Origin of the sequence: Kribbella sp. NPDC051770 (assembly GCF_040681455.1) — a bacterium.
Taxonomy (GTDB): domain Bacteria; phylum Actinomycetota; class Actinomycetes; order Propionibacteriales; family Kribbellaceae; genus Kribbella.
In genome coordinates this window covers 448661-495874 of record NZ_JBFAYT010000006.1, presented here as the reverse complement: position 1 = coordinate 495874, position 47214 = coordinate 448661, and the positions used below count along the sequence as shown (strand labels likewise).

Here is a 47214-nt window from a genome sequence, read left to right as displayed (position 1 = left end):
GCGCGTCCGCGCGGGCCCGGCGGCCACACACCCTCCCCCCCCCCCGGCCCGCGGCGGGCGGGGAGCGGGGCGGGCGATCGATGCTTCCGGGCTGGTCCTCTCCCCCGGTTTCATCGACATGCACGCGCACTCCGACCTCCAGATCCTCGCCAACCCCGACCACACCGCGAAGGTCAGCCAGGGCGTCACCCTCGAGGTCCTCGGTCAGGACGGCCTCTCCTTCGCCCCGATCGACGCACCGACGCGCACCGCCGTCCGCCGCCAGATCGCCGGCTGGAACGGCGAGCCCGACGACTTCGACTTCTCCTGGGACTCCGTCGAGGGCTACCTCGCCCGCCTCGACCAGGGCATCGCCTGCAACGCGGCGTACCTGATCCCCCAGGGCACGCTCCGGATGATGGTCGTCGGCACCGAGAACCGCTCGGCAACGCCCGCCGAGCTGACCGAGATGAAGCGCCTCCTCGCCGAAGGCCTGCAGCAGGGCGCCGTCGGCATGAGCAGCGGCCTCACCTACACCCCCGGCATGTTCGCCACCACCGAGGAACTGGTCGAGCTGTGCAAGGTCGTCGCCGAGTACGGCGGCTACTACAGCCCGCACCAGCGCTCGTACGGCAAGGGCGCCCTCGACGCGTACGCCGAGATGATCGACGTCGCGAAGCGCTCCGGCTGCGCGCTCCACCTGACCCACGCGACGATGAACTTCGAGCCCAACCGCGGCCGCGGCGTCGACCTGCTGGCGATGATCGACGACGGCCTCGCCCAGGGCGTCGACATCACCACCGACACCTACCCGTACTTGCCCGGGGCAACCACCCTGGCCGCGATCCTGCCGAGCTGGACCGCCGAGGGCGGCCCGGACACGCTGCTCGCCAGACTCCAGAACGACGACGACCGAGCCCGGATCACCCACGAACTGGAGCAGGTCGGCACCGACGGCTGCCACGGCTGCGTCACCGACTGGCAGACCATCGAGATCGGCGGCGTGAAGAACCCGGCGCTCTCCGGTGCCGTCGGCAACACCGTCGCCGAGATCGCGGCCGGGATCGACAAGCCACCGGCCGAGGTCTTCTTCGACCTGCTGATCCGCGACAACCTGGCCACCACGATCCTCCAGCACGTCGGCCACGAGGAGAACGTGCAGGCGATCATGCAGCACCCGACGCACACCGGCGGCTCGGACGCGATCCTGGTCGGCGGCAAACCGCACCCGCGGGCCTGGGGCACCTTCCCGCGCTACCTGGCCCACTACGTCCGCGAGCTCGGCGTCCTCGACCTCGCCGACTGCGTCCACCACCTCACCGGGCGCCCGGCGCGCCGGCTCGGTCTGACCGATCGCGGCCTGATCCGCGAGGGGTACCGCGCCGATCTGGTCCTGTTCGACCCCGAGACGGTCAAGGACACCGCGACGTTCGCCAACCCCCGCCAACAAGCCGAAGGCATTCCCTGGGTCTTCGTCGCCGGGGTCCCCGTCATCGAGAACGGCGTACGAACGGACGCCCTCCCCGGCCGAGCAATCCGCCGCACTCCCTAGTACCAGCCCCCGCCTCCACCTGTCTCCCCGACGGATCTCCGCCCCACGAAAGGATCTGTATGACCACCCTCGACCTCCTCCGCACCGACCGGGTGCTGAGCGTCGTCCGCGCCCCCGAGATCACCGACGCCCGCGACCTCTGCTCGGCGCTCGTGGCTGGCGGCATCCACGTCATCGAGCTCACCTTCACCACCCCTGACCTGCCGAAGCACCTCGAGCGAGCCGCCTCCGGTGACACCGGTGCAGTGGTCGGCGCCGGCACCGTGCAGACCGAGGCCCAGGCCCGGACGGCGGTCGACGCCGGCGCCAAGTTCCTGGTCACCCCCGGCCAGGGCCCCGAGGCCGCCGCGATCGTCGCCGCCGCGCACGACGCCGGCGTACCGGTCGTGCTCGGTTCGCTCACCCCGTCGGAGGTGATGACCGCGATCGCGCTCGGCGCGGACGCGGTGAAGATCTTCCCGGCCCACCAGTTCGGCCCGAAGTACCTGAAGGACCTGAACGGCCCGTTCCCCGGCGTACCGCTGGTCCCGTCCGGTGGCGTCAACTCGGCGAACGCGCGCGCGTTCCTCGACGCGGGCGCGCTCGCGGTGAGCGCCGGTACCGACGTCGTCTCCCCCGCCGACGTCGCGGCCGCCAACTGGTCCGACATCACCGCGAAGGCGAAGGCCTTCTGTGCAGCCTTGAGCTGATTGCAGTGCCCGTACCGCGGTAGTCCCGACCGCGGTCCCTCCCCACCCCTCGGAGTCCCCCCATGTCCGGAGCCATCGACTGGTTGCACACCAGCACCCCCGGGTTGCTGCTGCTGTGCGTGGTAGCGATCGCGCTGCTGCTGTTCCTGATCATCAAGGTCAAGCTCGAACCGTTCATCTCGCTGCTCGCCACCAGCCTGTTCCTGGCCCTGGCGGCCGGGCTGAACGTCCGCACGATCGTCGGTACGGCGCTGAAGTCCAGCGACTCGCTGCTGGAGAAGGGCTTCGGCGGCATCCTCGGCCACATCGCGGTGATCATCGGCCTGGGCACGGTGCTCGGTGCGCTGCTGGAGCGATCCGGCGGTGCCGACGTACTGAGTCGTCGCCTGCTGAAGCTGTTCGGCCCGAAGGGGACGCCGGTCGCGATGGGCCTGGTCGGCCTGGTCTTCGGCATCCCGGTCTTCTTTGACATCGGCATCTTCGTGCTCGCCCCGCTCGTGTACGTCGCGGCGAAGCGCGGCGGCAAGTCACTGGTCCTGTACGCGCTCCCGGTCCTCGCGGGCCTGTCGATGACGCACGCGTTCCTGCCGCCGCACCCCGGCCCGACCGCGGTCGCCGGGCTGCTGCACGTCGACATGGGCTGGCTGATCATCATCGGTCTGGCCTGCGGCCTGCCCGCGTTCGCCGTCGCGGGCATCCTGTGGCCGCTCTACATCGCGCCGCGCGTCCCGGTCAGCGTTCCGGCCGACTACGTCGCACCGGAGGAGGAATCGCGGCCGGAGCCTTCGCTGGCGCTGGTGATGAGCGTGATCGTGCTGCCGCTGATCCTGATCCTCGGCGCCACCTTCGGCACGCTGATCCTGGACCCGGACCGCGACCTGCTCAGCGTCCTCACCTTCCTGGGCAACCCGGCCGTCGCGCTGCTGATCGCCGTCCTGCTCGCGTACTACCTGCTCGGCGTACGACGTGGCATGAGCAACGCCGAGTTCAGCGAGCTGAGCAGCAACTCGCTGAAGCCGGTCGGCATGATCCTGCTCGTGGTCGGCGCCGGTGCGTTCTTCGGCGCCGTCATCTCGGCCACGGGTGTGGGAGCCGCGCTCGCCAAGAGCCTTTCCAGCGCAGGTCTTCCGGTGCTCCTGCTGGCGTACGTGATCTCCTGCGGTCTGCGCATCGCGCAGGGCTCGGCGACCGTCGCGATCGTCACCACCGGCGGCATCGTCGGCCCGCTGCTCACCGCCGACGGCTACTCGCAAGCCCACCTGGCACTGATCGCCGCCGCCATCTGCGCGGGCTCGATCATCCTCAGCCACGTGAACGACGGCGGCTTCTGGATCGTCGCGAAGTACTTCAACATGACGGTCAAGGAGACCCTGCTGACCTGGTCGGTTCTGGAAACCGTCTTGTCTCTGGTCGGGTTCGGGATGGCGGCGTTGCTCTGGGCCATCATCTGACCCAGAGCGACGCCACGGCGGCTAGCCGATCAGCTCCACGACCGGGCCTTCGTGCAGTTCCTTGTAGACCTGGTCGCGGAGCTGGTTGGCTTCCGCGTCGGTCAGCGTGTGGTCGACCGGCCGCAGGACCAGCCTGACCAGCACGTTTCGCTGCCCAGGCGCGAGCTGCAGGCGCTGCCGGGCGGCGTCCGGCAGTTCGTCGTACGACGTCTCGCTCAGCACCTCGACCGACTCGGCCGCGTCCTCTCCGAGCACGGCGCGGACCCGATCCCCGAGCAGCTCCGGAGACAGATCGGTGTCCGGACCGACGACGACCGAGAGGTCGCGGCGTACGGCGGGCATCGCCGAGACCTCCTTGTACGGCTGCAGATCCAGCATCTGCGCGGCCACGCGCGGATCGGTTGACCGCAGCAACCGGATGTCGCGGATCCCCTTGCGCAGCATCATCAGCCGGTCCAGCCCCGGGCCCATCGCGAGCCCGGTCCAGCGCTCGTCGAGCCCGGCCCGTCTGAGGACGGCGGGCGCCGCGACGCCGCACTCGCCGATCTCGATCCACTGGTTGTCGAGCAGGACGTCGATCTGCCGCCCGTGCGTCGTGTACGGGTGCACGGCCGGGACGGTCCGGTACATCCGGCCGGGCAGGATCGTGCTGACCAGGCGTTCGATCAGCTGCTCCAGCTCGGGTTCGCCCAGCTCGACGTCGCGGCTGATCCGCCAGACGTCGAGCTGGTGCGGGGTTCCGGTGTGCTGCCAGTCGACCGAGTCGCGGCGGTAGCAGATCCCGGCGCAGATCATCAGCACGTCGGTCGACGGTGACTGCGCCAGCTCTCGCAGCGCAGGCGGGATCATCGCCGAGGTGTGGCTGCGCAGCACCTCACCGTCGGAGGCGTAGCGGGTGTAGCGGGCGTCCCGGGTCACCGCGTCGGCGGCGTACCCGAGGTTGTCGTAGTTGTCGGCGAGCGGGACGACCGGGTGGTCGCGCCGGATCCAGGTCTCGGTGTACGGCCAGGCCCGGTTGAGCGCGACGCGGAGCGCGTCGACGATCAGCTGGATCGCGTGCGGGCCCTGAGCCGGGTCGGCGAGGTCGCGCAGGGCGAGGGCGGCGTGCAGTTCGGAGGTGGTGAGGACAGCCATGGTGAATCTCCTGAGATGAGCAGGTCCGGGGGAAACCACACACCCCGACCGGCCGCGGTCACCTCAGGGAGAGAGCGCAGCAGCGGCCTACCCCGACGGCACCGCTGTGCCGGCCGGGGCGCGGAAATCGCTGCCCGTGCTGCTGCATGCTCGCAGTTTACCCGCTGCCCGGTACCGACCGACAGGAAGTATCCCCGGCCGGCTCCCGCCCTCACGCTCGCGCCCTCCGCCCGCGGGCGCTGCCGGCCGGGATACTTCCTGTCGCTGCGTACGCATCCCCAGGGTGCGAGGATCGGCGTATGCGATGGATCGACGGGTTGGAAGCGGCCGCGGCGGAGAAGCTGCCCGAGGCAGTGCATCGGTACTTCCGGCAGGGCTCGGCCGGCGGCGTCAGCGTCGGCGAGGCGGTCGCGGCCTGGTCGTCGTACCGGTTCCGGCCGCGGGTGCTGACCGACGTGTCCTCGATCAGCACGGCGACGACAGTGCTCGGCACGCCCGTCGCCGGCCCTGTCCTGGTCGCGCCGACCACCCTGCAGCGGCAGGCCGATCCCGACGGCGAGGCGGCGATGTCCGCCGGAGTCGCGGCCGCCGGATCGGTGCTCGGTGTCTCCAGCAACGCCGGTACGACGTACGCCGAGATCGCCGCGGCCGGAGCGCCGTGGTGGCTGCAGATCTACGTGACCCGGAACCGCGACTACACCCGGCAGATGCTCGACGCGGCGGTCGCCGCGGGAGCGCGGGCCGTCGTACTGACTGCTGACACGCCGGTCGTCGGGCGCAAGGAGGACGACGGGCCGACGGTGTGGGAAGTCGTCCAGCCCGGTCATCTGCGGGCGAACGTCGACGAGTCGGCGTACTCCGACGACGACCTGGCCAAGGCCGACGACCTGACGCCGGACGTGATCGGGTGGCTGCACGAGCAGACCGATCTGCCCGTGGTGGTGAAGGGCATTCTGCGTGGTGACGACGCTCGCCGCTGCGTCGACGCGGGCGCGGCCGGCCTGATCGTTTCCAATCACGGCGGCCGCCAGCTCGACGGCGCGGTCGCCACGGCGTACGCACTGCCCGAGGTCGTCCAAGCTGTCCCGGGCACCGAGGTCTTCGTCGACGGCGGTATCCGCCGCGGCGAGCACGTCCTGGCCGCGCTCGCGCTCGGCGCCCGCGCGGTCTTCGTCGGCCGCCCGGCGCTCTGGGCCCTGACCGTCGGCAGCTCCCCCGGCGTCACCCGCCTGCTCACCGACCTGTACGACGAGCTCGCGCACGCGCTCGCCCTGGCCGGCGTGCCCACTCCGGCCGCGGTCACACCCGACCTGGTCGCGGCGGCGAGTTCTTGCCGCGTTCCGGGCGCCGATCACTGACGGTGCAACGATGTGAGCATGCTCCGAATCGTCACCCTGAACACCTTCCAGGCCGGGTACCGCGTCGTCTCCGAATGGGCCGCCCGCAACGGCCACGAGATCGTCCTGCTCGTCACGCTGCCGGTCGGCGGCGAGCGCTACGACCCGACCGCGCCGCCGCTGATCGCCAGCATGCCCGCGGAGCTGAACGTGCTGGTGACGAACAAGCTGCGCGCGGTCGCCGCGCCGGTGATCGAGGCGATGGAGCCCGACCTGGTGATCTCCGCCGCGTTTCCGCGGCTGATCCCCGACGAGGTGCTGAAGGTCCCGCGGTACGGCGCGCTGAACTGCCACCCGTCGCCGCTCCCGATCGGCCGCGGCCCGAACCCGCAACGGCTGATCTACGAGGGCTCCGACGAGGTCGCCGCGAGCGTGCACCGGACCGAGCCCGGTTTCGACACCGGCGCGGTGCTCGCGCAGCGCTCGATGCCGCTGCCGGCTGACCTGAACGGCGGCCCGCTGATGGAGTGCTGGCGGACGCTGCTCACGTCCTGCCTCGACGAGGCTGTCCCGCGCGCCGTCGCCGGTGACCGCGGCGAGCCGCAGGACCCGGCGAAGGTGACGGAGGCGCCGCGGTTCACGCCGGAGGAGTACGTGCTCGACCTGACCGAGCCGTCGGCCGTCGTACGCCGGAAGGCCGCGGCGCTCAACATCACCGCGGTGATGGCCCGCGTCCGCCTCGACGGCACCGAGTACCTGGTCGCCCGGACCGAGCCCACCGAGGCCAGGGCCGGTGCGCCGGGCAGCATCGTCGCGACCCATCACGACGGTTTCACCGTCCGGACCGCCGACGCCGCGCTCCGCTTGACGGCGGCGCAGGTCTGAGAACAGCGAAAGGCCCCGGTCTCTCGACCGGGGCCTTTCGGGTGCTGCAGGTGAGCCGAGGCTCAGGCGTTGTCGTCCTCGCCCAGCATGTTGCGGGTGACGTTGGGGTCCACCTGGACGCCCGGACCCATCGTGGTCGAGAAGACGGTCTTCTTGATGTAGCGCCCCTTGGAGCTGGAGGGCTTCAGCCGGAGAATCTCCTCCAGCGCGGCGCTGTAGTTCTCCACCAGCTGGGCCTCGTCGAACGACGCCTTGCCGATGATGAAGTGCAGGTTCGCGTGCCGGTCGACCCGGAACTCGATCTTGCCGCCCTTGATGTCCGTGACAGCCTTCGTCACGTCCGGGGTGACCGTGCCGGTCTTCGGGTTCGGCATCAGACCACGCGGTCCGAGCACGCGGCCCAGCCGGCCGACCTTGCCCATCAGGTCGGGGGTGGCGACGACGGCGTCGAAGTCCAGCCAGCCGTCGGTCACCTTCTTGATCATGTCGTCGTCGCCGACGAAGTCGGCGCCGGCCGCCTTGGCCTGCTCGGCCTTCTCACCGGTGGCGAAGACGAGGACCCGTGCCGTCTTGCCGGTACCGTGCGGAAGGTTGACGGTGCCGCGCACCATCTGGTCGGCCTTGCGGGGGTCGACCCCGAGCCGCATCGCGACGTCGACCGTCGAGTTGAACTTCTTGCTGCCGGCCGCTTCCTTGGCGAGCTTGATCGCCTCGAGCGGGCTGTACAGGTGATCGAAGTCGATCTTCTCCGCGATCGTGCGGTACGCCTTGCTGCGCTGTGCCATTACTTGTCTCCTGTGTGACGGACGATGCTCATCGTCCGTTGTGGTGCGGGCAACTTCGGACTGCCCTGCCACAACATCTCTTAAGTTCTTCGTACTACGAGAGCCGGACGGCTCACTTGTCGACGGTGACACCCATCGAACGGGCGGTGCCCTCGATGATCTTCATCGCGGCGTCGATGTCGCGGGCGTTCAGGTCAGGCATCTTGGTGGTGGCGATCTCGCGGACCTGGTCCTTGGTGATCTTGCCGACCTTGTCCTTGTGCGGGACCGGCGAGCCCTTCTGCAGACCGGCGGCCTTCTTGATCATCTCCGGCGCCGGCGGCGTCTTGGTGACGAAGGTGAAGGTGCGGTCTTCGTAGATGGTGATCTCGACCGGTACGACGTTGCCACGCATGGACTCTGTCTGGGCGTTGTACGCCTTGCAGAACTCCATGATGTTGACGCCGTGCGGACCGAGAGCGGTACCGACCGGCGGTGCCGGCGTCGCGGCACCGGCCTGCAGCTGCACCTTGACCAGGGCAGCGATCTTCTTCTTGGGAGGCATTTCGGGTCCTTAGACTTTCTGGATCTGGCTGAAGCTGAGTTCCACCGGGGTCTCCCGGCCGAAGATCTCCACCAGCGCCTTGATCCGCTGGGCGTCGGCATTGATCTCCGTGATCGTGGCGTGCAGGGTCGCGAACGGCCCGTCGACGACCATGACCGAGTCGCCCACACCGAAGTCGGCGACCTCGACCTTCTTCTTGGCCGCGGTCTTCGTCGGTGCGGCGCCGGTCTCGGCCGCCGCCGCCTCGGCCGCCGCCACGACGGCCGGAGCGAGCATCTTCTCGACCTCTTCGAGGCTGAGCGGTACGGGCTTCTGGCTGTTCCCGACGAAACCGGTCACCGACGGCGTGTGCCGCACGGTCGACCAGGACTCGTCGGTCAGGTCCATCCGGACCAGCACGTAGCCGGGGAGCACGGTGCGCTTCACCATCCGGCGCTGCCCGTTCTTGATCTCGGCGACCTCTTCGGTCGGCACGACGATCTCGAAGATGTAGTCCTCCATGTTCAGGGAGGTGATCCGGTTCTCCAGGTTCGACTTGACCCGGTTCTCCATCCCCGAGTACGTGTGCACCACGTACCAGTCGCCGATCTGCGAGCGCAGCGTGGCCCGCAGCTCCTCGAGCGGGTCGCCCGGCTCCTCCGGCTCGGCCTCTTCCTCGGCCTCGCCGGTGGTGTCGTCGTCCTCGTCCTCGTCGGCGTCGTCCTCGTCGGCGGCACCGGCGGAGAAGACGACCGCGTCGTCCTCGGCCTCTTCCTCGGTGTCGTCCGGCGCGACCTCGGCGGTCTCGGCGGCCAGCTCCTCCGCGGCGTCGTCGACGTCGGCGGCGGTGACCACCTCGGCGTCCTCGGCGTCGTCGTCGGCGGCCACGATCACGACCGGCTCGTCGTCGGAGTCGTCCTCGTCGGCGTCGCCGTCCTCGGCGTCGTCGTCGGCGGCGTACTCCGCCTCGGCCTTGTCGTTGTCGACGTCGGCGAACGGGTCGTCGTCATCGTCGTCGGACAGCTCGACGTCGTCATCGTCGTCGTCGAGGTCCAGGTCGAGATCCAGGTCGACGTCGTCATCGTCGTCGGCGTCAGCGGACAAGTCGAAGTCGTCCTCGAAATCGTCGAGGACCTCGTCGTCACGCTCGGACACGTTGTACTCCGTCATCTCTGCATCGGGTGTTGTCTGCGCCGGTCACCTGGGGACCGCGCGCCGGTGGATCGCTGCGGCGAGGGCGGTCAGCCGAAGATCTTGAACATCGCCCAGCCGAAGGCGAGGTCGAGCACCGACACGATCGCGATGACGAACACCACGAAGGTCAGCACGACCACGAAGTAGGTGGAGAGCTGCTTGCGCGTCGGCCAGACGACCTTGCGGAGCTCGGCGACCACCTGGCGGTAGAAACGCAGCAGCCGGTTTCCCGACTTGCCTTCCGCAGGCTTGCCGGCGCCGGACGGTGCCGGGGTGCGCGTCTCCGTCACGACCTACCTCTTTCGCTAGCGGCGGCCTGACCGGCCCTGCGCCGGTCAGGAGTTGCAGGGCACGAGGGACTTGAACCCCCAACCTTCGGTTTTGGAGACCGATGCTCTGCCAGTTGAGCTAGTGCCCTCTGCAATCTCTCCCGGACGCCGCTGACCTGATCTCGGGCATGCCGGATCAGGGCCATCTACGCCCGGACTAGAAGAGTGTACGGGGTCGAAGCCACCTGGTCGAACTGAGGCCTACCCCGCCACGACCCCACCGGGCGCCGTACCGCGAGCAGAACCTTACAGCCTTCCAGGGGTTTGAACGCCACCCGGGTCGGGATGGTTCCCGTCGCGGCGGCTACCACCCGGGACCGGCCGGTGTCAGCAAGCGATACCGAGATGTCACCCGCGCACCGGTGGTGCCAGGATGGGGGCATGGCTTCCCGCATCTCTGCACGGATTGGTGCAATCTCCGAGTCGGCCACGCTGGCGGTCGACGCCAAGGCGAAGGCGCTCAAGGCGGCCGGTCGCCCGGTGATCGGCTTCGGCGCCGGCGAACCGGACTTCCCGACGCCCGACTACATCGTCGAGGCCGCCGTCACGGCCGCCCGCGATCCGAAGAACCACCGCTACAGCCCGGCCGGCGGTCTGCCCGAGCTCAAGCAGGCGATCGTCGCGAAGACCAAGCGGGACTCCGGCTACGAGATCGAGGCGGCCCAGGTCCTGGTGACCAACGGCGGCAAGCACGCGGTCTACAACACCTTCGCGACGCTGCTCGACCCGGGCGACGAGGTACTGCTGCCCGCGCCGTACTGGACGACGTACCCGGAGACCATCCAGCTGGCCGGGGGCGTCCCGGTCGAGGTCCTGGCCGACGAGAGCCAGAACTACCTGGTCACCGTCGAGCAGCTGGAGGCGGCCCGCACGGAGAAGACCAAGGCGCTGCTGTTCTGCTCCCCGTCGAACCCGACCGGCGCCGTCGACACCCCCGAGGCGATCGAGGCGATCGGCCGCTGGGCCCTCGAGCACGGCATCTGGGTGATCACCGACGAGATCTACGAGCACCTGACCTACGGCGACACCAAGTTCACCTCGCTGCCGGTCGCGGTCCCCGAGATCGCCAACCAGACCGTCGTCCTGAACGGCGTCGCCAAGACCTACGCGATGACGGGTTGGCGGGTGGGCTGGATGATCGGCCCGAAGGACGTCATCAAGGCCGCGACGAACCTGCAGTCGCACCAGACCTCGAACGTCAACAACGTCGCCCAGCGCGCCGCCATCGCCGCCCTCGAGGGCGACCTGAGCGCCGTCGACGAGATGAAGGTCGCCTTCGACCGCCGCCGCAAGCTGATGGTCTCGATGCTGAACGACATCCCCGGCGTCGAGTGCCCCGAACCGACCGGCGCCTTCTACGCCTACCCGTCGGTGAAGGGCCTCCTGGGCAAGGAGATCAACGGCAAGGTCGCCACCACGTCGGCCGAACTGGCCACCATCATCCTGGACGAGGCCGAGGTCGCCGTAGTCCCCGGCGAGGCCTTCGGAGCCCCCGGCTACCTGCGCCTGTCCTACGCCCTCGGCGACGACGACCTCACCGAAGGCGTCTCCAGAATCGCCAAGCTCCTCAGCTGATCCCTTCCGTACGACGGCCCGCCGGCCCTACTCCGGCGGGCCGTTTCGCTTTCCCACGGACCCTCAACCACTCCCCCAGCCGGCCATCACTCCCGAGCTCCACGCCCCTCCCGCAGCCCGACCCACCTCCCCTGCGGGCCCTGACCCCACTCCGCTTTCCTCCGGCCGCCGCGACCTCACCCCCGCCAACCTCCCCCGGCCGCATCGCCGCCGACCCCAGCCCCCGCCGAACTCCCCCACCTGGCCACTCCGACCACCCCACCCCCCACAACGCCTTTCTCCGGCCGCCGCGACCTCACCCCCGCCAACCTCCCCGGCCGCATCACCACCGACCCCAGCCCATCGAGCCCGGCCCGCATCCCCCACGTCGCCGCGCCCACCACCGCCCGCCCGGCCCCCCTCGCCACGCCGCGTCGGCCCCGCCCCACCACGCTTTCCTCCGGCCGCCGCCACCTCAACCCCCACCAATCTCCCCGGCCGCATCACCGCCGACCCCAGCCCCCGCCGTACTCCCACCCCCCTCCCCCACCGCCCGGTTTCCTGACCCGAGCGATCTGTCGGTAACCTTCTGTGATGGCGCCACGCGACCTTCGGCTGCTGCCGAAAACCCATCTGCATCTGCACTTCTCCGGGTCGATGCGTCACCTCACCCTGGTCGAGCTCGCCGATAAGCACGGCGTCCGCCTCCCCGACGCCCTCCGCACCGACTGGCCGCCGGACCTCTCCGCCGCCGACGAGCGCGGCTGGTTCCGCTTCCAGCGCCTCTACGACATCGCCCGCTCCGTCCTGCGCACCGAGGACGACGTCCGCCGCCTGGTCCGCGAGGCCGCCGAGGACGACGCCGCCGACGGCTCCCGCTGGCTGGAGATCCAGGTCGACCCCTCCGGCTACGCGAACCGCTTCCACGGCATCACCGAGTTCACCGACCTGGTTCTCGACGCCGCCCGCGACGCGGCAACGACGACGGGCATCGACGTACAGGTCGTCATCGCCGCCAACCGCACCCGCCACCCCCTCGACGCCCGCACCCTCGCTCGCCTCGCCTCGCAGTATGTGGGCCGAGGAGTAGTCGGCTTCGGCCTCTCCAACGACGAACGCCGAGGCACCACCTCCGAGTTCGCCCCCGCCTTCCGCATCGCCCGCAACGCCGGCCTCCTGGCGGTCCCCCACGGCGGCGAACTCTGCGGCCCCTCCACCGTCCGCACCTGCCTCGACGAACTGGGCGCCGGCCGAATCGGCCACGGCGTCCGCTCAGTAGAAGACCCCGAAGTCCTCAAACGAGTGGTCGACGCCCAGGTAGCCCTCGAAGTCTGCCCAGCCTCCAACGTCTCCCTAGGCGTCTACCAACGCCCCGAAGACGTCCCCCTCCGCCACCTCTACGAGGCCGGCGCCCGCATCGCCCTCGGCGCCGACGACCCCCTCCTCTTCGGCTCCCGCCTAGCCGAGCAGTACGAAACCGCCCGCACCATCCACAACTTCACCGACGAGGAACTGGCCGACCTGGCCCGAGGCTCAGTCCTGGCCTCGACCGCCCCCGCCGACGTCCAGAAGTCCCTCCTGACCGACATCGACACCTGGCTCGACACCGCCGGTACGACGTACTGACGCGCCCCCCCACCCCGCACCCGCCGTACAACGCAACCCCGTCGACCCCTCGGCGCACCACTCCACCTCCCCGACCACACCACCAAAGGTCCTGAAAAGGGCCCCATAAGGTCCGGTTCAGTTCGTTGCCGACCACCCCGCCCCGCGCCAGACTTGCTCCATGACGACGCCGACGAAGATCCTGTTGCCCGAGGACGAGCTGCCGACCCGGTGGTACAACGTGCTGCACGACATGCCGACGCCGCCGCCCGCGGTCCTCCATCCCGGCACCGGCCAGCCCGTGGGCCCCGAGGACCTGGCTCCGCTCTTCCCGATGGACCTGATCCTCCAAGAGGTCACCCAGGACCAGTACGTCGACATCCCCGGCGAGGTCCTCGACGTCTACCGGCTCTGGCGCCCGAGCCCGCTCTACCGCGCGCACCGTCTGGAGAAGGCCCTCGACACCCCCGCGCGGATCTACTACAAGTACGAAGGCGTCTCCCCCGCCGGCTCGCACAAGCCGAACACAGCGGTCCCCCAGGCGTACTACAACGCCAAAGCCGGCATCCGGAAGCTCACCACCGAGACCGGCGCCGGCCAGTGGGGTACCGCGCTGGCGTTCGCCTGCGCCCAGTACGGCCTGGAGTGCGAGGTCTGGCAGGTCCGGGCGTCGTACGACCAGAAGCCCTACCGCCGCGCGATGATGGGCGTCTTCGGCGCCACCGTCCACCCCAGCCCCTCGGACCTCACCGAGGCCGGCCGCAAGATCCTCGCCGAAGACCCCAACTCGACCGGCTCCTTGGGCATCGCCATCAGCGAAGCAGTCGAGATGGCGGTCCAGGACGAGTCAGTCCACTACGCCCTCGGATCGGTGCTCAACCACGTCCTCCTGCACCAGACGATCATCGGCGAGGAAGCCCTCATGCAGCTCGCCATGGTCGGCGAAACCCCCGACGTCATCGTCGGCTGCACCGGTGGCGGCTCCAACTTCGGCGGCCTCGCCTTCCCCTTCCTCCGCGAGAAGTGGGCCGGCCGCCAGTCGCCCGTGGTCCGCGCCGTTGAACCAACAGCCTGCCCCACCCTCACCCAAGGCACCTACGCCTACGACTTCGGCGACACCCTCGGCATGACCCCGCTGATGAAGATGCACACCCTCGGCCACGACTTCGTCCCCGACCCGATCCACGCCGGCGGCCTCCGCTACCACGGCATGAGCCCCCTGATCAGCCACCTCTACGAAACCGGCGAGATCGAAGCCGTCGCCAAACCCCAGTCCGAGTGCTTCGCGGCCGGCGTCCTCTTCGCCCGCACCGAAGGCATCGTCCCCGCCCCCGAACCCACCCACGCCCTGGCCGCCGCCATCGAAGAAGCCCAAGCCTGCAAGGAATCCAGCGAGGAGAAGGTCATCCTCACCGCCCTCTGCGGCCACGGCCACCTGGACCTGGCCGCCTACGACTCCTACCTGGCCGGCACCATCACCGACCGCTCCTGGAACGACGCCGACCTCCAGGCCTCAGTAGCCGCAGCCCTGGAAAAACTCCCAGCCGTCAACTAACTCCACCCGCCCGGCCGTCCCCCAACGGCCGGGCCTGGCCGCCCAACCACTATCCCCACCCCAACCGTCCCCACCGCCCAACCAGCAAGCCAGGCCCCTCACCCCTACCTCCTCCACCAACCACGCCGCCCCCAACCAGCCCACGGAACCCCGCACCCACCCGTACGCCGGACTAGCGCCCGGCCGTTTCAGCACGCACAAGTGCTGTCACCGCCACCCCAGCACAGCCAGACCCCCGCACGCCGACACCACTCGTACGCCCGACCGGCGCACCCACCGGCACGCAGACTCCCACGCACTCACTTCGCCGTGCTCACCCAGCGTCCGGTGCAACAGCAGGCCCGCGTCGTCCGGTGGCGGTGTCTGCCCCGCGCCGTGACCCACCTGTACACCGAGACCCTGCACGCACCACGCATCCACGCATCCACCCCTCGCACACGAACGTCGCTCCCCGCCCGCACACCGACCAGCTACAGCTCGTACGCCGACGAAGCTGAACCCCCGTCGGGCGCTGCGACAGCCAGCACATGCACCGAGAACCCACTCACGCAACGCCAACCGCAGCCACTCGTACGGAGTAGTAACGCCGTCAACTCCAGCGCCCAACAACTGCTGTCGCCGCTACCGCCAGACGACCGCGTCCGCCAGCACTTCAGCGGCCGCGTTTCCACCACGGCTTGGGTTGCTTGGGGACTGCGGTGAGCCAGTCAGACGGGATCTGCCAGCGTTTGGCTTCGAGGGTGGCGAAGTACTGGTCCTTGAGGCTGGTGGGGAGCCAGTACGTGGCGCGGTGGTGGTCGACGACCTCGAAGTACGTCGTGTTGCGGCCTCGGCTCCAGACGGTGGCGGCCGACGAGCAGTAGGCGAGGCGGGTGTAGTCCCATCGGGCCTGGTCGTCGTCGAGGTCGAACCGCCGCTCGTGAACTGTGAAGGGACCCCACTTCTCGACCGGCCAGGTGCTCGACTGCTCGATGAGGCCTTGGACCAGCGCCCGGTCGTCGGTCATCTCGTCGGGAAGCAGCAACCGGCGGCCGTCGAGGACCGCCTCGACTCCCCAGGGACCTGCGACCTGGAGGAATGTTTCCAGGAGTGCGAACCCCACCTCCGCCCGCCCGAATCCGCCCAGCTCGGCCCGTAGCGTGGTGATCGCTTCCTCCGGCACGCGTTCCACCCTAGCGGGCGGGTACAGGGCACTCATGAGCGACGACGCGCAGGACTCCCCGCGACCACGGGTCGACGGCCTCAACGACGAAACGGTGCTGGCTGTCGGGCGGCTCACGCACGCGCTCGAGACCGTCAACCGGGCGCGCGGATATCTGTACGGCTTCCACGAACTGACCGGGCGAGCAGACAACGAACTGGACGAGGTCGTCGACCTGTTCCGCAAAGCCGGCCACCAGGAATTTGCCGACCGCATCGAACGAGAGCTTATCGGCCGCAACGTCATCCAGGACCGCTGGACGTTCCAGATCGTCGACGACTACGAAACCGGCTACTTCGCAACCTTCACCGACTTCGAAGCTCAAGCCCGCAACGAGTTCTGCGGCGGCGTACGGCATGTCCGCGAGGCTGAGATGAAGCGCGATCGTCGGACGCCTGGGGATCCGGCGCACAGTTTGATGCCACCGGAGGAGCCGGCGGGCTGATCGGGGTGCCCTGGTTCGCCCGCGGGAGATCCGGCTCCAGCGCCGCTCCAGAGCCGGCGAGATCGGGGCAGGCCGAGACAGATCAGCAGGCATGACGGCTCGGGCTGACCGCAGAAGCGTCCGCACGCACGTACCGCAAGAGCCGCGCGCAAGGGTTCTCCGCAGGGCGCCCGCCAGAGTTCTCAGCAGGCGCGGGACAGTAGGTGCCCCCGGGGAGGTGACTGCGGGAGGCGCCCGCAGGGGCATCGCAACCGGGGTCGATGTGGGGCAGGTCGGGGCAAGTCAGGGCAGGTCGGGGCAGATCAGCTGAGCGCAGCGTGCTCTCGCAGGGGTTGCACACAGTCGAGGTCCGGGGTTGCGTGCGTGCAGGTTGTTAGGTTGGGTAGCTCGCATGCGCCCGCGTGGGTTGTCCCGCGGGATCGCCCGCGGGGGCCACTCAGTGGGGCGCCGCTGCCGGGGGCGTGGGGCAGATCGCTCCGGCTGGTGTTTCCCGGTGACCTGTCGGCAGCGGTGGGGCGGGCGGCGTACGGGGCAGAGTAGGGCAGACCAGCTCCGTACGGCTGGCTGTGTCTGGGGTGGCTAGCAGTAGCAGCACGCGGCCGCCGGCGGTAGCTACGGGGGCAGATCTGTTGTTGCCCTGCGGCACTCGAGTGGTGCGCTACTTGCCCTGCGCCTCCCGGGGCAGGCTGCTAGCGAGCCTGGGGAGCGGGGGGTGGCAAACCCGGTCAGTGCCTCAGCGGGGAAAACCAGGGCAGATCGTCGGGGCATCTCGGGGCATCGTGGGGCAGTTCGTCCACAGGGGGCTGAACGGCGGTCACCGAGCGTGGTCGCGCTCCTACAGTTGCGGCATGTCGGAGGTGAACGGATTGTTGCGGGACGCTCGGGAGCGGATTCCTTCGCGGGTGGCGCCGGGTGAGTGCATGTCTCGGGGTGAGTTGGCGAACGCGGTCTGCGGGTGGTTGTGGGAGACCACGGGGATCGACTACGAGCTGGACGGGCACTACATCGCGAAGCTGGAACGCGGGGTGGTGCGCTGGCCGGGGGCGGCGTACCGGGCGGGGCTGCGGAAGGTGCTGAACGTTGCTACGGACAACGAGCTCGGGTTCTCGCCGGGGACGCGGCCGGGGCAGGGTGAGCTGGAGGCGAGCATCTCGTCGATGGTGGGGCTGGAGGCCGAGATGGTGCGGACGGCCGACGAGTCGGTGTCGATCCTGCCGATGGCGGAGACCTCGAACGTCGGGGAGCTGACCGTCGAGCAGCTGCACTCCGACATCGAGCGGGTCTCGCGGCAGTACCTGCGGGTTCCGACCAAGGAGCTGTTCCTGCGGTCGCGGGCGATTCGCGACCGCGCGTTCGAGCTGCTCGGCGGGCGGCAGTCGCCGGCCCAGACCCGTGATCTGTACTCGGCGGCCGGTTGGGCGCTCACGATCCTCGGCTGGATGTCAGTCGATCTCGGGCGCCCGGATCTTGCCGAGATCCATACCCGGACGGCGTGGGCGTGCGCCGACGCTGCCGACCACAATGACCTACGGGCCTGGGTTCGGGCGACGCAGCACACGACCGCGTTCTGGCAGGACGACTTCTCCGGCGCGGCCGAGTACGCCGAGTCGGGCCTGCGGTACGCCGTCGGTTCGTCGCGGCTGTTCCTGGCCAGCGCGCTGGCGGTCGACCTCGCGCGCGCGGGCCGGACCGAGCAAGCCCGTACGGCGCTCGCCGACGCGCAGCGGATGTCCGTACCGGGGCATCGGCCGGAACTCTCCGGTTTCCTCCTCTGTACGCCGGCCCGTGCGCAGGGCCTGTGGTCGGACGCGCACCTGGCGCTCGGGCAAGCCCGGGAGACGCTTCGCTGGGCCGACCACAGCGCGACGCTGTTCGAGCGGGCGACCGATGCCAAACGCAACGCTGGGGCCGAGCGCATGGTCCGGCTGCAGCAGGTGAAGGCCCACCTGGAGCTGGGCGAGCTCGATGGTGCTCTGGAGGCGCTGAACGCGGTCCTCGACATCCCGATCGAGTTCCGCGTCCGCCCGCTGATCCACCGCGTCGGCGAGATCGCCGCCATGTCCCGCACCGACCGCTACACCGGCGTCGCAGCCGCCGCCCAACTCCACGTGGCCGCCCGAACGTTCCTCCGCCGCCCCAAACCCGCACCGGACAAACCCAAGGCCAAAGCCAGCGCCTGAGCGTCAACCGCTGCGTGGCAACAGCGAAGTTCAGACAGTCAGTACGCGCGGATTGAGACCACATGTGCTCTCGGGCAGCCGTTCGTGGCTCGGGCTGTCAGGCGGAGGCCAGCGGTCTCCACCCGCTCAGGTAGCACATGGCGCTGCAGGCGTTGGCGATTGGCGATGACTGTGGCCAGCTCGGTCCACGTGCCCTGAGAGGTGAGGGCTTCGAGGGTGTAGTCGCGGAGGAGGGTCGGGAGGACCTCGTGGGGCGAGCGGTGGTGGTGGAGGTTGATGAGGTCTTCCTCTACGTCGTCGTCGAGGATCACGACGACCTCCGACAACGAGACAGGGGCCGGCCAGGTGAGCGTGAGGGTCGGGGTGGGGTCCCAGGCGAGGTCTTCGGAGGACCAGAGGTTGGGGCCACCGTACGGGCGGGAGTAGCCGCCGATGGTTTTTGAAGGGGCGTAGGCGGTGGTCGGGGTGAGGACGCGGTAGCAGAGGCCGACTCGGGGAAGGACGTGTTTCCAGGAGCGGAACTGATCGGTGTACTGCTCGTCGGGGGACGGCGTTCGGTGGGTGAAGCAGAGAGTGCCGGGGAGGGCGGTGGCGGCGGTGTGGACTGAGAGGGCGGGGTTGGATTCCAGGACGAGGACGACGTTCGAGGGAGTCGAAGGGTGGTGGGACAACGGCAGCGGGATCCAGAGCTTCTCGCCGGCGGGGATGGTGACGGTGCAGGTGGAGAGAGGCGCTAGGGGGAGATAGTTCTGGGGCTTCAGAGGGTCGTGGAGTTCTGCGGTGAGGGTGGTGGGCTCGGTGGCGTCGACGAGGAGTTCCAGGCCGTCGAGAGAAGGGTCGACGGGGAGGATCATGGCGAGGTCCGCGTCCAATGACCAGGTGCCGTTGGAGACGTCGACCGAGAGGTCGCGCAGGGTCGAGGACGCCGTGGCCGTGGCCGAGAGGGCCAGGTTCGCGGGGTCGGTGTCGGGGACGCCCAGGACCGAGGCGTCGGCGCGGTGCAGGGCGTGGCGGACCAGGGGGAAGTGGTCGGTGGCCAGCTCGCGAGGGGTGAGCCCGTTGCTGAGGGCAACGGCTGCGGCGACGCCTGCGGCCTCGCCCAGGACGGCGCAGGTGGCCATCACCCGGGTGGTGCCGAAGGCTACGTGGCTGGCGGAGATGTTGCGGCCGGCCATCCACAGGTTGCGGACATTGCGCGAGTACAGCGAACGCAACGGGATGTGGTAGTTCCCGTCGGGGTGCCAGTGTTTCGAGCCGCGTTCGGTGGCGTACATGCCGCCGGGTGGGTGCAGGTCGATCGACCAGCCGCCGAAAGCCACCCGGTCCTCGAAGAGAACCTGCCCCAGTACGTCGTGCTGCGTCAGCACATGATCGCCGACGAAGCGGCGGTACTCGCGTTTACCGGGCACCGCGCCGATCCACTCCAGCGTCAGGTTGTCGGCGTCGTACAGCCCCGAGTTCTTGATGTGGTCCCAGATGCCGTACACCGCGGCCTGCAGCTCGTCGCGGATCGCCTCGTTGTCGTCGACGACGTCGAGCGCGCCGCCCCACTCGATCCACCAGTACGCGCAGCCGTACGCGTCCGTCCGGATCACCCGCTGGGAGGGAATCGACGTCCGGGTGATGTCGCGGGCGAACGACGGCGGCACGAAACGGACCGGTTCCCCGGCGTCCTTGCTGTAGAAGAGGATCGTGCTGCCGAGCGTGTTGTCGTCCGGCACCTCCGGCGCCCACGATTCCCCGTACTCCGACCGCGGCTCGCGCCCGGTCCGGAACTCCGCGCCGGCCAGGAAACCGATCAGTCCGTCGCCCGAGCAGTCGGCGTACACCGGGCTGTGGAAGGTGATCTCCTTCTCCGACCCCATCTGCCACCCGGTCACCGACTCGATCTCGCCGTCCCCGGCCGCAACAGAACGAACGTCGGTGTTCAGGTACAGCTCGATGTTCGGCTCAGCCCGCACAGCCTCCAGCACCACCAGATCCCAGTAGTACGGATTCCCCTGCGGGTTCCGGTACTGGTTCTCCACGAACAACTCCCCCATGATCCCGGTCTCCCGGGCGAAGTGCTGTACGCCGTGCGCGGTCGCGCCGCAGACCCAGACGCGGACCTCGCTGGAGGAGTTGCCGCCGAGCACCGGGCGGTTCTGCACCAGCGCGACGCTCAGGCCCTGCCGCGCGGCGCCGATCGCGGCACAGACGCCGGCGAGACCTCCGCCGACAACGGTCAGATCGGTACGGACGTCGAGCTGCTGCATGCAGGAAGACCCTTCTACGTGTCGGGATGTACGACGGGCTGCCCCGGCCCGTTCGGGTGGTTCGCGGTCAGGTGGTCGGGGACGCGCTGCGCGACCAGGACGAACAGCAGCCCGGCGGTCAACGTGTCGCTGGCGCGCCCGGCGAAGAACTCGGTCCAGGTGCCGCCGACCGGCGTACCAGTGTCGAAGGTGACGTCGGTCAGCTCGCCGACCGGTGACGCGGCGACGCCGGTGATCGCGACGGTCAACGCGTCCTGGGCGGCCGCGCGGCGTACGAAGTCAAGGGTCGTCGGATCGGTCCCGGAGCGGGTGACGACGAGCGCGACGTCCGAAGGACCGAGCAGTCCCCCGGCGATCTGCGCCGACTGCGGGCCGTCGAAGAACCAGACCGGGATGCCGATCCGCAGCAACCGGATGTACAGCTCGCGGGCCGGGATCGCGTCGCCCCACTCGCCGTAGATGTGCGTACGCCGGGCGCCCGCGATCGCGTCCGCGACCCGGGTCGCCGCGTTCAGGTCGATCGAGGCGAGCGCGTTGCGCAGGGCGTTGGCCTGCGTCGACGCCAGTACGTTCAGCACCTGCTCCGGCGGGTCGGCCGGCCCGATCGCGAGGCCGATGTCGCTGGCCCAGCCGGCCTCGAGACCGCGCCCGACCTCCATCGCCAGCGCGGCCCGCAGCGCAGGGTAGCCCGCGAACCCGAGGTGGGTGGACAGCCGCGTCACCGTCGCGGCCGAGGTCTGCGCGGCCTCGGCCAGCTTGGTGATCGACCCGCGCGCGACGTCGTCGGGGTGGGCCAGGATCTGCTCGGCGACCCGCAGCATGGCGCCGTTCAGGTCGGGCAGCGCCCGTTTCGCGAGCTGCAGCGGGCTGGGGGTGTCGGCTCTGTCCACGTCGTTTCCCATTCCGCGATCATCACGTATAGACGAACTGGGCGCTGGCGATCCCGTCCGTGTCCGGCACCAGACGTACCCAGTGCGCGCTGAAACCCGGCGGGAAAACGTGTGTGTGCAGCGATCCGGGCTCGACGGTGAAGGCGGTCGAGGCGCCGAACCGCCCGTGCCCGTGGAAGTCGATCTCCAGTGTCACGGTCATGGCCGAAGAACCCAGGTTCTCCACGTGCAGGCACTTGTTGTCGAAACCCGTCATCAGATAGGGATCCGAGGGCTCCCCGGCGACCACCGGCGTCTCCCACCAAGGCCCACCCCAACCGGACGGTTTCCCGAAGCCCCACAGGTCGTCGGTCTTGCCGAACCACAGCCCCGACTGCGGCTCGGCGGTCGTCGGGTTCAGTCCGTGGCTCGGCGACGCGTTGTCCGCGCCGGCGACGAACATCCCGCGCCAGGAGCAGAAGTCGCCGAGCACCCACAGATGGGTCGAGATCGGGCGGACACCCCAGATCCTGCCGCCGTACGCCCACGGTGACAGCTCGTAGAACATGCCGTGGTGGTCGAGCAGCAGCCGCTCGTGCTCGACCTCGCGGATCCGCGGCCACTCGGTCTGCCACTTGTGGTCGAAGGTGTGCGACGCCTTCGGCAGCCGGTAGCGGGTCCACTTGCCGTCCGCCTCGGTGAAGACCTCGAGGATCGCCGAGGCCTGGTCCCATCCCGACGCGAAGATCGTGCCGCCGAACTCGTGCCGCCCGCCGATCGCGGTGAACGGCTTGCGGGCCAGGATCCGCCACTCGTGGCCGTCGTACTCGGCCAGACGCCCACGGGCCTGGCGCCCGTCCCAGTCGGCCTCCTCGTACTCGTTCGAGCAGACCACGAACCGGCCGAAGCTGGTGTAGCAGTCCTTGTAGTGCACCTTCATCTCACCGTCGGTGCCGAGCTCGTCGTTGAGGTCGAAGAGCTGCACACACGCGTACGTCGTGAGGTCGAGCTCGAACACCTCGCCCTCCATCGCCAGCACGTACACGTGCGTGTCGGGTTTGGTCAGGTGCCGCGAGGTCCCGCAGACCCGGTACGGCGTGAGCTCGGGAATCGTCCGGATCTTGTGCTCGCGGTCGATCACGTGCGGCCCGAGCACCAGCTGCGACGTCGGGAAGTGCACGAAGCGGTTCGTGTAGGTGCCGTCGACGCCGAGCGTCTCCGGGACGATCTCCATCGAGAAGTCCGGGTCGATCCGGCGCAGGCTGACCCCGCCCCCGCTGGCCGCCTTGTGCGAGTTGTAGTTCTGGACGTAGAGCTTCCCGTTCCACGGCATCAGCGAACCGACGCCGAGCTCGCTGCGCGGCGGGCCGAAGTCCCCCACCTGTGCGAGCTCCGGAAAGACACCTGAGACGTTCACAGCAGACTCCCTGTCATTTGATGCCCGTGTGGGTCATCGCGGCGATGAAGCGGCGTTGCAGCAGCACGAAGACGAGCAGCACCGGGACGATCGAGACCACCGAGGCGGCCATCGTCAGCCCAGGTGCGATCGAGCCCTGCTCGTCGACGAAGTTGGTCAGGCCGAGCGGCAGCGTGTAGTGCTCCGGCGAACTGATCAGCACCAGCGGCGTCTCGTAGTCGTTCCAGGACCAGACGAACGCGAGGATGCCGAGCGCGCTCAGCACCGGCGTGGCCAGCGGCAGGTAGATCCGGCGGAAGATCTGCCACTCGTTCGCGCCGTCCATCCGGGCCGCCTCGGCGAACTCGGCCGGCTGCGCGACGAAGAACTGACGCATCAGGAAGGTCCCGAGCACGGTGAACATGCCCGGCAGGATCAGCGCCCACAGCGTGTCGTACAGGCCGAGCTTCTGGAAGTAGATGAAGCGCGGGACCAGCAGCAGCTGCGCGGGGATGATCGCGGTCGCGAGGTAGAGCAGGAACAGCTTGTCGCGGCCCCGGAACGTCATCCGGGCGAAGGCGTAGCCGGCCATCGTCGCGGTCAGCAGCTCACCCGCGACCCGCAGTACGGCGACGAAGACGGAGCGGCCGAACGCGGGCAGGACCGAGGTTTCGCCGACCAGGACGGTCTTGAAGTTGTCCCACTGGAACGGGTCGGGGATCCACTGCATCGGGATCTTGTAGGCGTCGATGTCTTGTTTGAGCGCCGTCGAGAGCATCCAGGCGAACGGCGCCAGGAAGGCCAGCGCCAGGATCCAGAGCGGGATCCCCCACAACCACTTCTTTGGAAGATAGAGCTTACTCATGGAGAGCCTTTCCACGCTGGGCGCGCCAGGTCAGCAGCGTCAGGACCAGTACGCCGGCGAACGTCACCAGGCCGATCGCCGAGGCGTAGCCGAACCGGTAGAACTGGAACCCCGTCTGGTACATGTAGTACGAGATCGTCGTGGTCGCGTCGCCCGGCCCGCCGGCGGTGATCAGCGCGATCAGCCCGAAGCCCTGGGACGCCCCGATGATCAGCGTGACCAGCAGGAAGATCGTTGTCGGCAGCAACGACGGCCAGGTGATCGTGCGGAACTTGGCCCAGATCCCGGCGCCGTCGATGTCGGCTGCCTCGTACAGCTGCTTCGGTGCGTCCTGCAGCGCGGACAGGTAGATCAGCGAGCAGTACCCGACACCGCCCCAGACCGCCATCACGATCAGCGCCGGCAGCGCCCAGTGCGACGAGGCGAACCAGCCCGGTTCGAGGCCGAAGATCCCGAGCACCTGGTTGACCAGGCCGGCCTTCGGGTTCATCAGCATCAGCCAGGTCATCCCGATCGCGACCGTGTTCACGATGTAGGGCAGGAAGAAGATCGCGCGCAGGACCGCACGGCCGGGCAGCGGCCGGTTCAGGGCGATCCCGAGTGCTAGACCCAGGACGACGGTGAGCGGGACGCTGACGCCGACGTACACGAAGGTGAGACCGACCGCGTTCCAGAAGCCCGGGTCCTTGGCGATCGCGACGAAGTTGTCCAGGCCGGCGAAGCTGATCCCGCCGAAGCCGGAGACCAGGTTCCAGTCGGTGAACGCGAGCAGGATCACGCTGACCAGCGGGATCAGCGTGAACACCACCACGCCGAGCAGGTTGGGGGCGATGAACAGGAAACCGATCCAGCCGCGCGGGCTGATCCCCGGCTGCTTCTCGGTCCGGACGGCCGGGGCCGCGGTGACGGTGGCGGAGACCATCACGAGCTCCTCTCGGTACGGGCGATCGCGGCGTCGGCCAGGCGGCGGACGTCGCGGATGGCCGGGCCGGGGTCCTTCTCGCCCAGCCAGCACAGGTCGCGCTGCTGGCCGTGCGCGAGGCTGATCTCGGGGAACCCGGCCAGCCGGGTGTCGGTGGCCAGCTTCGGCTCGGCGCCGAGCACGACCCGGCGGAACGAGTCGACGTCGAAGTACTTGTCCGGCTCCTTGCCCAGTACGCCGGTGACGACCTGGTCGTCGGTGACGTTGCCGAGCGTCGGCAGCTTGCCGCCCGCGAGCATCGGACCGGAGCCCTCGGTGAGCCAGAACTTCACGAACTCCCAGGCCGCGTCGGCCTTCGGGGACTTCGGGTTGACCATCACGAAGTTGTTGTACGAACCGCCGTTCCAGTCGCCGCCGTCCACGGTCGGTGGCGGCGCGAAGGCGACCTTGAAGTCGTGCGGGTACTTCTTCGCGTCGTACAGGTAGCGCAGGTTGAACGGCGCCGTCGACCAGAGGTGGAACTCCTGCTGGAGGAACGAGTTCTGCTGGTAGGCGTCGAGGTGGCGGGCGAGCACCTCGCGCCAGGGGAAGGCCGAGCCGTCGGCGATCATCTCGCGGCCGAGCGCGAACGCCTGCTCGAAGTGCGGGTCGCCGAAGTTCGAGCGGTCGCCGTCGTACCAGTAGTTGGGGCCGAGCTTGATCCGCGGGACGTCGGGGATCGTGTAGCAGCCGTAGGTCCGGTCGGTGGTCAGCTTCCTGGCGGTCGCGCGGTAGTCCTCGATGGTCCAGTCGTGCGGAAGCTCGACACCGGCCTGCTCGCGGAGCTTCTCGTTGAACAGCACGAAGTAAGGCTCGCGGGCGGTGGCGAGGGCCTTGATCCGCCCGTTGTCGAGGAAGGCGCGGGGCTGGTCGGTGTCGAGGAACACCTTCAAGTCCGGGTCGGCCGCGACCCGATCGGTCAGATCAGCCGCCAGCCCCGACCCCGCTCTGAGCGCGAGATTGGCCTGCGCGTACGTGAAGTACACGTCGATGTCCAGCCCACCCTGCAACGCGGTGTCGAGCTTCAGATTCCCGCGGTCGTCGTTGACGAACCGGGTGTAGTTCACCTGGTACTGCGGAAACTTCGCCGTGAACGCGTCCACGACTTTCTGCGGCCCGGAAGCCGCCGGCACCCCACCCCACACCTGCAGCACACTCGACTTGCTCGTGCTCCCCGACGAACACCCCGCCGCCGCGGCGGCCACCGCTCCCACCCCGGCCAGAAACCCACGCCGGGACATCTCGTTCCGCATCCGCACACCAACCCCTCACCGTGGATTGCTGCAAGACATTAACGAGATGAACCCGAGTTGCCAACCCTTCGTGCAAATCTTTTTCACGGCCTGGTACGACGAACCGCCCGGTCGTCGGACCGGGCGGCGTCAGAGCGAGCAGTTCACCAGGACGGGCTCGTTGACCAGGGTGATGCCGAAGGCGTGCTGGACCTGGGCGCGGACGTGGGCGGCGAGGGCGAGGAGTTCCTTGGCCGTCGCGTTGCCCTGGTTGGTGAGGGCGAGGGTGTGTTTCGAGGAGACGGCCGCGTTGCCGATGGCGAAGCCCTTGGAGATGCCGGCGTGTTCGATGAGCCAGGCGGCGCTGGTTTTGACGCGGCCGTCGGGCTGGGGCCACTGGGGGGCGCCGGCGGGGACGTCGGCGGCGGTGGCGAGGAGGGGGTTGGTGAAGAACGAGCCGGCGCTCCACGTGTCGTGGTCGGCGGGGTCGAGGACCATGCCCTTGCCTCGGCGCAGTTCGAGGACGGCTTCGCGGACCTCGGTCATCGGGGCGCGGGAGCCGGGCTCCACGTCGAGGACGCGGGCGAGCTCGGCGTACTCGATCGGGGCGGAGAGGTGGCCGAGGCGGAGCTGGAAGGCGACCTCGAGGACGACGTACCGGCTCGGGTCCTCCTTGAAGCGGGAGGTGCGGTAGGCGAAGCCGCAGTTGGCGGCGAAGATGGTGCGGAGCTGGTTGTCGACGCGGTCCCAGACGCGGACCGACGCGATCGACTCGGCCACCTCGTGGCCGTAGGCGCCGACGTTCTGGACTGGGGTCGAACCGGTCAGGCCGGGGATGCCGGACATCGACTCCAGGCCGACCCACTCCTCGGCGATCGCGCGCTGGACGACGGCGTCCCAGTCCTCGCCGGCCTGGAGGTGGATCATCGCGCCCGAGCAGGCGTCGGCGTCGACCTTGATGCCGGTGGTCGCGATCTTCACGACCGTGCCACGGAAGCCTTCGTCGCCGATCACCACGTTGCTGCCGCCGCTGAGCAACAGCACCGGCTCCTTCGCCGCGTCCGCCGTCCGGACGGCGTCGACCAGCTCGGCCTCCGTCGTCACCTCGACCAGCTTGTCGGCCGGGCCGCCGATCCGCAGGGTGGTCAGCTCGGCGAGGCGCAGGTCGTGCGCCGAGCCGTCGTCCGCGGTGGTCGCGACGTCGCCGAGCGCCGGCTGTCTGCTCGTCGTGTTCATCGGACCCGCACGACCGCTCGCGCCCGGCCGAGGACCTTCTCCTCGCCGGCCAGCGCGGTGATGTCGATCTCCGCGCGCCCGTCGGCGACCTTGTCGACCTTGGCCGAGAACGTCACCGTCGCACCCTTGTCGTCGTCCGGTACGACGACCGGCTTGGTGAAGCGCACGCCGTACTCGATCAGGTCCGCCGGGTCGTCCAGCCAGTCGGTCACCACCCGCGCCGCGGAGGCCATCGTCAGCATCCCGTGCGCGATCACACCGGGCAGGCCGAGCGCGGCCGCCATCCGGTCGCTCCAGTGGATCGGGTTGAAGTCGCCGCTGGCGCCGGCGTACCGGACCAGGTCCTCGCGGCGCAGGGTGACGGTCAGCGGCGGCAGCTCGAGACCGGCCTCGACAGCACTCATGATTCCGCCCGGTTGTGGGAGATGGTGGAGGTCGAGGTGGCGATCGGTTCGCCGTCGGCCGTGGTCAGGGCGGTCTCGTACATGATCACCTCGACGTCACCGGCCTTGCGCACGGTGGTGATGGTCGCGGTGGCCGCGATCTCGTCGCCGGCCTTGATCGGCCGGGTGTAGCTGAACTTCTGCGCGCCGTGCACGATCCGGTCCAGCCGCAGGCCGAGCTCGGCGTCGCCGAGCAGCTGCTCGAGCGCCTTGCTGCCGAGCATGAAGGCGAAGGTCGGCGGGGCCACCGCGTCGTCACCGGCGTACGCCGGGTTGGTGTCACCGATCGCGGCGGCGAACTCCTGGATCTTCTCCCGGCCGACCTGGTAGGTCTCGGCGGCCGCGTAGCTCCGGCCGACCATCGTGGCGTCGATCGTCATGTCCAGTAACCCTACTGGCAGGATGGGTGGGCGAGTGCCGCCACCCACTCCGCCGAGATCACTGGGGGATCTGACGCAGGAAGGGCACGACCGTGACAGCAGTGGCGGCACTACGCCGGTACGCACCCCGTTACGCGCTCCGGATCGGGGTGCCGAGCGGTTCGGAGTGGTTGCGGGTCGACCACGTCCTGGAGCCGGACAGCCCGGAGCTGATCGAGCTCCTGAAGCGCGACCACGACGCCAGCGGGCACACGTCCGCGCACGCGAACGCGCTCAGCCTGATGTCGTTCTACGCCGGCCGCGCGCCCGCGACCGCGCTGCTGCTGTGGGCGCTGGAGGGCCGGGTGCTCGACATCCGGCCGGAGAACCTGTGGGTCCGGCCGCACGACGGGCACGGGCTGGCCGAGGTCGCGATCCGCGAGGCGCGGTTCCTGCCCGGCGGCCTGCAGACCCTGTACGACGTGGTGCTGACGCAGCACCTGCTGCCGCTGTCGGTCGAGCTGCACCGGCGGACGCGGGCCGGGTTGCGTCAGCTGTACGGCGGGGTCGCCGCCGGGTGCGCGATGGGGTTCTGCGCGGCGACGCGGGAGCAGGAGACGGTCGCGCCGGCGTACCTGCTGGAGCGGTGGCAGACGTTCGTGGCGAAGGCGCCGGGTGAGTTGGCGCGGCTCGGGGAGGTCACCGAGGCCGGCGGGAAGCTCGTCTACCTGCGGAACACGTGCTGTCTGTACTACACGAGCGACAAGGGCTCGGACACGCTGTGCGGGTCGTGCTGCCTGACGCCGCGCGCGGAGCGGCTGGCGGCGTACGAGGGTGGCCGCCCGATCCTCACCGTCTAGCGAGGGCACAGCGAAGGGGCCGCTCTGATGTCCAGAGCGGCCCCGACGCGAAGTCTGCTGAAGGTCAGCGGGTCTCGCGGTGGTCGGTGTGGTCGTTGCAGCGAGCGCAGTACTTCTTCATCTCCAGGCGGTCCGGGTTGTTACGCCGGTTCTTCTTGGTGATGTAGTTGCGCTCTTTGCAGACGGTGCACGCCAGCGTGATCTTCGGGCGGATGTCCGTTGACTTGGCCACTGCTGCCTCTTCTTCTCAGGAGCGCGCCTGGCTTACGCGCGCTCACTCATTGCCGTTTGGTGGGTAGCGGGGGCGGGAGTCGAACCCGCGACACCACGATTATGAGCCGTGTGCTCTAACCACCTGAGCTACCCCGCCAGAGAGTCCGTCACCCCACCCGGCGGACCGGGTGGTGCAGCGTTTCTCAGAGCCCCTTTACGGAATCGAACCGTAGACCTTCTCCTTACCATGGAGACGCTCTGCCGACTGAGCTAAAGGGGCGGGCCGAGGAGAGAGATTACACGCTCCCTGGCCCCGATGTGAAATCGAGGGCCGGAGGTGTCTTACCCCCTCTGTCCGACCAGAGAAGCATACCGGTTCCCGGGAGTGCTTCTGACCAATTTTCGGGGTCGATCCAAAGCCGCCCATGGGGCCTTATAGCTGCTCGAGGGTGATGCTCCGGACCATGACGCGCGTGATACCGATCACTACGATTTTCAACTATCGCCTTGGCTGATCCCCGCTCAGCGGCGACAGACCGGCGACCGGCGATCACGCAGCGTCGCCGATTTCGGAGATCTCGTCGCAATCCGCGTTTGAGGCGGTCGTGATCTCGTCGTTATGGTCGATGGGCCGCCGCGGTACGCCGTGGCGGCGCGCTGCTGCGGGTTTCCGTGGCGGCGACTCGATTGGAAGGCCCCTCCCCGTGTCCCCTCACTCTGACGTGCCGGAAGCAGAACGGCCGGCAGCTCGTCGCCCGGGTGCTCCCCGTCGGGTGGCGAAGCACCGTTCACTCCGGCGAAGTCCCGTCTCCGGCCTGCAGCGCCCCGGACGTGGTGCGCAACTGGTCGGCCTCACCGCCGCCCTGGCCGCCGCGGCCGGCACCGCCGCCGGTGTCGCGGCCCCGACCACCCCGGTCTCGGCCGGCACCTCCCTGAACCCGGCGCAGGCCGAGGCCCTGACCGCCGCTCGGGTCGAGCGGCGTGACCTCGGCTCGCGCGACCTGTCGCGTTTCGAGCTCTCGCTGTCGTCCACCCAGAAGGCCGTTCAGGAAGCGAAGGCCGCTCAGGTCGCCAAGGCCCGGGCCGCGCAGCTCGCCGCGAACGCGACCCTCACCGAGCGCCGGGCGCTCGCGCTGGCCGCCGCCAAGGCGCAGGCCGCGAAGAAGGCCGCCGCCCTGAAGAAGGCGGCCGCAGCGGCCGCGGCCGCGAAGGCCGCCGCGCTGGCCAAGGCCGAGGCTGCTCGCGCCGCCGCACCGCGGATCGTCCTGCCGACCACCGGGTACCACCTGACCGCGCACTTCGGGCAGGGCGGCAGCCGCTGGGCCAGCAACCACACCGGCCTCGACTTCGCCGCCCCGATGGGGACGCCGGTTCGCTCGGTGCTCCCGGGCGAGGTCATCCAGGCCGAGTTCGCCGGCGCCTACGGGCGGCAGGTGAAGGTCCGGCACGCCGACGGCACCGTCACGTCGTACGGGCACATGTCGGAGTTCACCGTGAACGTCGGCGACACCGTCGGCGCCGGGACGCAGGTCGGCTCGATCGGCATGTCCGGCAACACGACCGGTCCGCACGTGCACTTCGAGGTGCTGCTCGGCGGCACCGACCAGGTCGACCCGGAGCCGTGGCTGCGCGACCACGGGGTCAACCCGTAAGTCAGGGAAACGTCAAAGAAACAAGGCCAGGTCGAGCGCGTCGACGTACTGGCCGTCGATCAGGAACTCGCGTGGGTGGGTCCCCTCGATCAGATAACCGTGGCGCTCGTAGAGCCGCCTTGCGACCGTGTTCACACTGTGCACGTTCAAGGTGACTTTGCGGGCGCCGCGGCGTTTCGCCTCGCTGGTGACGGCCTCCATCAGCACCGAACCGATCCCCTGGCCGCGCGCTTCGAGCGCTACCGCGAGGCCGTTCACGGCCAGTACGCCGGCGCCCTCGGGGAAGCGGTACTTGTTCTGCAGGCGGACGTAACCGACCACGGCTTCGTCGAGCTCGGCGACCAGGAACGCGTCCGGCGGCCAGCCCTCGGCGAAGAACGTCGTCCGGTCTCCCCCGGTCAGCGAGGGAAAGCCCGAGCTCGCGTCCCAGGCGGTCAACTCGATCTGCAGCAGGGCGGCTTCGTCGGCTTCCACGGCCCGGCGGACGGTCACTCGGTTCGCACTCACCTGACCATCTTCAGACGAAGAGAGGTCAACCAGCTAAAGAGTTGCTGCCGGTAGCTGGGCAGTGGCGGTGAGACCTCCCGTGGGGTTGGGAGTGAGCGTCAGCCGGCCGTGGTGTGTTTCGACGATGCGATCCACCAAGGCCAGGCCGAGGCCGTGGCTGCCGGTGTGGCGGCCGGTGGTTTTGGTGAACGGCTCGGTGAGGGTGCTGGTCTGTTCGGGCGTGAGCACCGGGCCGGTGTTGGCGACGATCAGCTGGTGGTCGTGGGTGGTGATCGTCAGCGTTCCGCCAGGGCCGGTGTTGTGGCGGATGCCGTTCTGGCCGAGGTTCGTGACCAGCTGGTGGACCAGGATTTCGTTGCCTACGACAAGGGTTTCCTCGAGGTCGGTGGTCAGCGTGACACCGGCCGCGGCCGCCTCCGGGCGGAGCTCGTCGACGGCCTGCCGGGCGGTCGTGGCCAGGTCGAGCGGGTCGAGCTCGATCGCGCGGTTGTCGACGGAGGCGAGCGTGAGCAGCGCCTCGACCAGGTCGATGCCGCGCTGGTTCGTCTCCTGCAAGCGGCGCCACAGCTCCCGGACGTCGGTGTGCTCGGGGTCGGCGATCGCGACCTCGAGCATCGTCTTCATCACCGCGTGCGGCGTGCGCAGCTCGTGCGACGCGTTGGCCGCGAACCGCCGGTACTGCTCGAACGACCGCTGCAGCCGGTCGAGCATCTCGTCGAAGGTGTCGGACAGGTCGGTGAACTCGTCCTTGATCCCGGTCAGCCCGATCCGGTGGTCCAGCGATCCTTCGGCCGCACGCCGGGCGGCGAGGGTGATCTCCTGCAGCGGACGCAGCATCCGGCCGGCCAGGTACCAGCCGCCGGCCATCCCGACGACCGCCAGGAAGATCAGCGCGTACGCCGACAGCGTGACGATCGTGTCGAGCAGGTCGGCGCGGGTGGGGACCGGCGTCTGGTCGCGCGGGTTGGCGGCGGTGAGCGGGTAGTTCGGGAGGTAGCGCATCACGCCGTACACGACCGCTGCGACGACGGCGCCGGCGATGACGAGCAGGCCGGCGTAGCTGAGGGTCATCCGCAGCCGGACGGTGAGCCGAGGACGCCAGGTCAGCAAGGGCGCCGCCGCGGCCGGGGTGCCGGGATCCAGGCCGCTCACGGCTCACCGATCCGGTAGCCGACACCCGGCACCGTGTGGATCACCCACGGGTCCCCGAGCCGCTTGCGCAGCGCCGAGATCGTGATCCGGACCGAGTTGCTGAACGGGTCGGCGTTCTCGTCCCAGGCCTTCTCCAGCAGCGTTTCCGCGCTGATCACCCCACCCTGCGCGGTCATCAACACCTCCAGCACCGAGAACTGCTTACGGGTCAGCTTCACGTACCGGCCGAACCGGTACACCTCGCGGCGGAACGGGTCCAGCCGTACGCCGGCGTACTCGATCACGGTCGGCATCGACTCGGCCGGGCGCCGGGCCAGCGCGCGCAGCCGGAGCACCAGCTCGCGCAGCTCGAACGGCTTGGTCAGGTAGTCGTCCGCGCCGAGCTCGAAGCCGGTCACCTTGTCGTCGATGTCACCGGCCGCGGTCAGCATCAGCACCCGGACCGGCAGCCCCTGGGCGACGATCCGGCGGCAGACCTCGTCGCCGTTCGGGCCGGGGATGTCGCGGTCCAGCACCACGACGTCGTAGGAGTTGACGCTCACCGACTCCAGCGCGGTGTCGCCGTCGAAGGCCAGGTCGGCGGCGATCGCCTCGAGCCGCAAGCCGGCCCGGATCGCCTCGGCGAGATAGACCTCGTCCTCCACGACCAGCACCCGCATACCGCCCATTGAAGCAGACGCCGGATAAAGAAAATGTATCCGGAAACCGCGACGCTCCGGCAACACGCGAGGCGATGAAGTGGGTGTCATGACTGCTGACGAACTCGTTGCCACCCGCAAGAAAGAGCGCCGGTTGACGGTGTGCACCGCGGTCGCGCTGCTGACCGCGGTCGGCGCGTTCACCGCCGCGGCCTGCGGGACGCTCAGCTCAGCGCAGGACTCGGCGCCGAGCTCCGCGGCCGGTACGACGAACGGCAGCGCCCCCGGCGACTTCGACCCGGGCGAGGGCTCGGGCGACCCCGGCGATCACGACGGGCCTGCGCGCGCGGCCGACGGCGTACTGCCGGACAACGCCTCGCCGTTCGACCTGTCGCTGCCCGGGATCGCCAAGCTAGACCCGGCGCTGCGCGCCGCCGTACAGCAGGCGGCGAAGGCGATGGAGGCCAACGGCATCAAGCTGCACGTGACGACCGGCTGGCGCAGCAAGGCCTACCAGCGGCAGCTGCTGGAGGACGGGATCAAGAAGTACGGGAGCCTGGAGAAGGCGCGCGAGTTCGTGTCGACGCCGGAGGAGTCGCACCACGTCACCGGGCACGCGGTCGACGTCGGGCCGACCGACGCGGACGACTGGCTGATCCGGAAGGGCTCGCGGTTCGGGCTGTGCCAGACGCTGTCGAACGAGATGTGGCACTTCGAGCTGGTCGTGAAGCCCGGCGAGGACTGCCCGCAACCCAAGGCGACCGCCAGCAGTCAGTGAGTCTCCTCCGGAGGATCACCAGCAACTGCGAGCGTGCGCTGGGCCCACGCCACATCCCGCCAGGCCCCGTGCTTCCACCCGATCTTCCGGTACGTCCCGATCGGCTCGAAGCCGAGCGCCGCGTGCAGCCCGACGCTCGCGTCGTTCGGCAGCGTCATCCCCGCGATCGCCGTCCGGAACCCGCGCTCGGTCAGCCGCTCGAACAGCGCCTCGTACAGCGCCCGTCCCCCACCCGTCCGGCGCCGCCCGAGCTCCAGGTAGATGCTCACCTCGCACGACCACCGGTACGCCGCCCGCTCCTTCATCGGTCCGCCGTACGCGTACCCCACGACCTGCCCGGCGTTGTCCTCCAGCACCAGCCACGCGTGCGCCTTCTGCGCGGCGACGATCCGCTCGGCCAACTGCTCCGTGCTCGGCGGCTCGGTCTCGAAGCTGATCGCGGTCTCCCGCACGTACGGCGCGTAGATCGCCGCGCAGGCGGCCGCGTCCTCCAGCACCGCGTCTCTGATCCTCATGTCACCATAGTAGCCATGAATGTCGCTATAGTGGCAAGCATGGACGATCTCTCCGCCTCCCTGGCCGCGACCCTGCAGGCGGCCCGGACCGACCGCGACCTCTCGGTGAACGCGCTCGCCGAGCGCTCCGGCGTCTCCCGGGCGATGATCGGCAAGATCGAGCGCGGCGAGGCGCAGCCGACCGCCGTACTGCTCGGGCGGCTGTCCGGTGCGCTCGGCATGACGCTGTCCGAGCTGGTCGCCCGCGCGGAGAGGCCCGGCGACAGCCGCGTACGCCGTACCGCCGAACAACCGCTCTGGACCGACCCGGCCACCGGCTACCGGCGCCGCGCGGTCTCCCCCGGCACCGACAGCCCGCTCGAGCTGGTCGAGGTCGAGCTGCCGCCCGGCGCGTCGGTCTCGTACCCGGCCGACGCGTACATGTTCAAGTCCCAGCAGCTCTGGATCCTGGCCGGCCGGTTGCGCTTCCACGAGGGCGACCTCGTGCACGACCTCGACACCGGCGACTGCCTGGAGCTCGGCGCGCCCGCGCCGACCACGTTCCACAACCCGGCGGCCACGGTCTGCCGCTATCTGGTCGCACTGGTCAAGACACGTTCCTGAGCCGGGCCGCGGCGTGGTTGAGTACGTGCATGGAGGTTTCACCGCTGGTCTGGATCGCGACCGTCGCCGGGATCCTGGGGCTGCTTGCCTTCGACTACTTCTTCCACGTCCGCCGCGCGCACGTCCCGCAGCTGCGCGAGGCCGCGGTCTGGTCCAGCGTGTACGTCGGGATCGCGCTGCTGTTCGGCGTCGGCACGTTCGTCCTCGGCGGCAGCGCGATGGGCTCGGAGTACTTCGCCGGGTACGTGACCGAGAAGGCGCTGTCGGTCGACAACCTGTTCGTGTTCCTGATCATCATGACCAGCTTCCGGGTGCCGCGGGAGGACCAGCAGAAGGTGCTGCTGTTCGGCATCATGTTCTCGCTGGTCGCCCGGACCGGGTTCATCCTGCTCGGGTCGGCGCTGATCAACACGTTCGCCTGGGTGTTCTACCTGTTCGGGCTGGCGCTGCTGATCACCGCCGGCAACATGCTGCGGCCGTCGACCGAGGAGTCGCACTCGGCGCAGAACATCGTCGTCCGGCTCAGCCGCCGGCTCTTCCGGACGACTGAGTACTACGACGGCGACAAGCTGTTCACGCTCGTCGACGGCAAGCGCGCGATGACCCCGATGCTGCTGGTGATGGTCGCGATCGGCGGCACCGACCTGATGTTCGCGCTGGACTCGATCCCGGCGATCTTCGGCCTGACCCAGAACGTGTACATCGTGTTCACCGCGACCGCGTTCAGCCTGCTCGGGCTGCGGCAGCTGTACTTCCTGCTCGACGGGCTGCTCGACCGGCTGATCTACCTGTCGTTCGGGCTGGCTGCGATCCTCGGCTTCATCGGGGTGAAGCTGGTGCTGCACGCGCTGCACGAGAACAACGTGCCGTTCATCAACGGCGGCGAGCACATCGAGGTCGCGGAGATCAGCACCGGGCTGTCGCTGCTGGTGATCCTGGTCGTTCTCGTGGTGACGATCCTCGCTTCGCTGCTCAGCACCCGGGGGCGCACGCAGACCGCGATGGCCAACGCGCGCCGGGACGCGACGGCGTACCTGGACTCGGAGTACACGACCGATCCCGTCGAGCGGGAGCGCATCTACCGCCGGCTGATCGAGGCGCGGGACCACATCATCAAGCTCGGGCCGAAGGCGAAGCAGATCGTGAAGAACGAGCCCGAACTGCTGGAGCTGTGCGGGCGGGCGGCGTTGAGCCATGACGCGGCGATCGCGAGCGGCCGGCACCCGGGCGACGAGGTGCTCGGACCGGATCCGACGCCGCTGCACTGAGGCTCACTCGCGGGGCAGCCAGACGCGCATCGTGCCGATCTCGCGGTTGGCCCACGCGTAGTACGGGATCGCCTTGAGGGTGTCGGTGGTGAGGGTCGTGATGCCGTCGAGGAGCGCTGGGTCGTGAGCGGCGTCGATCGGTGCGTTCGGAAGGTGGGCGTCGTCGAGCGGGGTGGACTGGTCGATCTGTTCGAAGGCGTAGACAAGCGGGCCGCGTTCGAGGGCGGCGCAGGCGCGGGCGGCGTCGTCGCGGGGTGAGGGGGTGACTGTGCGCGGGTCGAGCGGGAGGTGGAGGTCGACGGTGTCGCCGGGGCTCCAGGTCTGGGTGACCGAGGCGTAGCTGCCGGCGTCGACGGGCTTGTTGTCGACGGTGGCGTTCTCGGCCCAGGCGGGGATGCGGAGCGAGAGCGACCACGGGGTCGAGGGGGTCCTGACGACGGTGACGCGGATCGCGCCGTCCCAGGGGTAGTCGGTCTCCACCCGTAGCTCGACCGCGTCGGTGGTGATCGTGCTGTCGGCGTACTGGTGGAGCTGGACGCCCTCGCCAGTGGTCGTCGCGAGGTAGGCGTCGAGGCTCGCGAGGGTGCGCATGATGTTGGGCGGGCAGCACGCGCAGGAGAACCAGCCGCGGCGGCCGTGGGCGGGGCTGCGGTTGTTGTCGGCGTGGGCGTGCTCGCGCAGGTGCAGCGTGTTGACGTAGAAGTACTCGTCGCCCGACAGCGACACCCCGGCCAGGAAACCGTTGTACAGCATGCGTTCGATCGCGTCGGCGTACGACGGGTTACCTGTTGCCAGGAGCAACCGGTACGCCCACTGGATGCCGCCGATCGCGGCGCAGGTCTCGGCGTACGCGCGGTCCGGCGGCAGCTCGAACTCGTCGCCGAACGCCTCGCCGTCCCAGCGCGACCCGAGGCCGCCGGTGACGTAGGTCTTGGTCGCCCACATGTGCGCGAACTGGCCCTCCAGCGCGGCCAGCAGCTCGGCGTCACCGGTCTCGACGGCGACATCCGTCGCACCAGCGCCCAGATACACCGCCCGTACGGCGTGTCCCTCGACCGTCGTCGCCTCCCGCACCGGCAAGCGGTCGGAGAAGTAGGTCGGCTCGTGCCCGTGCTCGGCGATGATCCCGTGACCGCGCGTCTCCACGAACCAGCGCGCCAGCTCCAGGTACGCCGCCGTACCGGTCTCGCGGTAGAGCTCGACCAGCGCCATCTCGATCACGGGGTGCCCGTCGACGTCGCGGATCTGATCGTCGCCGTCGCCGAACGTGCGGACCAGATGGTCGGCGAGCTTGACCGCGACGTCGAGCAGCGCGGTGTCGCCGGTGCAGCGGACCTGCGCGACCGCGGCCTGGATCAGGTGGCCGGCGCAGTAGTGCTCGTGACTCCAGACGAGCTGCTGGTACCGGCCCTCGTCGCCGTCGCGAAGCTGGACGACGGAGTCGAGGTAGCCGTCCTCGCGCTGGGCCGCGGCGACCACCGCGGTCAGCTCGCGCTGCCGGCGCAGCAGGTCGTCGGACGGGTTCCGCCCGTACTCCCAGGCGACGGCTTCGAGCCACTTGTAGACGTCGGAGTCGGCGAACACCGGGCCGATCGCCTCGCCCTGGCCGATCCCTGCCGCGAGGCGGAGGTTGAGCAGGTTGCCGGCCTCCTCGAGCTGGTCCTGGCCGCGCGGGATCGCTGCGGCGGCGTTGCGTTCCTGGCGCGACGCCCAGAAGCCGCCGGTGATCCTCGTCCCGTCGAGACCGAGCGGGCGGAGGGTGGCGCGGGTGCTGGCGGCCGGTGAGCGGGATGGCATCGAAGCGACTCCTCGCGGAAACAGACGGAACACGTTTTCCTGACGACCGTAAGGACCCTTTCACGCCTGGTCAAGGGTCAGTGGGATAGCCTGCCGGAAACGTCGAGGAGGGCTATGATGCGCGCGGTGCCCCGGATCACCGATGTCGCTGCGCTGGCCGGCGTCTCGGCCAGTACGGCGTCCAAGGCGCTCAACGACACCGGACAGCTCCGCGAGGAGACCCGGCAGCGCGTCCGCCGGGCCGCCGAGCAGCTCGGCTTCACCCCGGACAGCCGCGGCCGCGCGCTGTCGTCGGGCCGCAGCTACACGGTCGGGCTGATCACAACCGACAGCTCGGGCCGCTTCAGCATCCCGATCATGCAGGGCGCCGAGGACGCGTTGAGCGCGGGCGAGATGGCGCTGGTGCTCTGCGACACCCGCGACGACGCGCTGCGCGAGTCGCACTACCTGCGGTCGCTGGTCGCCCGGCGGGTCGACGGGATCATCGTCACCGGACGGCGAACCGAGCCGCGGGCGCCGATCGACGTACCGGTGCCGGTCGTGTACGCGTTCAGCCCGTCGACCGATCCGGGCGACACGTCGGTGGTGACCGACGATCGCGGCGGTGCGGCATCCGCCGTACGGCATCTGCTGTCGCTCGGGCGGCGTCGGATCGCGCATGTGACCGGGCCTGCGTCGCACCGAAGTGCGGCGGTTCGGGCTGCGGCGGCTGTCGAGACAGCCGGGGATGCGTTCGTCGGCGAGCCGTTGCACGGGGAGTGGAGCGAGCGGTGGGGGCGGCACGCGGTCGACGTGCTGCTGCGTGGCGGTGAGGTCGATGCGATCTCGTGTGGGAGCGATCAGATCGCGCGGGGGGTGTGCGATCGGCTGCGCGAGCTGGGTCGGTCGGTGCCGGACGACGTGGCCGTGACGGGGTACGACAACTGGAGCGTGATGGCGCTGGCCAGCCGGCCGCCGCTCACAACGGTCGACCTGCGGCTCGAGGAGCTGGGACGGCGTACGGCGCAGTTGCTGCTGGAGCTGATCGGCGGGGCGTCGCCGACCGGGCTGCTGGAGCTGCCGACCGAGCTGGTCCCGCGGGAGTCGACCCTCGGGACCTGAGGGTTTCGCGGTAGGGCACAGGTCGGAGATCCGACCGAGGGAGACAGCGTGACGATGCGCGCGGTACTGGCCGTGGTGCCGGTGACGAACATCGAGAAGGCGATCGAGTGGTACTCGGGGTTCTTCGGGCGGGACGCGGACACTCGTCCGATGGACTCGCTGGCCGAGTGGCACCTGAGCGAGCTCGGCGTCGTGCAGGTGTTCGAGGACACCGACCGGGCCGGGCGGACGGCGGTCAACCTGACCGTCGACGACCTGGACGCGACGCTGCGGCGGCTGGCGGAGCAGAACATCGAGTCGACGGACCCGCAGGTCGTGGCGGGCGGACGGCAGCGGTTGGCCGTCGTACAGGATCCGGACGGGAACAACCTCGGGCTGATCGCGTCGCTCGACTGAACCCCTCGTAGGGTTGGGGGCTATGGCGACGCGGGTCAGTAGTCGGAACGCTCGGTTCCAGGTGTGGCAGGCGCTGCTCGGCAACCGGAACAAGCGGCAGCGGGCCGGCGAGTTCATCGTGCAGGGGGTGCGGCCGATCAGTCTGGCCGTCGAGCACGGGTGGACGGTGAACACGCTGATCCAGGATGCGTCGCGGGTGCCTTCGCAGTGGGCTCGGGAGTTGCTGCAGAGCCAGCGCGAGGCTGAGCGGGTGTTGATGGAGCCGGAGCTGCTGGCGGAGCTGACCGAGAAGACGGAGGCCGAGCTGGTCGCGGTGGTGTCAATGCCGCCGGATGACTTGTCGCGGATCGCAGTTGATTCTTCGTTTCTGGGCGTGGTGTTCGACCGGCCGACCGGGCCGGGGAACATCGGGTCGATCATTCGGTCGGCGGACGCGTTCGGGGCCGACGGGTTTGTCGTGACCGGGCATGCGGCCGATGTGTACGACCCGAAGGCGGTGCGGGCGAGCACGGGGTCGCTGTTCGCGGTACCGGCCGTGCGGGTGCCGTCGCAGCGTGAGGTGATGGAGTGGGTCGCCGCGCAGCGGGCGGGCGGCGTACCGGTTGTTGTCGTGGGCACCGATGAGCACGGGACCGTCGACGTGTACGACTTCGACTTCACGCAGCCGACGCTGCTGCTGGTCGGGAACGAGACTTCCGGGCTGTCGGCGGCTTGGAAGGAGCTGGCTGATGTGCTGGTGCGGATCCCGATGGGTGGGGCTGCTTCTTCGCTGAACGCTGCCAATGCGGCTACTGCTGTTCTGTACGAGGTGTCTCGGCAGCGTGCCCATTCGTTCAAGACCGGCGGTGGATCGGCGGTTTAGCGTCGGCGGTATGACGCTTTCGGCACAGCCTTTGCTGGCGGTTCGGGATGTTGAGAAGAGCAGTGCTTGGTACTGCGGGGTGCTGGGCGGGGTGAGCGCGCACGGCGGGCCCGAGTACGAGCAGATCGAGGTCGACGGGAAGCTGGTGCTGCAGCTGCACAAGCTCGACGTCGGGCATCACCACGGGGTGTTCGGGGATCCGTCGGTGATGCTGGGGAACGGGGTCGCGGTGTGGTTCGCCGCTGATGACTTGGACGTGGTGGCGGCGCGGGTTCCGGGTGGAGAGCTGCAATACAACCCGAACGCGGGACATCGGGAGCTGTGGGTGCGGGATCCGGACGGGTATCTGGTGGTTGTCGCGGGCAAGTGAAACCGGCCCCCGATCTGCTACTCGGGGGCCGGTTGCTTGGGGCAAGGATCAGGTCTCGCAACCGATCCCGTTGTCGTTGCCGTCGAAGCCGTGCGGATCCGTCCCGACCACCAGGAAGTCCGTGTAGGGGACGTCGTCGCAGTTGAGATACGGCGGAGGCGGCGGGATGCAGACCGTCGGGTAGGACGGGTCGCAGACCGGCGGCGGGGGCGGCGGAGGCGGAGGCGGCGTCACGTTGACCTGGTAGCGCAGGTACCAGATCCCGTTCGACGGCCGCCAGACCGCCTGGTCCGTCGCCGACGTCCCCGCGTAGTTCCCCGCGAACGGCCGGTCGCCGTTCTGCCCCCACGTGAAGCTCCCGGCGCCGCGGATGTACCAGGCGCCCCGCCGGAAGACCGTCAGCTCCGCCTTCGCGCTGCCGACGAAGTTCGCCGGGACCGGGATGTCGCCGTTCACGCCCCAGGTGATCTGCGAGGCGCCACGGATGAACCACCGGCCCAGCGACGGGCGGAAGACCGCGAGGTCGGCGTGGCTGTCGCCAACGTAGTCGGCCGGCGCGGGCACGTCCCCGTTCACACCCCAACTGATCTGCGCCGCACCCCGGATGAACCAGCGACCCAGCGACGGCCGCCAGACCGCGGCCTCGGCGCGGCTGTCGCCGACGTAGTTCGCGGCGACCGGTACGTCGCCCGCCTGGCCCCAGACGAACTGGCCGACGCCGCGGATGTACCAGTAGCCGTTCGACGGCCGGAACACGGCGAGCTCGGCGCGGCCGTCGCCGTTGTAGTCGGCCGGGACCGGGATGTCCCCGGCCTGGCCGAACTTGATGTTCGTCCAGCCGCGGATGTACCAGGTCCCGTTGCTCGGCCGGAAGACGGCGAGCTCGGGCTTGCTGTCACCGACGTACGAGCGCGGGACGGCGACGTCGCCGTTCTGCCCCCACTGGATCGCCGTCATGACCACCTTGGTCGCGGCGACCGCCGTACTGGCAGTGCTCTGCAGCGGCGCCGCCTGCGCCGGTGCAGTGAGACCGACGGCAGCGAGCGCCGCCACCGCCAGCCCCAGAGCTGCGGATCTGTAACGCATGAAGTTGTCCCCCTCGGACACGGACCTGTGGACGCCCGCCCTTCCCTCCCCCGAGGGCCCCCGGCCGGCGTACCGTCTACGCCCCTCTATCGAGGTCCCGAGTTGATCGTTACAACGCGTGAGCGGATTTCTGCTCAGCGGACACCGGCATCACGCTTCGTTATGGTCAGGCGGTCGCCAGGATCTCGCCGTGCAACAGGCTCAGGAACCCGTCCGGCGCAGCCGCCCACGTCCGCCAGCCCGCCGAGATCCGCTCCAGTGCTTCCTCCGGTACGCCAGCCGCCCGCGCCTGGTCGGCCATCGCGGACTGCAGCACCCGGTCGGCCCACATCCCGCCCCACCAGTCGCGATCCTCGGCGTTGGCGAACGTCCAGTTGCTCGCCGTCGCCTCGATCTGCTCGAACCCTGCTTCGCGGGCCCAGGACAGCAGGCGGCGCCCGGCGTCGGGCTCGCCCTGGTTGGCGCGGGCCATGCGCTGGTAGAGCGTCATCCACTCGTCGAGCTCCGGGAGCTCGGGGTACCAGGTGAACGCGTGGTAGTCGGAGTCGCGGACGGCAACGATTCCACCCGGCTTGCAGACGCGGCGCATCTCGCGGAGCGCCTGGACGGGGTCGGCGACGTGCTGGAGGACTTGATGGGCGTGCACGACGTCGTACGCGTTGTCCGGGATCTCGAGGCGATGAACGTCTCCCACCAGAAAACTGATCTGGATCTCCCGCTCGGCGAACGTCGCGCGGGTGATCGCCAGCGCGGACTCGCTGGCCTCCAACGCGGTCGTCCTCCCCGGCGCGACCAGCGCCGCGAGCTCGGCGGTGATCGTGCCGGGCCCGGCGCCGACGTCGAGCAGGCTCATCCCCGGCCGCAGGTGCGGGAGCAGGTAGCCGGCCGAGTTCGCGGCGGTGCGCCAGCGGTGCGAGCGGAGAACGGATTCGTGGTGGCCGTGGGTGTACACGTTGTTCATCGGGACTCCTTCGTCTCCCGCTCAGACTAGCTCCGCGTCTTGCTTTTTGAGACCTCACGTCTTGAATATCGAGACAGGTGGTTGCCTAAAGCAATGAGCGGATCGGCGGCCGACCCGCTAGGGTGCGGCGGTGCTTCCGATGGTGATCGTGATCAGTGGCCCGCCGGGAACCGGCAAGACGACTCTCGCGCACCACGTCGCGGCCGGCGTCGGCTGCCCGGCGGTCTGCCGCGACGAGATCAAGGAGGGGATGGCGCACGCCACCCCCGGCTTCGTCCCCGGCCCCGCCGACCCGCTGACGATGCGCACCCTCGCGACCTTCTTCGACGTCCTCGGCCTACTGGTCGGCCGCGGCTCGTCGGTCGTCGCCGAAGCCGCCTTCCAGGACCGCCTCTGGCGCCCCGGCCTGACCCCGTTGATCGGCCAGGCCGAGTTCCGCATCGTCCACTGCACGACGCCCGCCGCCGTCGCGTTCAGCCGCATCACCGACCGCTCCGGCAGTACGCCGTCGCGCGCGGCCCACGAGGACAGCCAGTACGACGAGCAGCGCCGGCGTACGGTGCACGAGTCGTTCGACCCGATCACGCTGCCGGTGCCGACGCTGACGGTCGACACCAGCGACGGCTACTCCCCCGCGCTCCCGGAGATCCTCGCCTTCCTGGCCCGCTGAGCCTCGCCGTACGGCAGGCCCCTGGCGGCGTATCGATCGGCTGATTAATCTCGGTGCTCGACCTAGGGGAGGGCAGATGAAGCCGGACGAGTTGACCGCGCGGTTCGCCGAGCTGACCACCGCACACGTCGCCGACGCCTGCGTACGCACACAGGTCCCGGTGCGCTGCGTCGAGCTGACCGCCGTGGAGCCGATGAAGCTCGCCGGGCGGGTCCTGCCCGCGCAGCACGTCGGCAGCGTCGACGTGTTCCTGGAGGCGTTCGGGCAGGCCGAGCCGGGCGACGTACTGTGCGTCGACAACGGCGGCCGCCGGAACGAAGCGTGCGTCGGCGACCTCGTCGTCGCCGAGGCCAAGGCCGCTGGGGTCGCCGGGCTCGTCGTGTGGGGACTGCACCGCGACACCGCCGACGTCCGCGCGATCGGGCTGCCGGTCTACAGCCTCGGCTCGCTGCCGACCTGCCCGCTCCGGATCGACCCGCTGCCGGACGGCTACTTGTCCACAGCAACCATCGGGGAATGGGCCGTGAGCAACGAAGACGTCGTCCTGGCCGACGAGGACGGCATCATCTTCGTCCCGGCCGACCGGATCGACGAGCTGTTCACGCTGGCCGAGTCGATCCGCGACACCGAGCACCGGCAGGCCGCCCTGATCGCCGCCGGGACGACGCTGCGCGAGCAGGTCGGCTTCGACGAGTACCTGGCGGCCCGGGCCGCGGACCCGTCGCTGAGCTTCCGCGCGCACTTGCGGGCGAAGCGTGGAGCCATCGAGGAATAAGATCGGTGGATGCCTGAAAACCTCTCCGCGGCCACCGCGGGTACCTGGAAGCTGGGCGACTCCACCATCAACCGACTCGGGTTCGGCGCGATGCGCACGACCCCGAACCCGGACCGCGCGGTCGCGGTCCGGGTGCTGCGCCGGGCTGTCGAGCTCGGCGTCAACCACATCGACACCGCCGCGTTCTACGCTTCGCCGGGCGGCACGCTCGGCGTCGGCGACGGCCCGGTCCGCTACGCCAACGAGCTGATCCGCGAGGCGCTGTCGCCGTACCCGGAGGACCTGGTGATCACCACCAAGGTCGGCCCGGGGTCGACGCCGGAGCGCGGTTTCTACCAGGCGACCACGGCCGCCGAGCTGCGCGAACAGGTCGAGCTGAACCTGCGCCAGCTCGGCACCGATGTGCTCGACGTGGTCAACCTGCGGATCATCAAGAAGCCCGGCGCCGACTCGATCGCCGACCGTTTCGGGGCCCTCGCCGACCTGGTCGACGCCGGCCTGATCCGGCACCTCGGCCTGTCCAACATCCGCCTCGACCACCTCGACGAGGCACTGCCGATCGCGCCGGTGGTCTGCGTGCAGAACTCGTACGCCCTGGACACCCACCGCGAGGACGACACGTTCCTCCCGGTCTGCGGCGAGCGCGGCGTCGCGTACGTCCCGTTCTTCGCGATCGCCGGCGCGTCCCGCGAGGGCTCGGCGACCACCGACCACTCCGACGCCGTACGCCGGATCGCCGCGGCCCACGGCGTCTCCGAGCAGCAGATCCGGCTGGCCTGGACGCTGCACCAGGGCGACCACGTGCTCGCGATCCCGGGCACCGGCAACCCCGTCCACCTGGAGGAGAACATCGCCGCCGGGGCGATCGAGCTGTCGGCGGAGGAGCTCGCCGATTTGAGCTGACCGAGTCGACACCCACCACTGATCAACCACCTGAATCGGCCCCCGCCGACCAGCTCCTGAGCGTGAACCGCCGCGCGGACCCGAGCTTGATCAGTGCTGGGTGTCGGCCATCACAGTGAGACAAACTTGTCTCATTCGAGACATTGGTGTCTACTGGAGGCATGCTCACCCGTGCCCAGGTCCTTGACGCCGCCCTCCGGCGGCTGAACTCCGACCCGACCACCTCGATGGCCGACCTCGCGGCCGCGATCGGGATCGGCCGCGCGACGCTGAACCGGCACTTCGCGTCCCGCGACGCGCTGCTGCGCGAGATCGGCGAGCGCGCCCTCGACCACTGGGACCGCAGCCAGCAGGAGACCGGGATGGTCGCCGCCGGCGAGTCCGGCGACCCGGCGCGGATCCGCGCCTGCCTGAGCGACCTGATCACCTGGTTCGTCGACAACGCCGACCAGTTCGCGTACGCGCTGGCCAACAACCGGATGGAAGCGATGCCGGAGCTGGTCGAGCGGACCGACCGGCTGATCGACCAGGAGGTCGCGTTCTACGCGGCGGCGCAGCGGGCCGGCGTACTGCGCTCCGATCTTCCGGCGCGCTGGATCGAGCACACCGTGTACGGCCTGATGATCGCGGCCCGCGAGGCGCTGCGTCGCGGCGACGTCGCCCGGCGCGACCTCGACGCGCTCGTCCTTTCCACCTTGCTCGACGGCACGACAGGAGATTCCCGATGACCGCCCCCGGTACGACGTACGCGCCTGTGGTCCCCAGCGCCCGGCGGCGCTGGGGCGGGCTCGCGGTGCTGTCCGCGAGCCTGCTGGTCGTCGTGATGGACATGACGATCCTCAACCTCGCGCTGCCCGCGATGACCGAGGACCTGCGCTCCACCTCGGTCGAGCAGCTGTGGATCATCGACGTCTACTCGCTCGTCCTGGCCGGGCTGCTGGTCACCGCCAGCGCGCTCGGCGACCGGATCGGCCGGCGGCGGATGCTCGTCACCGGCTTCGTGATCTTCGGCGCGGCCTCGCTCGGCGTCCTGCTCGCCGACAGCTCCGAGGCGGTGATCGCGATCCGCGTCCTGCTCGGCATCGGCGGCGCGATGATCATGCCGTCGACGCTGTCGCTGATCCGTTCGCTGTTCCCCGACGCCCGCGAACGCGCGACCGCCCTCGGCATCTGGGGCGCGACCGCCGCCGCGGGTGGCGCGCTCGGCCCGATCGTCGGCGGCGCGCTGCTGCAGAACTTCAGCTGGCACTCGGCGTTCCTGTTCAACGTGCCGGTGATGATCGTCGCGGTCGTCGCCGCGCTGATCCTGCTCCCCGAGAGCCGCTCGGACCGCCCCGGCCGGCTCGACCCGGTCGCGACACTGCTGTCGATCGTCGGCATGGTCGGCCTCGTCTACGCGATCAAGGAACTCGGCAAGTCGGGCGTGACTGTCTCTATGACGGTCGTCGTTCTGGTCAGCGCCGCGCTGCTCACCGCCTTCGTCCTCCGCTGCCTTCGTTCGCCGGAGCCGATGCTGGAAATCCGCCTGTTCCGCAGCCGAGGCTTCACCGCCGGCGTCCTCACCGCCCTCATCACCAGCTTCGCGATGGTCGCCGCCCTCCTGCTGATCTCCCAGTGGCTCCAGCTCGTCCAGGGCTGGTCCCCGCTCGCCTCCGGCGTAGCCCTCCTCCCCATGGCAGTCGGCGGCCTGATCGGCTCACCGCTGGCCCCGATGGTTGCCCAACGCATCGGCCCCCGCACCGTCCTGGTCGCCGGCCTCGCCATCGGCGCGGCAGGCTTCCTGCTCCTCTTCCTCCTCCCCCAGCCCCTCTCGTACGCCGGAATCGCCGCTTCCCTCACCCTGATCGGCATCGGCACCGCACCCCTGGCGATCGCCTCCGCGGTCATCATGGCCGGCGCGCCGGTAGCCAAGGCCGGCAGCGCCGCCGCCATCGAAGAATCCAGCTACGAGATCGGCGCCGCGCTAGGCATCACCATCCTCGGCAGCCTCGCCGCCGCGGTCTACCGCGCGGGCCTCCCCACCGATGCGCCGGCCCAAGCCCGCGAGTCCCTCGCCGGAGCCCTGACCCTCGACAACCCCAGCCTCGCGAACA

Annotated in this window: 47 protein-coding genes and 3 tRNA genes (1 of these 50 running past the window's edge); 24 read left to right on the top strand and 26 right to left on the bottom strand. The window is 69.6% G+C overall.

Going from position 1 to position 47214, the window contains the following annotated elements:
- Positions 1-76: 76 nt before the first annotated feature.
- From AB0M01_RS22770 to AB0M01_RS22760, 3 genes are all read left to right on the top strand, one after another.
- A complete protein-coding gene (locus tag AB0M01_RS22770; RefSeq protein ID WP_363672556.1) occupies positions 77-1531 on the top strand; it encodes a D-aminoacylase in 1455 nt (484 codons plus the stop codon).
- 59 nt (positions 1532-1590) lie between these two features.
- Positions 1591-2220 (top strand): bifunctional 4-hydroxy-2-oxoglutarate aldolase/2-dehydro-3-deoxy-phosphogluconate aldolase, encoded by a 630-nt coding sequence (locus AB0M01_RS22765; RefSeq protein WP_363672524.1) that lies wholly within the window; start codon positions 1591-1593, stop codon positions 2218-2220.
- Positions 2221-2282: 62 nt separating this feature from the next.
- Positions 2283-3671 (top strand): gluconate:H+ symporter, encoded by a 1389-nt coding sequence (locus AB0M01_RS22760; protein WP_363672522.1) that lies wholly within the window; start codon positions 2283-2285, stop codon positions 3669-3671.
- 21 nt (positions 3672-3692) lie between these two features.
- Here AB0M01_RS22760 and AB0M01_RS22755 read toward each other — a convergent pair whose 3' ends face one another.
- Entirely contained in the window at positions 3693-4805 is a 1113-nt protein-coding gene (locus AB0M01_RS22755) for a hypothetical protein (protein ID WP_363672520.1), read from the bottom strand.
- 299 nt (positions 4806-5104) lie between these two features.
- On the opposite strand from AB0M01_RS22755, the gene AB0M01_RS22750 reads away from it, so the two are divergent.
- Entirely contained in the window at positions 5105-6163 is a 1059-nt protein-coding gene (locus tag AB0M01_RS22750) for an alpha-hydroxy acid oxidase (protein WP_363672518.1), read from the top strand.
- Positions 6164-6181: 18 nt separating this feature from the next.
- On the top strand, positions 6182-7027 hold the full coding sequence (locus AB0M01_RS22745; RefSeq protein ID WP_363672516.1) for a formyltransferase family protein: 846 nt from the start codon (positions 6182-6184) through the stop codon (positions 7025-7027).
- A gap of 62 nt (positions 7028-7089) precedes the next feature.
- On the opposite strand, the gene rplA is transcribed toward AB0M01_RS22745, so the two are convergent.
- From rplA to AB0M01_RS22720, 5 genes are all read right to left on the bottom strand, one after another.
- Complete coding sequence (gene rplA, locus AB0M01_RS22740) at positions 7090-7812, bottom strand: 50S ribosomal protein L1 (protein WP_363672514.1); 723 nt, start codon at positions 7810-7812, stop codon at positions 7090-7092.
- A 112-nt stretch (positions 7813-7924) separates the two neighbouring features.
- Positions 7925-8356: a 50S ribosomal protein L11 gene (gene rplK / locus AB0M01_RS22735; protein ID WP_363672512.1), complete on the bottom strand. Its 432-nt coding sequence runs from the start codon at positions 8354-8356 to the stop codon at positions 7925-7927.
- A gap of 9 nt (positions 8357-8365) precedes the next feature.
- Positions 8366-9151, bottom strand: a complete 786-nt coding sequence (gene nusG / locus AB0M01_RS22730; RefSeq protein WP_363672554.1) for a transcription termination/antitermination protein NusG — start codon at positions 9149-9151, stop codon at positions 8366-8368.
- Between the two features lie 425 nt (positions 9152-9576).
- The gene (secE, locus tag AB0M01_RS22725; RefSeq protein ID WP_145802759.1) at positions 9577-9819 is read right to left on the bottom strand and encodes a preprotein translocase subunit SecE; all 243 of its coding nucleotides are present in this window, start codon (positions 9817-9819) and stop codon (positions 9577-9579) included.
- Between the two features lie 55 nt (positions 9820-9874).
- Positions 9875-9947 (bottom strand) — tRNA-Trp (locus AB0M01_RS22720).
- 292 nt (positions 9948-10239) lie between these two features.
- Between AB0M01_RS22720 and AB0M01_RS22715 the strand changes: the two genes are divergently transcribed.
- The 3 genes from AB0M01_RS22715 (at position 10240) to AB0M01_RS22705 (ending at position 14572) form a co-directional block, all read left to right on the top strand.
- A complete protein-coding gene (locus tag AB0M01_RS22715) occupies positions 10240-11433 on the top strand; it encodes a pyridoxal phosphate-dependent aminotransferase (RefSeq protein ID WP_363672510.1) in 1194 nt (397 codons plus the stop codon).
- Between the two features lie 573 nt (positions 11434-12006).
- The gene (locus AB0M01_RS22710; RefSeq protein ID WP_363672508.1) at positions 12007-13038 is read left to right on the top strand and encodes an adenosine deaminase; all 1032 of its coding nucleotides are present in this window, start codon (positions 12007-12009) and stop codon (positions 13036-13038) included.
- A gap of 160 nt (positions 13039-13198) precedes the next feature.
- Positions 13199-14572, top strand: coding sequence for a TrpB-like pyridoxal phosphate-dependent enzyme (locus AB0M01_RS22705; RefSeq protein WP_363672506.1), 1374 nt, complete (start codon positions 13199-13201; stop codon positions 14570-14572).
- A 652-nt stretch (positions 14573-15224) separates the two neighbouring features.
- Here the strand turns inward: AB0M01_RS22705 and AB0M01_RS22700 are convergent.
- On the bottom strand, positions 15225-15734 hold the full coding sequence (locus AB0M01_RS22700) for a hypothetical protein (RefSeq protein ID WP_363672504.1): 510 nt from the start codon (positions 15732-15734) through the stop codon (positions 15225-15227).
- 34 nt (positions 15735-15768) lie between these two features.
- On the opposite strand from AB0M01_RS22700, the gene AB0M01_RS22695 reads away from it, so the two are divergent.
- Together AB0M01_RS22695 and AB0M01_RS22690 are read left to right on the top strand one after the other, a co-directional pair.
- Positions 15769-16218 (top strand): hypothetical protein, encoded by a 450-nt coding sequence (locus AB0M01_RS22695; protein ID WP_363672502.1) that lies wholly within the window; start codon positions 15769-15771, stop codon positions 16216-16218.
- 848 nt (positions 16219-17066) lie between these two features.
- On the top strand, positions 17067-18398 hold the full coding sequence (locus tag AB0M01_RS22690) for a hypothetical protein (protein WP_363672500.1): 1332 nt from the start codon (positions 17067-17069) through the stop codon (positions 18396-18398).
- A gap of 38 nt (positions 18399-18436) precedes the next feature.
- On the opposite strand, the gene AB0M01_RS22685 is transcribed toward AB0M01_RS22690, so the two are convergent.
- From AB0M01_RS22685 to AB0M01_RS22645, 9 genes are all read right to left on the bottom strand, one after another.
- Positions 18437-20653, bottom strand: coding sequence for an FAD-dependent oxidoreductase (locus AB0M01_RS22685; protein WP_363672498.1), 2217 nt, complete (start codon positions 20651-20653; stop codon positions 18437-18439).
- 14 nt (positions 20654-20667) lie between these two features.
- The gene (locus tag AB0M01_RS22680; RefSeq protein ID WP_363672496.1) at positions 20668-21555 is read right to left on the bottom strand and encodes a MurR/RpiR family transcriptional regulator; all 888 of its coding nucleotides are present in this window, start codon (positions 21553-21555) and stop codon (positions 20668-20670) included.
- 10 nt (positions 21556-21565) lie between these two features.
- Positions 21566-22939 (bottom strand): hypothetical protein, encoded by a 1374-nt coding sequence (locus AB0M01_RS22675; protein WP_363672494.1) that lies wholly within the window; start codon positions 22937-22939, stop codon positions 21566-21568.
- A 13-nt stretch (positions 22940-22952) separates the two neighbouring features.
- On the bottom strand, positions 22953-23783 hold the full coding sequence (locus AB0M01_RS22670) for a carbohydrate ABC transporter permease (protein WP_363672492.1): 831 nt from the start codon (positions 23781-23783) through the stop codon (positions 22953-22955).
- A complete protein-coding gene (locus AB0M01_RS22665; protein ID WP_363672490.1) occupies positions 23776-24705 on the bottom strand; it encodes a sugar ABC transporter permease in 930 nt (309 codons plus the stop codon). Before AB0M01_RS22665 ends, AB0M01_RS22670 begins: the two co-directional genes overlap by 8 nt.
- Complete coding sequence (locus tag AB0M01_RS22660) at positions 24705-25997, bottom strand: extracellular solute-binding protein (RefSeq protein ID WP_363672488.1); 1293 nt, start codon at positions 25995-25997, stop codon at positions 24705-24707. The genes AB0M01_RS22665 and AB0M01_RS22660 overlap by 1 nt, the downstream gene beginning before the upstream one ends.
- 129 nt (positions 25998-26126) lie before the next feature.
- Positions 26127-27212 carry a UDP-N-acetylmuramate dehydrogenase gene (locus tag AB0M01_RS22655; RefSeq protein ID WP_363672486.1) on the bottom strand — a complete coding sequence of 362 codons (1086 nt, stop codon included), beginning with the start codon at positions 27210-27212 and terminating at the stop codon, positions 26127-26129.
- Positions 27209-27616, bottom strand: coding sequence for a MaoC/PaaZ C-terminal domain-containing protein (locus AB0M01_RS22650; protein ID WP_363672484.1), 408 nt, complete (start codon positions 27614-27616; stop codon positions 27209-27211). The genes AB0M01_RS22655 and AB0M01_RS22650 overlap by 4 nt, the downstream gene beginning before the upstream one ends.
- Complete coding sequence (locus AB0M01_RS22645; RefSeq protein WP_363672482.1) at positions 27613-28035, bottom strand: MaoC family dehydratase N-terminal domain-containing protein; 423 nt, start codon at positions 28033-28035, stop codon at positions 27613-27615. The genes AB0M01_RS22650 and AB0M01_RS22645 overlap by 4 nt, the downstream gene beginning before the upstream one ends.
- Before the next feature lie 92 nt (positions 28036-28127).
- On the opposite strand from AB0M01_RS22645, the gene AB0M01_RS22640 reads away from it, so the two are divergent.
- The gene (locus AB0M01_RS22640) at positions 28128-28874 is read left to right on the top strand and encodes a (2Fe-2S)-binding protein (RefSeq protein WP_363672480.1); all 747 of its coding nucleotides are present in this window, start codon (positions 28128-28130) and stop codon (positions 28872-28874) included.
- Positions 28875-28938: 64 nt separating this feature from the next.
- Here the strand turns inward: AB0M01_RS22640 and rpmG are convergent, their stop codons facing one another.
- The 3 genes from rpmG to AB0M01_RS22625 all read right to left on the bottom strand — a co-directional run bounded on the left by rpmG (position 28939) and on the right by AB0M01_RS22625 (position 29367).
- Positions 28939-29106 carry a 50S ribosomal protein L33 gene (gene rpmG / locus AB0M01_RS22635; protein WP_131361122.1) on the bottom strand — a complete coding sequence of 56 codons (168 nt, stop codon included), beginning with the start codon at positions 29104-29106 and terminating at the stop codon, positions 28939-28941.
- A 64-nt stretch (positions 29107-29170) separates the two neighbouring features.
- Positions 29171-29244: transfer RNA gene (locus tag AB0M01_RS22630), tRNA-Met, on the bottom strand.
- Between the two features lie 50 nt (positions 29245-29294).
- Positions 29295-29367: transfer RNA gene (locus tag AB0M01_RS22625), tRNA-Thr, on the bottom strand.
- A 493-nt stretch (positions 29368-29860) separates the two neighbouring features.
- Here AB0M01_RS22625 and AB0M01_RS22620 point away from each other — a divergent pair.
- Complete coding sequence (locus AB0M01_RS22620; RefSeq protein ID WP_363672478.1) at positions 29861-30739, top strand: M23 family metallopeptidase; 879 nt, start codon at positions 29861-29863, stop codon at positions 30737-30739.
- A 12-nt stretch (positions 30740-30751) separates the two neighbouring features.
- Here AB0M01_RS22620 and AB0M01_RS22615 read toward each other — a convergent pair whose 3' ends face one another.
- From AB0M01_RS22615 to AB0M01_RS22605, 3 genes are read right to left on the bottom strand one after another with little or no spacing between them, the layout of a single operon-like run.
- Positions 30752-31246, bottom strand: a complete 495-nt coding sequence (locus AB0M01_RS22615) for a GNAT family N-acetyltransferase (protein WP_363672476.1) — start codon at positions 31244-31246, stop codon at positions 30752-30754.
- A gap of 33 nt (positions 31247-31279) precedes the next feature.
- On the bottom strand, positions 31280-32398 hold the full coding sequence (locus AB0M01_RS22610) for a HAMP domain-containing sensor histidine kinase (protein ID WP_363672474.1): 1119 nt from the start codon (positions 32396-32398) through the stop codon (positions 31280-31282).
- Positions 32395-33057, bottom strand: a complete 663-nt coding sequence (locus AB0M01_RS22605; RefSeq protein WP_363672472.1) for a response regulator transcription factor — start codon at positions 33055-33057, stop codon at positions 32395-32397. The genes AB0M01_RS22610 and AB0M01_RS22605 overlap by 4 nt, the downstream gene beginning before the upstream one ends.
- Positions 33058-33145: 88 nt before the next feature.
- Between AB0M01_RS22605 and AB0M01_RS22600 the strand changes: the two genes are divergently transcribed.
- Positions 33146-33814, top strand: a complete 669-nt coding sequence (locus AB0M01_RS22600; protein ID WP_363672470.1) for a M15 family metallopeptidase — start codon at positions 33146-33148, stop codon at positions 33812-33814.
- Here the strand turns inward: AB0M01_RS22600 and AB0M01_RS22595 are convergent.
- Entirely contained in the window at positions 33808-34329 is a 522-nt protein-coding gene (locus AB0M01_RS22595; RefSeq protein ID WP_363672468.1) for an N-acetyltransferase family protein, read from the bottom strand. The two genes, AB0M01_RS22600 and AB0M01_RS22595, sit on opposite strands and share 7 nt — an antisense overlap.
- 39 nt (positions 34330-34368) lie before the next feature.
- On the opposite strand from AB0M01_RS22595, the gene AB0M01_RS22590 reads away from it, so the two are divergent.
- Both AB0M01_RS22590 and AB0M01_RS22585 read left to right on the top strand, forming a co-directional pair.
- Entirely contained in the window at positions 34369-34932 is a 564-nt protein-coding gene (locus AB0M01_RS22590) for an XRE family transcriptional regulator (protein ID WP_363672466.1), read from the top strand.
- 29 nt (positions 34933-34961) lie between these two features.
- Positions 34962-36200, top strand: coding sequence for a TerC family protein (locus AB0M01_RS22585; protein WP_363672464.1), 1239 nt, complete (start codon positions 34962-34964; stop codon positions 36198-36200).
- A 3-nt stretch (positions 36201-36203) separates the two neighbouring features.
- On the opposite strand, the gene AB0M01_RS22580 is transcribed toward AB0M01_RS22585, so the two are convergent.
- Positions 36204-37997 carry a beta-L-arabinofuranosidase domain-containing protein gene (locus tag AB0M01_RS22580; protein ID WP_363672462.1) on the bottom strand — a complete coding sequence of 598 codons (1794 nt, stop codon included), beginning with the start codon at positions 37995-37997 and terminating at the stop codon, positions 36204-36206.
- A 117-nt stretch (positions 37998-38114) separates the two neighbouring features.
- On the opposite strand from AB0M01_RS22580, the gene AB0M01_RS22575 reads away from it, so the two are divergent.
- The 4 genes from AB0M01_RS22575 to AB0M01_RS22560 are packed head-to-tail and all read left to right on the top strand — an operon-like array spanning position 38115 to position 40726.
- A complete protein-coding gene (locus AB0M01_RS22575; RefSeq protein ID WP_363672460.1) occupies positions 38115-39098 on the top strand; it encodes a LacI family DNA-binding transcriptional regulator in 984 nt (327 codons plus the stop codon).
- A 54-nt stretch (positions 39099-39152) separates the two neighbouring features.
- Positions 39153-39494 carry a VOC family protein gene (locus AB0M01_RS22570; RefSeq protein ID WP_363672552.1) on the top strand — a complete coding sequence of 114 codons (342 nt, stop codon included), beginning with the start codon at positions 39153-39155 and terminating at the stop codon, positions 39492-39494.
- Between the two features lie 22 nt (positions 39495-39516).
- A complete protein-coding gene (locus tag AB0M01_RS22565) occupies positions 39517-40356 on the top strand; it encodes a TrmH family RNA methyltransferase (protein WP_363672458.1) in 840 nt (279 codons plus the stop codon).
- Positions 40357-40366: 10 nt separating this feature from the next.
- Positions 40367-40726, top strand: a complete 360-nt coding sequence (locus AB0M01_RS22560; protein ID WP_363672456.1) for a VOC family protein — start codon at positions 40367-40369, stop codon at positions 40724-40726.
- A gap of 48 nt (positions 40727-40774) precedes the next feature.
- Here the strand turns inward: AB0M01_RS22560 and AB0M01_RS22555 are convergent, their stop codons facing one another.
- Positions 40775-41812 carry a VCBS repeat-containing protein gene (locus tag AB0M01_RS22555; RefSeq protein WP_363672454.1) on the bottom strand — a complete coding sequence of 346 codons (1038 nt, stop codon included), beginning with the start codon at positions 41810-41812 and terminating at the stop codon, positions 40775-40777.
- A 166-nt stretch (positions 41813-41978) separates the two neighbouring features.
- Positions 41979-42773 carry a methyltransferase domain-containing protein gene (locus AB0M01_RS22550; RefSeq protein ID WP_363672452.1) on the bottom strand — a complete coding sequence of 265 codons (795 nt, stop codon included), beginning with the start codon at positions 42771-42773 and terminating at the stop codon, positions 41979-41981.
- Between the two features lie 139 nt (positions 42774-42912).
- On the opposite strand from AB0M01_RS22550, the gene AB0M01_RS22545 reads away from it, so the two are divergent.
- From AB0M01_RS22545 to AB0M01_RS22525, 5 genes are all read left to right on the top strand, one after another.
- Positions 42913-43443 (top strand): AAA family ATPase, encoded by a 531-nt coding sequence (locus AB0M01_RS22545; protein ID WP_363672550.1) that lies wholly within the window; start codon positions 42913-42915, stop codon positions 43441-43443.
- A 76-nt stretch (positions 43444-43519) separates the two neighbouring features.
- Entirely contained in the window at positions 43520-44218 is a 699-nt protein-coding gene (locus AB0M01_RS22540; protein ID WP_363672450.1) for an RraA family protein, read from the top strand.
- Positions 44219-44227: 9 nt separating this feature from the next.
- Entirely contained in the window at positions 44228-45121 is an 894-nt protein-coding gene (locus AB0M01_RS22535) for an aldo/keto reductase (RefSeq protein ID WP_363672448.1), read from the top strand.
- 161 nt (positions 45122-45282) lie between these two features.
- Positions 45283-45849 carry a helix-turn-helix domain-containing protein gene (locus AB0M01_RS22530; RefSeq protein ID WP_363672446.1) on the top strand — a complete coding sequence of 189 codons (567 nt, stop codon included), beginning with the start codon at positions 45283-45285 and terminating at the stop codon, positions 45847-45849.
- Positions 45846-47214, top strand: partial view of an MFS transporter gene (locus tag AB0M01_RS22525; protein WP_363672444.1) — the 5' portion only. Its footprint extends 131 nt past the window's final position; only the first 1369 of its 1500 coding nucleotides appear in the window; it begins with the start codon at positions 45846-45848; its stop codon lies off the right edge, out of view. Before AB0M01_RS22530 ends, AB0M01_RS22525 begins: the two co-directional genes overlap by 4 nt.

Coding starts and splice junctions, on each gene's coding strand:
- AB0M01_RS22765 (WP_363672524.1), top strand. CDS start 1,591: ATGACCACCCTCGACCTCCTCCGCACCGACCGGGTGCTGAGCGTCGTC.
- rplK (WP_363672512.1), bottom strand. CDS start 8,356: ATGCCTCCCAAGAAGAAGATCGCTGCCCTGGTCAAGGTGCAGCTGCAG.
- AB0M01_RS22580 (WP_363672462.1), bottom strand. CDS start 37,997: ATGCCATCCCGCTCACCGGCCGCCAGCACCCGCGCCACCCTCCGCCCG.
- AB0M01_RS22760 (WP_363672522.1), top strand. CDS start 2,283: ATGTCCGGAGCCATCGACTGGTTGCACACCAGCACCCCCGGGTTGCTG.
- AB0M01_RS22560 (WP_363672456.1), top strand. CDS start 40,367: ATGACGCTTTCGGCACAGCCTTTGCTGGCGGTTCGGGATGTTGAGAAG.
- AB0M01_RS22550 (WP_363672452.1), bottom strand. CDS start 42,773: ATGAACAACGTGTACACCCACGGCCACCACGAATCCGTTCTCCGCTCG.
- rplA (WP_363672514.1), bottom strand. CDS start 7,812: ATGGCACAGCGCAGCAAGGCGTACCGCACGATCGCGGAGAAGATCGAC.
- AB0M01_RS22570 (WP_363672552.1), top strand. CDS start 39,153: ATGCGCGCGGTACTGGCCGTGGTGCCGGTGACGAACATCGAGAAGGCG.
- AB0M01_RS22645 (WP_363672482.1), bottom strand. CDS start 28,035: ATGACGATCGACGCCACGATGGTCGGCCGGAGCTACGCGGCCGCCGAG.
- AB0M01_RS22650 (WP_363672484.1), bottom strand. CDS start 27,616: ATGAGTGCTGTCGAGGCCGGTCTCGAGCTGCCGCCGCTGACCGTCACC.
- AB0M01_RS22745 (WP_363672516.1), top strand. CDS start 6,182: ATGCTCCGAATCGTCACCCTGAACACCTTCCAGGCCGGGTACCGCGTC.
- AB0M01_RS22690 (WP_363672500.1), top strand. CDS start 17,067: ATGTCGGAGGTGAACGGATTGTTGCGGGACGCTCGGGAGCGGATTCCT.
- AB0M01_RS22685 (WP_363672498.1), bottom strand. CDS start 20,653: ATGCAGCAGCTCGACGTCCGTACCGATCTGACCGTTGTCGGCGGAGGT.
- AB0M01_RS22655 (WP_363672486.1), bottom strand. CDS start 27,212: ATGAACACGACGAGCAGACAGCCGGCGCTCGGCGACGTCGCGACCACC.
- AB0M01_RS22565 (WP_363672458.1), top strand. CDS start 39,517: ATGGCGACGCGGGTCAGTAGTCGGAACGCTCGGTTCCAGGTGTGGCAG.
- AB0M01_RS22715 (WP_363672510.1), top strand. CDS start 10,240: ATGGCTTCCCGCATCTCTGCACGGATTGGTGCAATCTCCGAGTCGGCC.
- AB0M01_RS22545 (WP_363672550.1), top strand. CDS start 42,913: ATGGTGATCGTGATCAGTGGCCCGCCGGGAACCGGCAAGACGACTCTC.
- AB0M01_RS22575 (WP_363672460.1), top strand. CDS start 38,115: ATGCGCGCGGTGCCCCGGATCACCGATGTCGCTGCGCTGGCCGGCGTC.
- AB0M01_RS22530 (WP_363672446.1), top strand. CDS start 45,283: ATGCTCACCCGTGCCCAGGTCCTTGACGCCGCCCTCCGGCGGCTGAAC.
- AB0M01_RS22660 (WP_363672488.1), bottom strand. CDS start 25,997: ATGCGGAACGAGATGTCCCGGCGTGGGTTTCTGGCCGGGGTGGGAGCG.
- AB0M01_RS22750 (WP_363672518.1), top strand. CDS start 5,105: ATGCGATGGATCGACGGGTTGGAAGCGGCCGCGGCGGAGAAGCTGCCC.
- AB0M01_RS22755 (WP_363672520.1), bottom strand. CDS start 4,805: ATGGCTGTCCTCACCACCTCCGAACTGCACGCCGCCCTCGCCCTGCGC.
- AB0M01_RS22665 (WP_363672490.1), bottom strand. CDS start 24,705: ATGGTCTCCGCCACCGTCACCGCGGCCCCGGCCGTCCGGACCGAGAAG.
- AB0M01_RS22605 (WP_363672472.1), bottom strand. CDS start 33,057: ATGCGGGTGCTGGTCGTGGAGGACGAGGTCTATCTCGCCGAGGCGATC.
- AB0M01_RS22705 (WP_363672506.1), top strand. CDS start 13,199: ATGACGACGCCGACGAAGATCCTGTTGCCCGAGGACGAGCTGCCGACC.
- AB0M01_RS22555 (WP_363672454.1), bottom strand. CDS start 41,812: ATGCGTTACAGATCCGCAGCTCTGGGGCTGGCGGTGGCGGCGCTCGCT.
- AB0M01_RS22590 (WP_363672466.1), top strand. CDS start 34,369: ATGGACGATCTCTCCGCCTCCCTGGCCGCGACCCTGCAGGCGGCCCGG.
- AB0M01_RS22595 (WP_363672468.1), bottom strand. CDS start 34,329: ATGAGGATCAGAGACGCGGTGCTGGAGGACGCGGCCGCCTGCGCGGCG.
- AB0M01_RS22680 (WP_363672496.1), bottom strand. CDS start 21,555: ATGGGAAACGACGTGGACAGAGCCGACACCCCCAGCCCGCTGCAGCTC.
- AB0M01_RS22670 (WP_363672492.1), bottom strand. CDS start 23,783: ATGAGTAAGCTCTATCTTCCAAAGAAGTGGTTGTGGGGGATCCCGCTC.
- AB0M01_RS22540 (WP_363672450.1), top strand. CDS start 43,520: ATGAAGCCGGACGAGTTGACCGCGCGGTTCGCCGAGCTGACCACCGCA.
- AB0M01_RS22535 (WP_363672448.1), top strand. CDS start 44,228: ATGCCTGAAAACCTCTCCGCGGCCACCGCGGGTACCTGGAAGCTGGGC.
- AB0M01_RS22600 (WP_363672470.1), top strand. CDS start 33,146: ATGACTGCTGACGAACTCGTTGCCACCCGCAAGAAAGAGCGCCGGTTG.
- AB0M01_RS22710 (WP_363672508.1), top strand. CDS start 12,007: ATGGCGCCACGCGACCTTCGGCTGCTGCCGAAAACCCATCTGCATCTG.
- AB0M01_RS22695 (WP_363672502.1), top strand. CDS start 15,769: ATGAGCGACGACGCGCAGGACTCCCCGCGACCACGGGTCGACGGCCTC.
- AB0M01_RS22585 (WP_363672464.1), top strand. CDS start 34,962: ATGGAGGTTTCACCGCTGGTCTGGATCGCGACCGTCGCCGGGATCCTG.